The sequence below is a fragment of the Variovorax sp. UC122_21 genome (assembly GCF_044056785.1).
Lineage (GTDB): Bacteria > Pseudomonadota > Gammaproteobacteria > Burkholderiales > Burkholderiaceae_C > Variovorax.
Window position 1 is genome coordinate 719,713 of sequence record NZ_CP172003.1, and the last position, 55,368, is coordinate 775,080.

53 protein-coding genes and 5 pseudogenes (2 of these 58 cut by a window edge) are annotated in these 55,368 nt (G+C 69.0%); 17 read left to right on the forward strand and 41 right to left on the reverse strand.

The window, feature by feature from the left end; genetic code table 11:
* The 3 genes in view from ACHMXE_RS03710 to ACHMXE_RS03720 are tightly spaced (at most 11 nt apart) and all read right to left on the reverse strand, a layout consistent with a single transcriptional unit that may run on beyond the window.
* Positions 1–54: the start of an ABC transporter permease gene (locus tag ACHMXE_RS03710; RefSeq protein ID WP_395346905.1), read on the reverse strand. Its footprint begins 459 nt before the window's first position; 54 of the gene's 513 nt are visible here — the first part of the coding sequence; its start codon is at positions 52–54; its stop codon lies beyond the left edge, outside the window.
* Positions 51–962: an ABC transporter permease gene (locus tag ACHMXE_RS03715; RefSeq protein WP_395346906.1), complete on the reverse strand. Its 912-nt coding sequence runs from the start codon at positions 960–962 to the stop codon at positions 51–53. The genes ACHMXE_RS03710 and ACHMXE_RS03715 overlap by 4 nt, the downstream gene beginning before the upstream one ends.
* 11 nt (positions 963–973) lie before the next feature.
* Positions 974–2,110: a PotD/PotF family extracellular solute-binding protein gene (locus tag ACHMXE_RS03720; RefSeq protein WP_395346907.1), complete on the reverse strand. Its 1,137-nt coding sequence runs from the start codon at positions 2,108–2,110 to the stop codon at positions 974–976.
* A 246-nt stretch (positions 2,111–2,356) separates the two neighbouring features.
* Here ACHMXE_RS03720 and ACHMXE_RS03725 point away from each other — a divergent pair, with 246 nt between their 5' ends.
* A complete protein-coding gene (locus ACHMXE_RS03725; RefSeq protein ID WP_395346908.1) occupies positions 2,357–2,983 on the forward strand; it encodes a flavin reductase family protein in 627 nt (208 codons plus the stop codon).
* Positions 2,984–3,044: 61 nt separating this feature from the next.
* Positions 3,045–4,187, forward strand: coding sequence for an ABC transporter substrate-binding protein (locus tag ACHMXE_RS03730; protein WP_395346909.1), 1,143 nt, complete (start codon positions 3,045–3,047; stop codon positions 4,185–4,187).
* Between the two features lie 9 nt (positions 4,188–4,196).
* Here ACHMXE_RS03730 and ACHMXE_RS03735 read toward each other — a convergent pair whose 3' ends face one another.
* From ACHMXE_RS03735 to ACHMXE_RS03755, 5 genes are all read right to left on the reverse strand, one after another.
* A complete protein-coding gene (locus tag ACHMXE_RS03735) occupies positions 4,197–4,604 on the reverse strand; it encodes a VOC family protein (RefSeq protein WP_057589938.1) in 408 nt (135 codons plus the stop codon).
* Complete coding sequence (locus ACHMXE_RS03740; protein WP_395346910.1) at positions 4,601–5,101, reverse strand: helix-turn-helix transcriptional regulator; 501 nt, start codon at positions 5,099–5,101, stop codon at positions 4,601–4,603. Before ACHMXE_RS03740 ends, ACHMXE_RS03735 begins: the two co-directional genes overlap by 4 nt.
* A gap of 91 nt (positions 5,102–5,192) precedes the next feature.
* Complete coding sequence (locus tag ACHMXE_RS03745; protein ID WP_395346911.1) at positions 5,193–5,870, reverse strand: L,D-transpeptidase; 678 nt, start codon at positions 5,868–5,870, stop codon at positions 5,193–5,195.
* A gap of 13 nt (positions 5,871–5,883) precedes the next feature.
* Positions 5,884–6,177, reverse strand: coding sequence for a proteophosphoglycan ppg4 (locus ACHMXE_RS03750; RefSeq protein ID WP_203206693.1), 294 nt, complete (start codon positions 6,175–6,177; stop codon positions 5,884–5,886).
* Positions 6,178–6,385: 208 nt separating this feature from the next.
* On the reverse strand, positions 6,386–7,831 hold the full coding sequence (locus ACHMXE_RS03755) for an aldehyde dehydrogenase family protein (protein WP_057589943.1): 1,446 nt from the start codon (positions 7,829–7,831) through the stop codon (positions 6,386–6,388).
* A gap of 376 nt (positions 7,832–8,207) precedes the next feature.
* Here ACHMXE_RS03755 and ACHMXE_RS03760 point away from each other — a divergent pair.
* The 3 genes and pseudogenes from ACHMXE_RS03760 to ACHMXE_RS03770 form a co-directional block, all read left to right on the forward strand.
* Positions 8,208–9,698, forward strand: a pseudogene (locus ACHMXE_RS03760) (PQQ-dependent dehydrogenase, methanol/ethanol family); the annotation flags it as partial.
* 598 nt (positions 9,699–10,296) lie between these two features.
* Positions 10,297–11,109, forward strand: a complete 813-nt coding sequence (locus ACHMXE_RS03765; RefSeq protein WP_395347421.1) for a sigma factor-like helix-turn-helix DNA-binding protein — start codon at positions 10,297–10,299, stop codon at positions 11,107–11,109.
* 580 nt (positions 11,110–11,689) lie between these two features.
* A complete protein-coding gene (locus ACHMXE_RS03770; protein WP_395346913.1) occupies positions 11,690–12,646 on the forward strand; it encodes an EcsC family protein in 957 nt (318 codons plus the stop codon).
* A 196-nt stretch (positions 12,647–12,842) separates the two neighbouring features.
* Here ACHMXE_RS03770 and ACHMXE_RS03775 read toward each other — a convergent pair whose 3' ends face one another.
* The 17 genes and pseudogenes from ACHMXE_RS03775 to ACHMXE_RS03855 form a co-directional block, all read right to left on the reverse strand.
* Complete coding sequence (locus ACHMXE_RS03775; protein WP_395346914.1) at positions 12,843–13,298, reverse strand: DUF5990 family protein; 456 nt, start codon at positions 13,296–13,298, stop codon at positions 12,843–12,845.
* Positions 13,299–13,322: 24 nt separating this feature from the next.
* Positions 13,323–15,632, reverse strand: coding sequence for an indolepyruvate ferredoxin oxidoreductase family protein (locus ACHMXE_RS03780; protein ID WP_395346916.1), 2,310 nt, complete (start codon positions 15,630–15,632; stop codon positions 13,323–13,325).
* Entirely contained in the window at positions 15,629–16,753 is a 1,125-nt protein-coding gene (locus tag ACHMXE_RS03785) for a hypothetical protein (protein ID WP_395346918.1), read from the reverse strand. Before ACHMXE_RS03785 ends, ACHMXE_RS03780 begins: the two co-directional genes overlap by 4 nt.
* A 92-nt stretch (positions 16,754–16,845) precedes the next feature.
* A pseudogene (locus ACHMXE_RS03790) lies at positions 16,846–18,577 on the reverse strand (IlvD/Edd family dehydratase).
* A gap of 21 nt (positions 18,578–18,598) precedes the next feature.
* Positions 18,599–19,930 carry an MFS transporter gene (locus ACHMXE_RS03795; protein WP_395346919.1) on the reverse strand — a complete coding sequence of 444 codons (1,332 nt, stop codon included), beginning with the start codon at positions 19,928–19,930 and terminating at the stop codon, positions 18,599–18,601.
* 11 nt (positions 19,931–19,941) lie between these two features.
* A complete protein-coding gene (locus tag ACHMXE_RS03800; protein ID WP_395346921.1) occupies positions 19,942–21,111 on the reverse strand; it encodes an acyl-CoA dehydrogenase family protein in 1,170 nt (389 codons plus the stop codon).
* A gap of 83 nt (positions 21,112–21,194) precedes the next feature.
* The gene (locus tag ACHMXE_RS03805) at positions 21,195–22,013 is read right to left on the reverse strand and encodes a helix-turn-helix transcriptional regulator (protein ID WP_395346922.1); all 819 of its coding nucleotides are present in this window, start codon (positions 22,011–22,013) and stop codon (positions 21,195–21,197) included.
* A 31-nt stretch (positions 22,014–22,044) separates the two neighbouring features.
* Positions 22,045–23,547 (reverse strand): CocE/NonD family hydrolase, encoded by a 1,503-nt coding sequence (locus ACHMXE_RS03810; RefSeq protein ID WP_395347423.1) that lies wholly within the window; start codon positions 23,545–23,547, stop codon positions 22,045–22,047.
* A complete protein-coding gene (locus tag ACHMXE_RS03815) occupies positions 23,544–23,834 on the reverse strand; it encodes a hypothetical protein (RefSeq protein ID WP_395347471.1) in 291 nt (96 codons plus the stop codon). The genes ACHMXE_RS03810 and ACHMXE_RS03815 overlap by 4 nt, the downstream gene beginning before the upstream one ends.
* A 21-nt stretch (positions 23,835–23,855) precedes the next feature.
* Positions 23,856–24,017: a hypothetical protein gene (locus ACHMXE_RS03820; RefSeq protein WP_395347473.1), complete on the reverse strand. Its 162-nt coding sequence runs from the start codon at positions 24,015–24,017 to the stop codon at positions 23,856–23,858.
* A 109-nt stretch (positions 24,018–24,126) separates the two neighbouring features.
* Positions 24,127–24,819: pseudogene (locus ACHMXE_RS03825) on the reverse strand (Bug family tripartite tricarboxylate transporter substrate binding protein); the annotation flags it as partial.
* Between the two features lie 79 nt (positions 24,820–24,898).
* Positions 24,899–25,216, reverse strand: a complete 318-nt coding sequence (locus tag ACHMXE_RS03830; protein WP_209542024.1) for an NIPSNAP family protein — start codon at positions 25,214–25,216, stop codon at positions 24,899–24,901.
* Positions 25,213–25,542, reverse strand: a complete 330-nt coding sequence (locus ACHMXE_RS03835; protein ID WP_395347425.1) for a fumarylacetoacetate hydrolase family protein — start codon at positions 25,540–25,542, stop codon at positions 25,213–25,215. Before ACHMXE_RS03835 ends, ACHMXE_RS03830 begins: the two co-directional genes overlap by 4 nt.
* Positions 25,543–25,594: 52 nt before the next feature.
* A pseudogene (locus ACHMXE_RS03840) lies at positions 25,595–26,071 on the reverse strand (fumarylacetoacetate hydrolase family protein); the annotation flags it as partial.
* Between the two features lie 35 nt (positions 26,072–26,106).
* On the reverse strand, positions 26,107–26,796 hold the full coding sequence (locus tag ACHMXE_RS03845; RefSeq protein ID WP_395346923.1) for an enolase C-terminal domain-like protein: 690 nt from the start codon (positions 26,794–26,796) through the stop codon (positions 26,107–26,109).
* Entirely contained in the window at positions 26,786–27,286 is a 501-nt protein-coding gene (locus tag ACHMXE_RS03850) for a hypothetical protein (RefSeq protein WP_395346925.1), read from the reverse strand. Before ACHMXE_RS03850 ends, ACHMXE_RS03845 begins: the two co-directional genes overlap by 11 nt.
* 41 nt (positions 27,287–27,327) lie before the next feature.
* Positions 27,328–28,305 carry a Bug family tripartite tricarboxylate transporter substrate binding protein gene (locus ACHMXE_RS03855; protein WP_395346927.1) on the reverse strand — a complete coding sequence of 326 codons (978 nt, stop codon included), beginning with the start codon at positions 28,303–28,305 and terminating at the stop codon, positions 27,328–27,330.
* Positions 28,306–28,457: 152 nt separating this feature from the next.
* On the opposite strand from ACHMXE_RS03855, the gene ACHMXE_RS03860 reads away from it, so the two are divergent.
* Positions 28,458–29,369 (forward strand): LysR family transcriptional regulator, encoded by a 912-nt coding sequence (locus ACHMXE_RS03860; RefSeq protein ID WP_395346928.1) that lies wholly within the window; start codon positions 28,458–28,460, stop codon positions 29,367–29,369.
* 9 nt (positions 29,370–29,378) lie between these two features.
* Here the strand turns inward: ACHMXE_RS03860 and ACHMXE_RS03865 are convergent, their stop codons facing one another.
* The gene (locus tag ACHMXE_RS03865) at positions 29,379–30,257 is read right to left on the reverse strand and encodes an aldo/keto reductase family oxidoreductase (protein WP_395346929.1); all 879 of its coding nucleotides are present in this window, start codon (positions 30,255–30,257) and stop codon (positions 29,379–29,381) included.
* Between the two features lie 108 nt (positions 30,258–30,365).
* Between ACHMXE_RS03865 and ACHMXE_RS03870 the strand changes: the two genes are divergently transcribed.
* Complete coding sequence (locus ACHMXE_RS03870; RefSeq protein WP_395346930.1) at positions 30,366–31,268, forward strand: LysR family transcriptional regulator; 903 nt, start codon at positions 30,366–30,368, stop codon at positions 31,266–31,268.
* A gap of 15 nt (positions 31,269–31,283) precedes the next feature.
* On the opposite strand, the gene ACHMXE_RS03875 is transcribed toward ACHMXE_RS03870, so the two are convergent.
* Positions 31,284–31,766, reverse strand: a complete 483-nt coding sequence (locus ACHMXE_RS03875) for an Lrp/AsnC family transcriptional regulator (RefSeq protein ID WP_209542030.1) — start codon at positions 31,764–31,766, stop codon at positions 31,284–31,286.
* 246 nt (positions 31,767–32,012) lie between these two features.
* On the opposite strand from ACHMXE_RS03875, the gene ACHMXE_RS03880 reads away from it, so the two are divergent.
* Complete coding sequence (locus tag ACHMXE_RS03880; RefSeq protein ID WP_395346931.1) at positions 32,013–33,398, forward strand: tryptophanase; 1,386 nt, start codon at positions 32,013–32,015, stop codon at positions 33,396–33,398.
* Positions 33,399–33,410: 12 nt separating this feature from the next.
* Here the strand turns inward: ACHMXE_RS03880 and map are convergent, their stop codons facing one another.
* Together map and ACHMXE_RS03890 are read right to left on the reverse strand one after the other, a co-directional pair.
* Positions 33,411–34,205 (reverse strand): type I methionyl aminopeptidase, encoded by a 795-nt coding sequence (map, locus tag ACHMXE_RS03885; RefSeq protein ID WP_395346932.1) that lies wholly within the window; start codon positions 34,203–34,205, stop codon positions 33,411–33,413.
* Positions 34,202–34,480: a ParD-like family protein gene (locus ACHMXE_RS03890; protein ID WP_395346933.1), complete on the reverse strand. Its 279-nt coding sequence runs from the start codon at positions 34,478–34,480 to the stop codon at positions 34,202–34,204. Before ACHMXE_RS03890 ends, map begins: the two co-directional genes overlap by 4 nt.
* A 38-nt stretch (positions 34,481–34,518) precedes the next feature.
* Between ACHMXE_RS03890 and ACHMXE_RS03895 the strand changes: the two genes are divergently transcribed.
* Complete coding sequence (locus ACHMXE_RS03895) at positions 34,519–35,595, forward strand: alpha/beta hydrolase (protein WP_395347427.1); 1,077 nt, start codon at positions 34,519–34,521, stop codon at positions 35,593–35,595.
* Positions 35,596–35,613: 18 nt separating this feature from the next.
* Here the strand turns inward: ACHMXE_RS03895 and ACHMXE_RS03900 are convergent, their stop codons facing one another.
* Together ACHMXE_RS03900 and ACHMXE_RS03905 are read right to left on the reverse strand one after the other, a co-directional pair.
* A complete protein-coding gene (locus ACHMXE_RS03900) occupies positions 35,614–37,080 on the reverse strand; it encodes an NAD-dependent succinate-semialdehyde dehydrogenase (protein WP_395346934.1) in 1,467 nt (488 codons plus the stop codon).
* A complete protein-coding gene (locus ACHMXE_RS03905; protein ID WP_395346935.1) occupies positions 37,077–38,345 on the reverse strand; it encodes a 4-aminobutyrate--2-oxoglutarate transaminase in 1,269 nt (422 codons plus the stop codon). The genes ACHMXE_RS03900 and ACHMXE_RS03905 overlap by 4 nt, the downstream gene beginning before the upstream one ends.
* Positions 38,346–38,461: 116 nt before the next feature.
* On the opposite strand from ACHMXE_RS03905, the gene ACHMXE_RS03910 reads away from it, so the two are divergent.
* From ACHMXE_RS03910 to ACHMXE_RS03925, 4 genes are all read left to right on the forward strand, one after another.
* Positions 38,462–39,937 (forward strand): PLP-dependent aminotransferase family protein, encoded by a 1,476-nt coding sequence (locus ACHMXE_RS03910; RefSeq protein ID WP_395346937.1) that lies wholly within the window; start codon positions 38,462–38,464, stop codon positions 39,935–39,937.
* Between the two features lie 113 nt (positions 39,938–40,050).
* Positions 40,051–40,809: an extensin family protein gene (locus ACHMXE_RS03915; protein ID WP_395346938.1), complete on the forward strand. Its 759-nt coding sequence runs from the start codon at positions 40,051–40,053 to the stop codon at positions 40,807–40,809.
* A gap of 22 nt (positions 40,810–40,831) precedes the next feature.
* Positions 40,832–41,959, forward strand: coding sequence for a hypothetical protein (locus tag ACHMXE_RS03920; RefSeq protein WP_395346940.1), 1,128 nt, complete (start codon positions 40,832–40,834; stop codon positions 41,957–41,959).
* Positions 41,956–42,465, forward strand: coding sequence for an endonuclease V (locus tag ACHMXE_RS03925; protein ID WP_395346941.1), 510 nt, complete (start codon positions 41,956–41,958; stop codon positions 42,463–42,465). Before ACHMXE_RS03920 ends, ACHMXE_RS03925 begins: the two co-directional genes overlap by 4 nt.
* A gap of 17 nt (positions 42,466–42,482) precedes the next feature.
* On the opposite strand, the gene ACHMXE_RS03930 is transcribed toward ACHMXE_RS03925, so the two are convergent.
* Positions 42,483–43,115, reverse strand: a complete 633-nt coding sequence (locus ACHMXE_RS03930; protein WP_395346942.1) for an ankyrin repeat domain-containing protein — start codon at positions 43,113–43,115, stop codon at positions 42,483–42,485.
* Between the two features lie 134 nt (positions 43,116–43,249).
* Here ACHMXE_RS03930 and ACHMXE_RS03935 point away from each other — a divergent pair, with 134 nt between their 5' ends.
* Positions 43,250–44,908 (forward strand): AAA family ATPase, encoded by a 1,659-nt coding sequence (locus ACHMXE_RS03935; protein WP_395346943.1) that lies wholly within the window; start codon positions 43,250–43,252, stop codon positions 44,906–44,908.
* On the forward strand, positions 44,905–45,621 hold the full coding sequence (locus ACHMXE_RS03940; RefSeq protein ID WP_395346944.1) for an alpha/beta hydrolase: 717 nt from the start codon (positions 44,905–44,907) through the stop codon (positions 45,619–45,621). Before ACHMXE_RS03935 ends, ACHMXE_RS03940 begins: the two co-directional genes overlap by 4 nt.
* Before the next feature lie 27 nt (positions 45,622–45,648).
* On the opposite strand, the gene ACHMXE_RS03945 is transcribed toward ACHMXE_RS03940, so the two are convergent.
* Complete coding sequence (locus ACHMXE_RS03945) at positions 45,649–45,963, reverse strand: type II toxin-antitoxin system RelE/ParE family toxin (protein WP_395347428.1); 315 nt, start codon at positions 45,961–45,963, stop codon at positions 45,649–45,651.
* Entirely contained in the window at positions 45,942–46,226 is a 285-nt protein-coding gene (locus ACHMXE_RS03950; RefSeq protein WP_218159399.1) for a ribbon-helix-helix protein, CopG family, read from the reverse strand. The genes ACHMXE_RS03945 and ACHMXE_RS03950 overlap by 22 nt, the downstream gene beginning before the upstream one ends.
* A 110-nt stretch (positions 46,227–46,336) precedes the next feature.
* Between ACHMXE_RS03950 and ACHMXE_RS03955 the strand changes: the two genes are divergently transcribed.
* On the forward strand, positions 46,337–46,570 hold the full coding sequence (locus ACHMXE_RS03955) for a hypothetical protein (protein ID WP_209542051.1): 234 nt from the start codon (positions 46,337–46,339) through the stop codon (positions 46,568–46,570).
* 8 nt (positions 46,571–46,578) lie between these two features.
* Here the strand turns inward: ACHMXE_RS03955 and ACHMXE_RS03960 are convergent, their stop codons facing one another.
* The 5 genes from ACHMXE_RS03960 to ACHMXE_RS03980 are packed head-to-tail and all read right to left on the reverse strand — an operon-like array spanning position 46,579 to position 52,465.
* Positions 46,579–47,451 carry a phosphonopyruvate hydrolase gene (locus tag ACHMXE_RS03960; protein WP_395346945.1) on the reverse strand — a complete coding sequence of 291 codons (873 nt, stop codon included), beginning with the start codon at positions 47,449–47,451 and terminating at the stop codon, positions 46,579–46,581.
* A 45-nt stretch (positions 47,452–47,496) separates the two neighbouring features.
* Positions 47,497–48,738: a pyridoxal phosphate-dependent aminotransferase gene (locus ACHMXE_RS03965; protein WP_395346946.1), complete on the reverse strand. Its 1,242-nt coding sequence runs from the start codon at positions 48,736–48,738 to the stop codon at positions 47,497–47,499.
* Positions 48,735–50,390, reverse strand: a complete 1,656-nt coding sequence (locus tag ACHMXE_RS03970; RefSeq protein ID WP_395346947.1) for an ABC transporter permease — start codon at positions 50,388–50,390, stop codon at positions 48,735–48,737. The genes ACHMXE_RS03965 and ACHMXE_RS03970 overlap by 4 nt, the downstream gene beginning before the upstream one ends.
* Positions 50,390–51,454, reverse strand: a complete 1,065-nt coding sequence (locus tag ACHMXE_RS03975; protein WP_395346948.1) for an ABC transporter ATP-binding protein — start codon at positions 51,452–51,454, stop codon at positions 50,390–50,392. The genes ACHMXE_RS03970 and ACHMXE_RS03975 overlap by 1 nt, the downstream gene beginning before the upstream one ends.
* Positions 51,455–51,484: 30 nt before the next feature.
* Entirely contained in the window at positions 51,485–52,465 is a 981-nt protein-coding gene (locus tag ACHMXE_RS03980; RefSeq protein WP_395346949.1) for an ABC transporter substrate-binding protein, read from the reverse strand.
* A gap of 107 nt (positions 52,466–52,572) precedes the next feature.
* Here ACHMXE_RS03980 and ACHMXE_RS03985 point away from each other — a divergent pair, with 107 nt between their 5' ends.
* On the forward strand, positions 52,573–53,466 hold the full coding sequence (locus tag ACHMXE_RS03985; RefSeq protein ID WP_203206660.1) for a LysR family transcriptional regulator: 894 nt from the start codon (positions 52,573–52,575) through the stop codon (positions 53,464–53,466).
* Between the two features lie 13 nt (positions 53,467–53,479).
* Here the strand turns inward: ACHMXE_RS03985 and ACHMXE_RS03990 are convergent, their stop codons facing one another.
* Together ACHMXE_RS03990 and ACHMXE_RS03995 are read right to left on the reverse strand one after the other, a co-directional pair.
* A complete protein-coding gene (locus tag ACHMXE_RS03990) occupies positions 53,480–54,559 on the reverse strand; it encodes an RNA methyltransferase (RefSeq protein ID WP_395347430.1) in 1,080 nt (359 codons plus the stop codon).
* Between the two features lie 78 nt (positions 54,560–54,637).
* Positions 54,638–55,368, reverse strand: a pseudogene (locus tag ACHMXE_RS03995) (excinuclease ABC subunit A); its annotated part runs 1,800 nt beyond the window's last position; the annotation flags it as partial.

Below are 55,368 nucleotides of genomic sequence, written 5' to 3' on the forward strand. Positions count from 1 at the left end.
GTACTGCGCGGCGCGCGAGATCTTCCTGGCGCGCGCGTGGTCGATGCCGCTCATGCCGCACTCCTCGCGCCCAGGCGCCGGGCCAGCCCTAGCACGAGGCCGAGCAGCGCCAGCATGCAGACGCCGATCACCGAGGCCCGCGGCCATTGCGAACCCGACTTGACGGTGTCGACGATCAGGATCGACAGGGTCGGTGGATTGCTGCCCGTCATGAACACCGGGCTCACGTAGTCGCCGAAAGCCAGCAGGAAGGTGGTCGAGCCCGCGAGCACCAGCGCCGGGCGGATGGCCGGCAGCAGCACGTGGCCCACCACCCGCAGCCGCCTGCAGCCGAGGTTCTCGGCCGCCTCGACCAGCGACGAATCCACGCCGCCGAGCGCAAACACCAGGATCAGCACCGCGACCGGCAGGCTCAGCGTCAGCAGGCCGATCTGCAGCGACAGCGCGCCACCCAGCAAGGGCAGCGCGGGCACGCCGAACGCGCCCAGCAGCGTGTTCGCGAGCCCCTCGGGGCTCAGCACGATCTGCCATGCATAGATGCGCAGGATGTAGCTCGAGAACACCGGCACCAGCAGCGCCGCGATCGCGGCATCGCGCCAGCGCGCGGGCAGCCGGAACGCGATCGTGTAGGCAGCCGGGAATGCGATCGCCAGCACGAGCACCGTGGCCGTGGCCGAGACCACGAGACTGTGCAGCGCGGCCTGGTGGAAGCTCGACGCGCCGAGGATGCGCGTCCAGTTGTCGAGCGACAGCGACGGCTGCAGCTTGAAGGAGCGCACCTGCCAGAAGGTGACGACCACGAGGAACAGCAGCGGCGCCGCGAAGAAGACGAGCTGCCACAGCAGCACGGGCAGGCCGAGCAGCGCCGGCACCGTCCTGGGCGAGGGACCGCGGCGCGCGCTCCCGCGGCCACTGGCGGGCACGGAAGCGATCGCCATCGATGGCGTGGAGGAGGCGTTCATGGTGCGCGCGCTCAGAGGCTCTTGAACTGGCTCCACGCGTCGTTCCAGTCCTCGATCGACTGCTTCGAGGGCAGCTGGCGGAACTGGATCTTCTTGGCCTTGTACTCGTCCATCACGTTCGGCCCCTTGAGCGTCATGCGCAGGATCTCGGCCTCCTTCGGCTTGGTCTCGTTGAGCAGCTTCCAGCCGGCCATCGAGGGAATGCTCTTCTTGTTGTCGGCCTTGGTGGCCATGCGCACCTGGCCTTCGGGCGAGGTCGTGTACTGGATGAACTTGCGCGCGAGGTCGCGCTTGGGCGTGCCCTTGACGATCGACAGCGACTCGGTCCACTGCAGCCCGCCCTCCTCCGGAATGATGGTGTCGACCGGCACGCCGTTCTGGCGCAGCCCGAGCGTGATCCATTCGCCGATGCCGGGCACGAGCTGGGCGCGGCCGTTGGTCATCGACGAGAAGATGTCGGCGATGGTGTAGAAGCCCGAGGCCTGCGGCTTGAGGCTGAAGAGCTTCTTCTTCACGGCCTCGAAGCGTGCCTTGTCGATGTCGAAGGGCGGGCGGTTGCCGTTGGCCAGGCTGATCGAGCCCATCGACGGCAGGTACCAGTCGAACAGACCGACCTTGCCCTTGGCCTTCTCGCTCCACAGCGCCGCGTAAGAGGCCACCTCCTTGGGCGTGAAGGCCTTGGTGTTGTACGACAGGCCCAGGTAGCCGAAGTCCGTCATGACGCCGTAGAGCTTGCCGTCGAACCAGTGCAGCGGGAACTTCTGGAACTCGGGCCAATAGTCCTTGAGCGGATAGTCGGCGGGGTCGAGCGCCTCGATGAAGTCGGCCTCGTGCAGCAGGTGCATGTACTCGGCGTCCGCGAGCACGACATCGAAGCTGCCGGGCGGCGACTGGTTGATGACGGCCATCATCTGGTCGCCGCCCACGTATTCCTTGATGCGCACCTTCACGCCGTGGGCCTTCTCGAAGGCCTCGATCAGGTAGGGATCGGCATTGCCGGGCCAGGACAGATAGTTCAGCACCTGGGGCGACGCCGCCTCGGCCGGGGTCCAGGCCGCGCCGGCGGCCGCGGCACCGGCGGCGAGGCCGGCTTGCAGGAAGGTGCGACGGCTGAGATCGCGCGAGGGCGGAAGCGGGGCTGCGGACATGACGACTCCTTCAGAAAGGGTGGAACATAGATTGCATACGATCCTTTCCGCATGCATCCTTCGTGCCAACAGCCATCGATCCCAAAAATTCTCGAATCCTCCAATGAAACCGCCCGTTTCACCCTGTTTGAGCCACACTCCATGCCGCACAACAATGAGGCCTCGAGAACCATATATCGCACCATTCGCATGCAAACCTTTTAAACAAAGTGCATGCAATCTTTTAAATCATTGATGCTTTCAACCATGGACATCGACTTCCAGACCCTCGACCCCTACGCCCGCTACAAGCTGATGGCGAGCCTCATCGTGCCGCGGCCGATCGCGCTGATCACCACGCTCGAGCCCGAGGGCACGGTCAATGCCGCGCCCTTCAGCATGTTCAACATGGTGGGCGAAGATCCGCCTCTGGTCTTCGTGAGCATCAACCGCCTGCACGACGGGCGCATCAAGGACACGGCCGCCAACATCCTGCGCACCGGCGAATTCGTCGTGCACCTGACCGACGAGGCGATGGCCGAGCAGATGCATGCCTGTGGCGATTCGCTGCCGCGCGGAACCAGCGAGCTCGCGCATGCCGGATTGCATGCAGTCCCGTCGAACAGCGTCGCGCCGCCGCGCATCGCCGAAGCGCCCGTGGCCTTCGAATGCGTGCTGCACGAGACGATGGAAACCGAGAGCCGCTACGTGTTCTTCGGCCGCGTGAAGTGGCTCGCGGTGCGCGACGGGCTCGTGGACGCGCAGCGCTGGCGCGTCCAGTTGCAGGACTACCGGCCCGTGGGGCGTTTCGGCGCGAGCTTCTACGTGGGCACGCAACAGCGCTTCGCGCTCGGCGCCGCGGCCTCGGCGGGCAACGGCATCGACCAGCTCTAGCCGCGGCCACTGCTCGCTGGCGGCGCAAACCCATGTCATAAATCCTCCCTAGCATGGCCGCATGAGCCTGCATCGCCCCAGCCGCCGCCAAGTCCTTCGTGGTGCGACGGCCATGGCCTTCGCGTCGTCCTTCGGCGCCAGCTTCGCCCAGGGTTCCCGCGCCGCCGAACAGCCGCCGGTACGGGTCACGCAGCTCATGGACGTGTCGCCGAGCCAGCAGGCGCTGTCGCGCGACTACGCGACTGGCTTTCGGCTCGCGTTCGCGGAGCTCAAGGCCACGACGGGGCTCAACGTGCAGCTCAAGGCCGTGGAGGTCGGCGACTCGGACGCCGACGCGCAGGCTGCGCTCAAGGCCATCGGCGAGGACAGCGCGCAGGTGGCGCTGGTGGGCACCGTGGGAGAGCGGCTCGCGCTCGCGAGCCTCGTCCATGCGGAAAGCAGCCGCCTCGAGATCGCGCACGTCGCGCCCTGGCTCGCCGATTCGCGCTTCGATGCGAACCCCCATCTGTTCGCCCTGTTCTCATCGCGCGAGGACCAGATCCGGCACGTGCTCAAGAACCTCGCGACCATGGGCGTGGCCAGGATCGGCATCGTGTACCCGACCGCCGCTCACGCCACGGCGCTGCAGCCGGGCATGGCGCAGATCGCGGAACGCCTCAAGCTCGAGGCGCAGGTGCTGACGGCGCCCAAGGGCCGCGACCTCGAATCCTTCGGCGGCCAGCTCCCCGCCAGCACGCCCTACTTCCTGCTGTTCACGGGCGATGCCATCGAGCTGGCCTTGTTCACGCGCGGACTCGCCAAACGGGGCGTGCAGCGCACGGTGGTGTGCTTGTCCGACGTCGACACCAACACCTTCCTGCAACTGAGCCCCGGCAAGGGCGTGCCGATCATCTTCACGCGCGTGGTGCCCGATCCGCGCACCAGCAAGGTGGCGATCGTGCGCAGCTACCGCAACGCGTTGCAGCGCTACTTCGACGAGGAGCCCTCGCCGACCAGCTTCGCGGGCTACCTCGGCGGCCGCTATGCGGGCGCCGTCATCGCCGGCGCGGGCAACGAGCCGGGACGCGCGAAGCTGCTGGCCCAGTTCAAGCGCCGCGCCGCGGTGGACCTCGACGGCTGGCGCTTCGACTACGCGGGCGGTTCGCGCGCCAGCAGCCAGGTCAGCCAGGTCTTGCTGAACAGCAGCGGCAACTTCGTCGGCTGACGGTGGCGCCTACCCGGCGCGCTGGATCATCTTCCACCCGTTGCCCGACGGGTCCCGGAAGCCGGCATCCACGGTGCCGTAGCGCTCCACCGGCTCCTGCGTGAACTCCACGCCCTGGGCGCGCAGCCGTTCGTAGCTCGCGCGGCAGTCGTCGACGCTCAGCACCAGCGGCGGCATCGCGCCCTTGGCCACGATCGCCTGCAGCGCCTGGGCCGTGGCCGCGTCGTGCACCGGCGGCCCGGGCTTGAACAGGCCGAGCTGGAACGCCGGCTGCTCGGGATGCTGCACGGTCAACCAGCGGTAGTCGCCGTTGCCGACATCGGTGTGGACGCGAAAGCCGAGCTTGCCCGCGTAGAAGGCGAGTGCCTCCTCCTGATCGCGCACATACAGACCGACCGTTTCAATACCTTGGCTCATGGAATCTCCTGTGGTTCGGCCTCGTTTGTACCGGCGACGGCCTGGCGGCGCTTCTCCGAAACTGCCGTTTCGAGATGGGGCCGCTGCGAGGCGCTGACGATGCAGGCGGGCACGGGCCCGAAGGCACGCGCCTCGCCCTTGCCGCGCGTGCGCAGCTCGCCCGGGCTGCCGCCCGTGATGTCGCGGAAGGTGCGCCCGAAAGTGCCGAGGCTGGACCAGCCGGTGGCGAAGGCGATGTCGGTGATGGAGAGCTCGGTCTCGCGCAGCAGCGCGCTCGCGCGTTCGATGCGGCGCGTGAGCAGGTAGCGGTGTGGTGGCGTGCCGAAGGCCTGCTTGAACGAGCGCGCGAAGTGGGCCTCGGAAACGCCACTGACCTGCGCCAGCCGCTCGACCGGCCATTCCTCGTGCGAGGCGGCGTCCATGCGATCCTTGGCGCGCAGCAGGCGGCGCAGCAGCGCGGGGTCCTGAAGGGGCTGTGCGGCATCCGCACTTGCCATGGGTGTGTCTCCTACGATGAACATGCCGCCATGCGTCGGCATGCGGCATTGTGTCGCAGGAGCGTGCGAAGGCTGTTCTGCTCGGCGATGCCTACAGCGCCGGCCGCACGGGCGACGGCGCTCGCGCATCCTTCGCCGGATTCAGGAAGTCGAAATGCGCGGCCACCGGCGAAGACTCGGGCACCACGTAGACCACGCCGCGCCGCTGCCCCAGTGCGGGCTTCACATAGGCGTCGTAGAAGGCCGCGGGCACGTTGATGCAGCCGTAGGAGATGCGGTTGTCGGCGATGGTGGGCGACGCGAGCCGCTCGAGCCGGCGGTCGGCCTTGTTGGTGGTGCGCACGCGGTGCATGGAGATCGCGGCGTCGTAGTCGACCCAGACGATGTCCTCGCCGCCCGTGTTGCGCCCGGGCTCCGAAGCGAAGCGCCCGGCCGGCGTGGTGCGTTCGTGCGGGCGGATCTTGGCCATGGGGCGTTCGCCGATGCCCGGCACCGAATCGTCGCCGCGCGCCAAGCCCAGCAGCACTGGCGACGCGCCGAGCAGCGTGCCCTTCGCGTCGAAGACGAAGACGCTCGCGGCCTTCTTGTCGACCACCGCGAAGGCGCCGCCCGCGTTGTCGCGCGCCGCGACCGCGGCCTGGGCAATGCGCTGGGCATCGGCCGTCAGCGGGGCCGCGGGCATCCTGGGCGGGGCCGCAAGCGCGGCCGCGCTCGCGAGCAGCAGCGCTGCTGCTGCTGCCCGCGAGTACGAAATGCCTGTCTTAATCACTGAAGCCGCGGCCTCAGTTGCGGTCGGCGCGTGCCGGACGCATCGGCTCGGCGGCAGCCATGTTCGTATTGCTCGAACCCTGGTTCATGCTGCCCGAGCCTTGCGACATGGTGGCGCCACCCGAGGTGCCGGCCGTGTTGTTCTGCGGCGTGGTGCCGGTGGTGCCCATCGGGCCGCCCGCGGGGTTCTGCTGGCCGGCCGCGGTGGCGGGGTTCGGCGGTGCGGTGGTGGGCGGGTTGCCCTGCGCGAAGGCGGCGCCGGCGGCGGTGAGTGCGAGGGCTGCGATCAGGTGGGATGTGCGATTCATGGAAATGCTCCTTGGGAAATCCGGCAAGGCCGGTTGATTGAGATCCGCCGGACCGGATGCCCGACGTGAATCAACTTAGGCCCCACGAAAAATCGCCAGGTCAGTTCGCAGCGCGGTGTCCTGTAGGAGCACGACACCCGCAAACGGCACGGGCCGGGCGTGCGCGACGCCCGGCCCGTGCCGGCCCATGCCGATTCCGTGGCGTTGGCTACTGCGGCTTCTTCTTCAGGCTGATCACCTGCGGCTGCGTGACCGCCTTGAGCCCGTCGATGCCGAACTCCAGGCCCCAGCCCGAACCCTTGACGCCGCCGAAGGGCACCATCGGGTGGATCGCGCCGTGCTGGTTGATCCACACGGTGCCGGCCTCGATGCGCGACGCGACCGCGCGCGCCTGCTCGATGTCGGTGCCCCAGACCGAGGCGCCCAGGCCCACGTCGACGCGGTTGGCCTGCGCGATCGCGTCGTCGATGTCGCGGTAGCGGATCACCGGCAGCACCGGGCCGAACTGCTCCTCGTCGACCAGGCTCGCGCCGTCCGCGATGTCGGTGACCAGCGTGAGCGGATAGAAGTTGCCGGCGCCCGCGCGCGGCTCGCCGCCGCAGACGATGGTCGCGCCGCCGGCACGCGCCTCGTCGACCAGCCGGCGCACCTTGTCGAACTGCATGCGGTTCTGGATCGGGCCCATCGCGATGCCGGGCTGCGCGCCGTCGCCCATCGGCATCGCCTCGGCGATCGCCTTGAGCTCGGCCACCACCGCGTCGTGCAGCGCATCGGGAACGTACAGGCGCTTGGCGCAGGCGCAGGTCTGGCCCATGTTGAGGAAGGCGCCCCAGAACAGGTCCATGGCGATGGCCTTGGGGTCAGCGTCGGGCAGCACGATGGCGGCGTCGTTGCCGCCGAGCTCGATCGTGGTGGGCGTGAGGTTGCGCGCCGCGGCGGCCGCGATCTTCGCGCCGGTGGCGCTCGAGCCGGTGAACATGATCTTGTCGACGTCGGGGTTCTCGACCAGCCAGCCGCCGACCTCGCCGGTGCCGCTCACGGTATTGAGCACACCGGGCGGCAGCACCTCGGCGATCAGCCGCACCATCTCGAGCGTGCCGATGCTGGTGTATTCCGAGGGCTTGATGACCACCGTGTTGCCCGCGCGCAGCGAGGGCACGATCTGCCAGATGGCGATCAGCAGCGGCCAGTTCCACGGCGCGATCGCCGCGATCACGCCGAAGGGCTTGCGGTGCATCTCGTCGCGGCGCGTGGCGTCCTCGAACACCACGTCCACCGGCATCTCGAGGCTGGCCGGCACCTGCGTCCAGGCCTCGCAGCCGAACAGCTCGAAGCGCGCGCCCGGCACCTCGGTCGGGCCGACGCCGCCGAGCGGCTTGCCCTGCTCGCGCGTGACCCAGCCGGCGAGGTACTCGGCATTGCCGTGCAGCACCTCGGCCACCTTCATCAGCAGCGCGCGGCGCTCGGCGTCGGGGCGCGCGGCCCAGGCCGGCTGCGCCTTGCGCGCCGCGCGCACGGCCTGCTCGACCTGCTCGGCCGTGGAATGCGGCACCAGGCCGATGGCTTCGCCGGTGGCGGGGTTCTTCGATTCGAAGCTGCGCTCCGACGTGACCGGACGGTTGTCGACGGTGTTGGGGTAGGTTTGAAGGCTCATGGGGCGCAGTCTGCGAGCCCGCCGCCTTCATGGCATCGCGAACAATCGCGACGGGGTATTCCCGGGGCCGTCCCCAGGGCCCGCCGCGCCGCACCCTGCGGCAAACCCTATCGCGAAAGCTCGCGATAGCCAGGCGCGCGGGCGCTTTCCAGAATCCCGGGGGGCCGCTGCCCTCGCCGGCCCCGGCCCCCTCACAACAACCGACAAGAAACCAGGAGTCACGATGCCGCACCGCCTTCCGCCCGCTCTCACCGGCCTTCGCCCGCCTGCGCGCCTCGCGCTGCTGCTGGCCGGCTGCGCCCTCGCCGGCGCCGCCGTGGCCCAGGCCGTGGACGGCGCGCGCATCGCGGCGGCAGATCGCGAGCCGGGCAACTGGATGAGCCACGGCCGCACCTACGACGAGCAGCGCTTCAGCCCGCTCGCGAAGATCAACGACCGCAACGTCGGCAAGCTCGGCATGGCCTGGACCTACAAGCTCGACGTCGACCGCGGCGTGGAGGCCACGCCGATCGTGGTCGACGGCGTGATGTACACCACCGGCGCCGAGAGCATCGTCTACGCGCTCGACGCGCGCACCGGCAAGCTGCTGTGGCGCCACGACCCGAAGGTCAATGCCGAGTCGCTGAGCCAGGGCTGCTGCGACGTGGTGAACCGCGGCGTGGCCGTATGGAAGGGCCGGGTCTACGTCGGCGCCTTCGACGGCCGGCTGATCTCGCTCGACGCGCGCACCGGCGAGCAGGTCTGGTCGGTCGACACCGTGCTCGACAAGACCAAGAGCTACACCATCACCGGCGCGCCACGCATCGTGAAGGGCAAGGTGCTGATCGGCAACGGCGGCGCCGAGTTCGGCGTGCGCGGCTACGTCACCGCCTACGACGCCGAGACCGGCCAGCAGGCCTGGCGCTTCTTCACCGTGCCCGGCGACCCGGCCCAGCCGCCCGAGAACAAGGCCATGGCCATGGCGATGAAGACCTGGTCGGGCAACGGCTGGGTCAAGTGGGGCGGCGGCGGCACGGCCTGGGACTCGATGGCCTACGACCCCGAGCTCAACCTGCTGTACATCGGCACCGGCAACGGGTCGCCCTGGAACTACCAGTTCCGCAGCGAGGGCAAGGGCGACAACCTGTTCCTGTCGTCGATCGTCGCGCTCGACCCCGACACCGGCGACTACGTCTGGCACTACCAGACCACGCCGGCCGATCGCTGGGACTACACCGCCACCCAGCACATCGTGCTGGCCGACCTGCGCATCGACGGCAAGCTGCGCAAGGTGCTGATGCAGGCGCCGAAGAACGGCTTCTTCTACGTGCTCGACCGCACCGACGGCAAGCTGATCTCGGCCAAGAACTACGTGCCGGTCAACTGGGCCTCGCACATCGACCTGAAGACCGGCCGGCCGGTGGAGACCGGCGCGGGCAACTACGGGCCCGGCGAGCAGAAGAAGCTGGTGATCCCGGCCTTCCTCGGCGGCCACAACTGGCACCCGATGTCCTTCAACCCGAAGACCGGCCTCGTCTACCTTCCCGCGCAGGAGACCATGGCCGAGCTCGAGGCGCAGAAGGAACCGCTGTTCCTGCCGACCAAGTCGGTGGTCAACCTCGGCCTGGAGGTGCCCGAACTGCCCGAGGACCCCAAGATCGAGGCCCAGATCCGCGGTGCCTGGAAGGGCCGCCTGCTGGCCTGGGACCCGGTGCGCCAGAAGGCCGCGTGGTCGCACGACTACGCCAGCGCCTGGAACGGCGGCACCCTGAGCACCGCGGGCAACCTCGTGTTCCAGGGCACGGCCGACGGCCGCGCCGTGGCCTACGCCGCCGACACCGGCAAGCAGCTCTGGCAGAGCCCGGTCAACAGCGGCGCCATGGCCGGCCCGATCAGCTACGAGGTCGACGGCGAGCAGTACGTGAGCTTCATGGTCGGCTGGGGCGGCGCCTTCCCGCACATCACGGGCCCCATTTCGCTGAGCGCCCGTGTGCGACCCGAGGCGCGCGTCGTGACCTTCAAACTCGGCGCCAGCCAGAAGCTGCCGCCCGCCAGGTTGGCGCCCGCCCTGCCGCGCGCCGCCGACGTGCCACCGCTGACCGCCTCGGCCGAGCAGATCAAGCAGGCGCGCCTCATGTTCAACGGCCTGTGCGGCTCCTGCCACGGCCTCAATGCCGTCAGCGGCGGCGTCGTGCCCGACCTGCGCTACATGAAGCCCGAGCAGCACGAGCTGTTCGCGGCCACCGTGAGCGCGCGCGCGCATCAACCGCGGCATGCCGGGCTTCGCGGGCGTGCTCAAGCCCGAGGACATGCAGCTGCTGCACCAGTACGTCATCAAGCGCACCCACGACCTCAGCGCGGAGATCGCGGCCGCCCGGCCGGCCGCCAAATAGGCAAACCCCATGCCGACGCCCTGCCCGGACTGGCTATCATCCGGCCGACCTGGATGTGCAGTCGGAGATGGGCGCATGAACGACGAAGAGCTGATGGCCGCGCAACGCCAGTTGCGCCGAAGCCTGCTGGATGGCCATGGCGCCCTGCGCTGGCGGCCCGCGCGCGACCTGGCCGCGCACCTGCTGCTGCATCTCGACGAACCCGACGACTGCTGGCGCTTCGCCGCCGGCTGGCTGCGCGAGGCCTTCGACGCCGACCGCGTCGACTGCGGCTTCGGCCGCCCCGACGAAGCCTGCTACCGCCCCCAGGCCGAAGCCCTGCGCCGCGACCGCGACGTGCCCTCGGTCATCGGTCTCGCCATCGACGCCGCCGACTGCGGCGTGCAGACCGTCTGGCACGCGCACGGCGTGGTGGTGCTGCGCGACGTCGAGCAGGAGGGCCGACTCGGCCACGGCACGCGCGCCGAGCTGTTGCGCATGGGCACGCGCGTGAAGATGGCCGCGCCGATCATGGACCGCACGCGCCCGCTGGGGCTGATGTGCGTCGACTGGATGGATGCGTGCGAACCGGCGCGCGACGAGCGCTGGGCACGCTTCGAGGAGATCGCGGCGGTGGTGCTGGGGCCGGTGATGAGCGCGGCGCAGCGCATGGCCAGCGGTACGCAGCGGGATGGGGGTCGGCCGGTGCATGGCGGCGATGCGATCGATCTGCTCGAGAGCCTGACGCCGGCTGAGCGCACGGTGGCTCGGCTGGCGGTCGATGGGTTGAGCTACAAGGAGATTGCGCGAAGGCTCAATCGGTCGTTCTCTACCGTGGATCATCAGTTGCGCAGTGCGCGGAGCAAGCTGGGGGTGAGTTCCACGGCGCGGTTGGTGAATTTGATGTCGGGGACGCGGGCGCATTGAGTGAGTTCGAGCCAAGGTAGCTGTCACTGCCAGCCGATATCGGGCTTCCTGACCTGTAGATCGAATCTCCTGCAGGCGACAGTTCCTTTGACAACGACGATGCGCAAGACTGGCCGATCGAATGCTCGAGATCGGGGGGCACACGCCATATCCGCCGCGATCGATGCAGCATTGCGTCCTGGTTACTCTGTAGATTGCCAACCAGAAAAGGCAATGTCACTGGGCGTGCAACTAAAAGCTGTGATCTGCCTTGAGGCAGAAGCCGGCCAGCACCGCGGGTCAGTTCACCCGTCAGCGCTCAGCACATGACCATCAACACCAAGCTCAAAATGGCGGAGCTTCCTATGAATCAGGACCCCTCATGTTGCGCTGTGCCAGGGTCATTGCACCAGACAGGACACGATGGAGCATGACAGAATGCGGCCAATATCGGACATCAACTCAAACCTGACAGTGGTGCTAATTCAGGTTGCCGGGCTTCGTGGCTGCGCTATCTGTGCAGAGATATCGCAACCCTACGTCGACAGTTGACTAAAAGAATTTTTCTGACGTAGTCGATGTTCTCGGTGTGCAATTTATCGTGCAGAATGTGCGCGATCCAGAAAATCAACCAACATCGGGAGATAAGTTCTTGTTGTCAGAATACGAAAAGCGCGCACTCACACAGATTCACGCATGGAAGAATCCGCAGCAAACGTGGTTTGACACTGCGATGGTGTATGTAAACAAGCCTCTTGCACTTGCAGGCCAAGCCGTGGATAAAATTCCGGGCTTCACAGACACCTGCTCCAAGGCTGCGAATGGCGTTGTTGGCTTGGTCAATGATGCATCTCAGTGGTCCGTCAGACCGGGCGCGATCCTCAAAGACCTATCTGACGTATCCAAGACAGAAATAACACAGATAGAACAGATTCCTTCGCTTGATCTTCAGACAATTGACAAGACGATCGGCTGGTTGGATACGAAGTATGAAGGTATCGCTTTGGTTGAAGGAGCCGCTGCCGGAGGAGTTTCCACAATCAACCCGCTGGTGGCACTGGCAGCAATCCCTGCCGACCTTGTGGCCCTTCTGGGAATGAATCTTCGCGCGATCGGAGAGTACGGGACCTATTGCGGCTTTGACATGTCCTCCCAAGAAGAGCGCCTTTTCTCATTGAATATTCTGGCGCTCGCTTCCAGCACTACTGATGGCGGCAAACAGGCTGCGCTGTCGCATCTTGTGAAGATCGCACAAGATGTAGCAAAGAGGAAGACATGGGACCAATTGGAAAAAAGCGTTTTTGTTCAAGCCGTGGCCTCCATAGCAAAAGCCCTTGGCATTAACCTCACAAAGGCAAAGCTGGCGAACGTGATCCCCATTGCTGGTGCAGCCATCAGTGGCGGATTTAATGCCTACTACACCGACAAAGTTTGCAAAGCAGCGTTCTACCTTTATCGGGAGCGATTCTTGGCGATGAAACACGGTGCGGAAGCGATCGAGATCACTGTCGAGCCAGCCAGGAGCGATGTCTGGAGCTCAGACGAAAGTGATAGCTAACAGTTCATTGGCCCGACGCCGCTTCGTGGCTCGACCTGATTCTGGTGTCTGGCGCGCGCATCTGAAGTTCGGAGATCTCTTGCGTTAGGCGTGAATCCTCGGCCGCGGCCGAGGCCTTGCCTCGGCATTTCAAATGACCTGCCGCTCGGATCGCCTCATGTGACTGCTGGCAGACGCCCGAAGCCCACTCACCGACTCAATCCGACCGCGTCACCACTTGCCAAGAAATCTGCGGAGCCCGAACACTCGCACACACCGGCCCCCCATCCTTCATCGTTCCTTCGATGCGCGCCTCGATCGCGGCATTCGGGTTGCCCACTGCGCGTTCCACCAGCGCGATCGGAATATCGGCCAGTTTGATCTTCGCCCTTCGTTCCCACGGCGTGCCCATCTGGCCTGCGTAGAAACCGGAGTTCACGTACACGAATCGATCCGCGGGCGTACCTTGCGCGAAAGGGCCCCGGAAGTTCGGAGACCCATCGGCAAGCGAAGGGCCAAGTGACAAGGTGACGGCGAACGACACCGCGTCCGCCGTCGTGAGGAATGGCTTCACCAGCTCATCGCGGCCGCGCTGCACGGCGAAGTCGACGCCTGGCGGCGGCGACAGCACGGTGAGGATGAGTTGAAGGTTTGCTGAATGGTCGGCCTGCATGGGCTGCAGTTTAGAGCCCGGTCGTCATGCGGCACGCGCCAGTGGCTCGCGTGCCAGCTCGAGTTCCCGCAACAGCGCTTGCCGCACCACGGCCGCCTTTCCGGCCTGCGCCTCCCGCACATGACCGTACCCCCGAATGCTCTGGGGCAGCGAAGCCAACTTCGTCACGATGGGCAGGGTTTCGGCACGCAAGTCGGACAGGGCCGCACGCATGTCGTCCTCGTACTGCGCCAGCAGCTGACGGTCCAGCGTGCGCTCCGCCGCGTTGCGGAACGGATCGAGCCAGGTCCCCCTCAGGCCGCGCAGCCGCGCCATGCACTTCATCGCCAGAAGCACCCATGGGCCGACTTCGCCCTTCACGGGCTTGCCGCTGTGAGGATCCTTGCGTGCGAACGGCCAGACTCCGAGGTGAAAGCGCAGCCGGATCGGGCCCTCGAATTCCTGGGCCAGCGCCGATTGGAAGTCGGGGTGCGTGAACAGGCGGGCAACCTCCCACTCGTCTTTCGTCGCCAGCAGCCGGTGGTGGTTGTGCGCCACGGCCCTGGCCAGGACGTCGCCCGCGTTGAGGCCGGCTTCCAGCTGACGCGTCTTTTCCACCAGCTCCTTGTAGCGCTGCACATGCAATTCGCCGCTGTGCGCACGCAGGTGCTCGATGCGGTGCGCGACGGTCTGGTCGAGTCCCCGGGTCTGCCGCGGCATGAAGGTGATGACCTGCGTCGGTTGCTCGGCCTTCAGGTGGCGCTCGACCGCCGGCTGGTCATGGGCAACGCGCCGCCCCCAGAGGAAGGCCTCCTTGTTCATGGCCACGGCCACGCCGTTGAGCTCGATGGCCCGCTCGATCGCGGCCCGCCCCAAGGGAATGAAACCACGTTGCCAGGCCAGGCCCAGCATGAACATGTTGATGCCGATCGGATCGCCGACCAGCGCGGTGGCCATGCGTTCGCCATCGATCAGCACGAGATCGGCCGTGCCCGCCGCGGCCTCGATGCGCTCGATCAGCATCTTCGGATCGAGCTGCCAGTCGGGATTGCGCGCGAAGTCGCTGGTCGGCACGAGGCCGGTGCTCACCACCGCACGCCCGCGACCGGCGGGCAGCCGCGTCAGCGATTCGTCCGAGGCCGCGACGACGAGGTCGCAACCGATCAAGGCATCGGCCTCGCCCTCGGCAATGCGCGTGGCATGCAGCATCCCGGGGTCGGGCGCGAACCGCACGTGCGAGGTCACGGCGCCGTACTTCTGCGAGAACCCGGTGACATCGAGGTTGGAGCTGTAGCGGCCCTCCAGATGGGCGGCCACGGCCAGGGTCTGGCCGATGGTCACCACGCCCGTGCCGCCGATGCCGGAGATCAACACGCTGCAGGCGCGTTGCAGCGGCGCGATGTCGGGCTCGGGCAGCGCCTGCGTGTAAGGGCGCGGCGATGCCGCCTGGGCCTCGACGCGCGCCGCTGCACGGCGCGGCTTTCCGCCCTCGACGCTGACGAAGCTGGGGCAGAAGCCCTCCACGCACGAATAGTCCTTGTTGCAGCTTCCCTGGTTGATGCGGCGCTTGCGGCCGAGCTCGGTCTCGAGCGGCTCGATCGACATGCAGTTCGAAGCCACGCCGCAATCGCCGCAGCCCTCGCACACGGCCGGGTTGATGAACAGTCGCCGATCGGGATCGGGCAGCTTGCCGCGCTTGCGCAGCCGGCGCCTTTCCGCCGCGCACGCCTGGTCGTACAGGATCACCGAGACACCGGGGTATTCGCGGAACTCGCGCTGCACGGCGTCGAGGGCGGTGCGGTCGTGCACGGCCACGCCCTCGGGCAACTTCACCGCGGCATAGCGCCGCGGCTCGTCCGTGACGACCGCCATCTTGAGGATGCCCTCCGCCGCGAAGCCCGCGAGAATCTGCGGCGGGCTGAGGTTGCCCTCGACCGCCTGCCCTCCGGTCATGGACACGAAGCCGTTGTACAGGACCTTGTAGGTGATCGGCACCTGCGCCGCGACGGCCTGCCGAATCGCCAGGTAGCCCGAGTGCGCCAGCGTGCCGTCGCCGATGTTGGCGAACACATGGCGCTCGGCGGTGAACGGTTGCTGGCCGAGCCACATGACGCCTTCGGCACCCATGTGCGACCAGGTGGTGGTCTGCTGCGGGTTCACCAGCAGCGCCATGCTGTGGCAGCCGATGCCGGCGAGCGCGCGGCTGCCTTCGGGCACCTTGGTCGAACGGTTGTGCGGGCAGCCCGAGCAGAAGCCGGGCACGCGGTTGGGCCCCGGCGCTTTCGCGGGTGCGCTCGCGCACTGCGCGGGCACGGGCACCTCACGGCCCAGCACGCGCGCCAGCACTTCCGTCACCCGTATCGGCGAAATCTCGCTGGCATTCGGAAAGGCGACGTCGGCGGGACCCGATTCGAAGAGCCGCCTTCGAACAGCTTGCCCACCAGGCGCGGCGCATTCGCACTGCCGTAAAGAATGGTGCGCACCTGGTCTTCGAGGATAGGTCGCTTCTCTTCGACCACGACGATGGTGTGCAACCCTTGCGCGAACTCGCGCACGATCTCGGGATCCAGCGGCCAGACCAGTCCGATCTTCAGCAGCTTCAAGTCGGCGAACCCGCCCACGGTTGCTTCACTCTCGCGCCCCAGCGCCTGCAGCACGTCCTGCCAGGCCTTGCCCGCCGCGATGACGCCGACACCCGCTCCGGCAGGGTCCGCGACGATGCGGTTGAGCCGGTTCGCCCGGGCATAGGCGAGCACCGCGCCATGCTTGTGGTTGTAGAGCCGGTCCTCCTGCGGAAGCGGCATGTCGAAGCCGCGGATGTTGTAGCCCGCGCCGAACGGGTCCACCGGCCGGCTCGGTGCCTCGGGCACGGTGATGAGGGGAGCATCCGTCCCCACGTAGACCGAGCCCCCGCCCTCGACGACATCGGTCACGACCTTCATGCCCACCCAGCAGCCCGAGAAGCGGCTCATGGCGATGCCGTGCAGGCCGTAGTCCAGCAGCTCCTGCGTGTTGGAGGGATAGAGCACCGGCATGCCGACCGCCATGAGGATCGGATCGGAGAAGTTGGCGACCGAGGAGCTCTTCGCGCCGTGGTCATCGCCCGCCAGGCACAGCACGCCGCCCTTGGGCGAGGTGCCGGCCTGGTTGGCGTGCCGAAGCACGTCGCCCGAACGGTCCACGCCCGGGCCCTTGCCGTACCAGATGCCGAACACGCCATCCACGCGCGCGCCCGGAAAAGTCCCCACGTACTGCGAGCCCCAGATGGCGGTGGCGGCCAGGTCCTCGTTGAGTCCCGAACGGAACACCACGTTGGCGGCCTTCAGTTGCTTCTCGGCGGCCCACAGCTCCATGTCGTAACGCCCCAACGGCGAACCGCGATAGCCCGAGATGTAGCCGCCCGTGTTCCATCCGGCCGCCGCATCGCGCGCGCGCTGCTGCAGCGGCAGGCGCACCAGCGCCTGGATGCCGGTCATGTAGACCCAGCCGTCATCGACGCCATAGCGGTCTTCGAGCGCCGCGACGTCACGTACCAATGCAATGTTCAAGATCCGTCTCCTGTAGGGTTTCAGTGCTGGGCGGCCGGCACGTCGCTGCCGCTGCGGCCCACCAGGAATTGCAGGTCGCAGCCGTCATGGGCCTGGTTGACGGTGTCGACGTACAGCCTGACGTAGCCGCGCGTAGCCACGGCGGCAGGCGGCTTCCACGCGGCCAGCCGCTGCTGCAACTCCTGCTCGGACACGAGCAGCTCGAGCCGCCGGGCCTCGACGTCGAGCTCGATCAGGTCGCCGTCGCGCACCACGGCAAGGGCGCCGCCCACGGCCGCCTCGGGCGACACGTGCAGCACCACGGCCCCGAACGAGGTACCGCTCATGCGGGCGTCCGAGATGCGGACCATGTCCGTCACGCCCTGCTTCAGCAGCTTGGCGGGAATGGGCAGCATCCCCAGCTCCGGCATGCCCGGAAAGCCCTTGGGACCGCAGTTCCGCAGGACCATGACCGAGTCCGCATCGATGTCGAGATCGGGATCGTCGACACGCCGGCCGAGGTCGTCCTGATTCTCGAACACCACGGCGCGCCCCCTGTGCTTGAGCAGGCGCGGCTCGGCGGCCGAGGGCTTGATGACGGCGCCGTTCGGGCACAGGTTGCCGCGCAGGATGGCCACGCCCGAGGTCGCCATGAAGGGCTTCGCCACGCTGTGGATCACGTCCGGGTTCCAGCAGACGGCGCCGGCGTTGTTCTCGGCCAGCGTCCTGCCGGTGACGGTCGAGCGCATCGCCATGCAACAGGCCCGACTCGCACATGTCGCGCAGGATCACGGGCAGCCCGCCGGCTTCATGGAAGTCCTGCATCAGGTAGCGGCCCGAGGGCTGGAGGTTGAGCAGCGTGGGCACGTCGCGTCCGACCCGGTGCCAGTCCTCGATGTCGAGCGGGACCTCCATGCGTCGCGCCACCGCAGTGAGGTGGATGACCGCGTTGGTCGATCCGCCGATGGCCGCGTTGACCGCGATGGCGTTCTCGAAGGCCTGGCGGGTCAGCACCTTGTCGAGCCGGAGGTCCTCGCGCACCATGTCGACGATGCGGCGGCCCGCCATGCGCGCGAGCACGCGGCGCCTGGCATCCACGGCGGGAATCGATGCGTTGTCGGGCAGCCCCACGCCGAGCGCCTCGACCATCGAAGCCATCGTCGATGCCGTTCCCATCACGTTGCACACGCCCACCGATCGGGTGAGGCAGCTCTCGGCCTCCTCGAAGTCCTCGTTGACGGCACGGCCGGCGCGCAGGTCCGCCGCCAGGTTCCACGCATCCTTGACGCCGAAGGACTTGCCGCGAAAGCTGCCGTTGAGCATGGGCCCGCCGGACACGCCGATGGTCGGCAGGTTGACGCTGGCGGCGCCCATCAGCAGCGCGGGCGTCGTCTTGTCGCAACCCATCAGCAGCACCACGCCGTCGAGCGGGTTGGCGCGTAGCGTCTCTTCCACGTCCATGCTGCACAGGTTGCGCAGCAGCATGGCCGTGGGCCGGGTCAGCATCTCGCCGGGCGAGATGACCGGAAACTCCATCGGCACACCGCCCGCTTCGAGGATGCCTTCGCGCACATGCTGCGCCAGCTCGCGGAAGTGCGAATTGCATGGCGTGAGATCGGACCAGGTGTTGCAGATGCCGATCACGGGCCGCCCGTCGAAGTGATCCATCGGCACGCCGCGGCTGCGAACCCAGCTCCGGTTCGCGAAGTTCCTCGCGCCCCGGCCTTCGAACCAGGCTTGCGACCGCAGCCTGCGCCTTTCTTCATCGGACATACGCTTGTTCTCCTATCGCTATCACAAGGAGTGGTCAGATCGCATCCGCCGCTCCAGCACGGCCAGCACCGGTGCCAGCAGCACCACGATCAGCAACGGTGCCGCGGCGGCGCACATGGCGACCTTCACGCCCATCTGTTGCGCCAGCAGCGCCGCCGCGATCAGCGGTGCGGCACTGCTGCCGAAGCGCGAGACCGCCCCCTTCCAGCCGACCGCGGCGCTGCGCAGCGTGGCCGGATAGACGATGGGCGTGATGATGTTGAGCGACTGGTAGGTGCCGACGACGAAGAAGCCGGCGCTGACGATCACGACCACGAAGCCCGCGCTACCGAACGGAAACAGGCCGAGCCCGGCCAGCGACAGCGCGCCCAGCAGCGCATACGCGGCCGTCACGGGATAGCGCCCGAAGCGGTCGATCACGAAGCCCGTGGACAGGCCTGCGACGATGGACGCCAGCCCGGCCATCGACGCGTAGACCGCGAAGCTGGCGACCGGCACGCGCCCGAATTCATGGAAGAAGACCGCGCCGATGCCGAACAGGTTCACGGCGATCTGGCCGCAGATGCAGGAGAACCAGAGCGCCGCGGTGAAGAGTGCGCGGCGGTCGCCGAAGATTTCGATGATCGAGATGCGCGCGCCGGTTCGCCGTGCCGGCCCGCGAAGCCTGGTGCCGGCATCCACCAGGATGCCCAGCTTGCGCAGCGCCTTGAGAATGTCGCTCGGTGGCGCGCCGGTGCGCGCCAGATGCAGCGGCGACTCCGGCATCCACAGCACGATCGGCAGGATCATCAGCAGCGGCGCCAACGCGCCGATCAGGTACATGCCCTGCCAGCCGATGCGGTCGAGCGCGAGGGCCACGAGCCCGCTGGCGCCAACGGCGCCGATGGCCACGCCGGCATAGACGATGCCCACCATGGTCGAGCGGCGCTTGACGGACGAGATGTCGGCCACCAGGCTGGCGGCCGCGGGCAGCAGGCCACCGCCCAGCATGCCGGCGATGAAGCGGGTCGCGCCGAAGCCGAAGACCGAGGTGGCGAACACGCTCTGCAGCGTGGCGACCGAGAACAGTGCCAGCAGCGCTATCAGCATGCGCTTGCGGCCGAAGTGATCGGCCAGCGGCGACAGCAGCAGGCCACCGATCGCCTGTCCCATGGGCTGAAGCGCGAAGGCGCCGGTCAGGCTCGCGGTCGGCACGCCAAGCGCCGATGCGATCGCGGGGAGCATCTGGCCGGTCACCGCCAGGTCGTAGCCATCGATCAGCAGCACGAGGAACAGCGTGGCCACGGTGAGAACGTGGCCGCGCCGCACGGGCGATGCGTCCAGCAGGCCGCCGAGGTCGGTCTTGTCATTCATGGCGCGGCGCTTCAGATGCCCAGCTGCCGGGCCGCCAGGTCCTTGAGGATTTCCTCGGAGCCGCCGCCGATCATCATCACCTTGGCTTCGCGATAGATGCGCTCGGAGCGGGTGCCACGCATGTAGCCCATGCCGCCGAGGATCTGCACCGCCTGGTCGGCGCAGAACTGCATGGCCTGCGTGGAGAGGATCTTCGCCATGCAGGTCCGCGCCACGAGCTGCTCGGGATCGCCATGCCGGTGCTCGAGCCGCCACGCCAGCTCGTAGACCAGCGCGCGGGCGGCGTCGATCTTCAGCGCCATGTCCACCAGCTTGTGGCGAATGACCTGCCGCTGCGACAGCGGCTGTCCGAAGGTCACCCGGTCGCGCGCCCAGGCCAGGGCCTCGTCGAGACAGGCCTGCGCGAAGGCGCAGGCGGCGGCCGACATCGACAGCCGCTCGCTGTTGAAGTTGGTCATGAAGACCTTGAAGCCCTGGTGCTCGATGCCCAGCAGATTGCCGACCGGCACGCGCACGTCGTCGAAATGCAGATGCGCGGTGTCGGAGCACCACCAGCCCATCTTCTTGAGCGGCGTGCGGGTGAGCCCGGGCGAATCCGCATCCACCAGCAGGGCCGACACGCCCGCTGCGCCCTTCGAGCCCGCATCGGTGCGCACGGCCACGGTGATGAAATCGGCGCGCATGCCGGAGGTGATGAAGGTCTTCTCGCCGTTCAGCACATAGTGGTCGCCGTCTCGCCGCGCGGCGCATTTGAGCGATGCGACGTCGGACCCACCGCCGGGCTCGGTGACCGCCAGCGCGGCGATCTTGTCGCCGGCGAGCACGGGCGGCACGACGCGCCGCTTGAGCGCTTCGCTGCCATGCGCGGCCACGGGTGGCAGGCCGATGGTGTGCGACAGCAGCGAGGCCTGCACGCCACCGCAACCCGCACGCGCCACCTCCTCGATCGCGACGAGGTAGTGGAAGATGTCGGCCGCCGTGCCACCGAGCGCTTCGTCGTAGCCGATGCCGAGGGCACCCAATGCACCGAACTTGCGATAGAGATCGCGAGGAAAGGTCTCGGCCTCGTCCCAGTCGTTCGCGAAAGGGACGATCTCGCGGTCGACGAATTCGCGCAGCGTCGATCGGAAGACTTCATGCTCGGCGCTGAAGTAGTGAGGGAGTGGACGTGTTTCGATCATCGTGCCCCCATCTTCTTGCGGTGCGAGATGGCCGTCTTGCGCGCAGCGGCTGGCGTGTTCGATGTCGGGTCGAAGGCCGATGGCTAGAGCGCCTGCGCGATGATGCGCAGCTTGCGCGAGCCCGCGATGATGTCCCGGGGCTTGAGCCCGTAGACCTGGCGGATCGAGTGGCTGAAATGCGTCGAATCGGGATAGCCGATGTCGAGCGCGACGTCGACCAGGCTGGCGTCCGTGTGCACATGGTGCAGCAGGCTGCGGGCACGCTTCCAGGCACGCACGTTGCGAAACGGAATGCCCACCTCTTCCTTGAACAGATGGCGGAAGCGCGAGATCGACAGGTTCACGCGCGAAGCGCATTCGTCGGAGGCGACGGCACCCGTCGGATCGGCCTTGATGCGCTCCAGCACGCTCGCGATGCGCTGGTCGAGCGCGCGCACGGGCAACGCGGCGCCGAAAAAGCTCCGGTCGAAATCGCACGGGCGCAGGTCGAGCGCGCCGCCTTGCGAAGCAAGCCGGCGATGGACCTCGCGCACATGCACCGCGAAGTCGGGTGCATGCACCGCGCCGCACAGGCGCAGCAGCGGCGGCAGCGCGCTCGCGTCGACCGTCTCGGGCTCGATCAGCACGATGAGCACGTTGCGGCCCTCGCAGGCGATCTCGTAGGGAACGTAGGGCTGCACGATCGCGACCTCGGTCGCTTGCCATTCGCTCCCCTCGAGCCGCACGCGCAGTCGGCCATCGATCGCGACGTACGCGACGAGGGCCCCTTGCGTGTGCAGGCTTCGGGCGCCGAGAAGGCCGGCATAGAAGAGGCGGTCCTTCGTGATCCACATGACGCGGTCGGCGCTGGTGCAGCGCCGTGGAACGAAGGCGTGGTCGCCCGTGTCGATGGAATCGCTCATCCCATGCCCCCGCTGCTGCGATCCAGCTGGCTCAAGCACCCTTGGCGGGAATGATGGGCAGCAGGATGAAGGGCTCGTTGCCTTCGCCGAAGTGGAGCGTGTTCTCGCCGCCGAAGACCTCGGGCGGCCGGTCCTGCGGGTTCGCGTGGCGGAACGGGCCGACGCCCGTCATCGGATAGGGCTGGTCCGAGAAGCCGGCATCGCCGAGTCCGTGGTCGTAGTCGCAGCCCCGGATGTTGAGGGCCAGCGTGTAGCCGGGCGGAATCACGATGGAGGTTGGCAGGATCTCGATGTCGAGCACGACCGGCTCGCCCGGCACGAGCGGCTGCAGCTCGTCGTGCGTGTGGTACGGGCGGTAGGGCAGCGACTTCGCCGTGTCGAGCTTGCGGTGCGAGGCGCGCAGCCATCCGAGTGCGATCGGCACGCGCGGATCGTTGGAGCCGACGAACAACACCTCCTTGCCGTCCGGCGCGAACAGACGCAGCGCCAGGAAGAGATCGGCATCCGCCGTCCTGGAAGACACCACGAGCCGCGCCGCGATCGGGCCGGTGATCTCGATCTCTTCCCTGGCCGGCGGGAGCTTGAACATAAGCCCTTCGCTCATCGCCTGGTAGGCGATGCTGGCGCCGGCGGCCGGCGTGGAGCCCAGGGTGCGGCTGGCGGGCTCGAGGTAGTACTTCGTCCACTGCGTGCGGGCCAGCGGCCATTCCTGCTCGTCGCGGATCGTGAAGTGCTCGCCCGGACGGCGGATCTGCAGCTGCACCGGCGGCTGGCGGTCCCAGCCCGTGTCCTTGCCTTGCAGGAAGTGGCCGAGAAAGCGCTTCTGCAATTCAACGCCCTCGGCTCGGTAGAAGGGACTGAAGTGGCTGTTGCCGTGCACCTCCAGCCATTTCTGGCTCGAGCCCGCGTCCAGATAGCCCTCGAAATTGCCGCGCGGATGCACGCCCATGCCGCCCCAGTTCGCGGCCGACAGCAGGGGCACCTGGATGCGGCTCACGTCGGGCTTGCGCGACGAATAGAACGCGTCGTCGAGCGGGCGGTTCAACGACTCGTTGGACATCTTCGGCGCACGGTTGGCCGCCAGTTCCTCGTCCGACAGCGTTTGCGGGCCGCAGACCAGTTCGCCGTTGTTCGGATTGCGCGCGCCGCGCTCGCCGTAGCCGTGCTGTATGCGCAGCACCTGGCGCTCATACCAGCCTTCGCCGAACTGCGAGTAGATGCCGCCATGCCGGGCCGCATCGCGATAGCGGTCGACGAAGCCTTCCCATACGCAGATGGCGGCGAGGTGCGGAGGCCGCAGCGCGGCCACGTACCACTGGTTGCTCGCGTAGTAGGAGATGCCGTTCATCCCGATCTTGCCGTTGCTCCACGGCTGCGTCGCCGCCCATTCGATGCATTCGTAGATGTCTTTCGTCTCCTGCTCCGAGGTCGGGTCGAGCACGCCCGGCGAGCGGCCCGCGCCGCGGCTGTCGACGCGGATGCAGACGAAGCCGTCAGGCACCCACTTCTCGGGATCGATGACTTCCCAGTTCATGTACTTGTTCGACGAGCCTTCGGCGATGTCGGGAAGTCGCGCACCATGCGGTCGTACGCGCTCTTGTAGCCCACCTGCATGGGCACGCCCTTGCCATAGGCGCCGTAGGAGAGCAGCGCCGCATGGCGGCCGGGTTCCGGCGGGAGGAAGACGTCGGCGCGCAGCACGACGCCGTCGCTCATCGGAATCGGCACGTCCCAGAGGATGCGCATGCCGTCGGCATGGACGGCCTCGGGCATGTCGTTGGAGAGCGCACCGTCGGCGCGGTTCGGGTTCGTTTGGTTCATGGTGATCTTTCCTTCTGAAACTCAACTGATCTGGATGCCCAGCGGCGGCAGGATCCTGGCGAAGCGGTCGATCTCCGAATCGACATAGGCCTTGAAATCGCGCGGCGCCAAGGCCTCGAGCACGCCGCCGCCGTCCTGGATGTACTGCCGGTACTTGGGGTCCTGGCCGAGCTTCGCGAACATGGCGTGGAGCGAATTGGCCGCGGCTTCGCTCATGTTCTTCGGCCCCCCAGATGCCCGACCAGGCAGGGATGTCGGGCACGTCCAGCCCGAGCTCGGCGAAGGTCGGCGCGTCGGGAACGATCGGCGAGCGCACGTTGCCCGACAGGCCGAGCGCGCGCATCTGTTTGCCCTGGATCCAGCCCTGCGCGGAGACCGGCGCGAGGAAGGTGCAATCGACGACGCCCGACACCAGGTCGTTGCTCGGCGCACCCTTGTACGGGACATGGACCAGGTCCACCCCGGCGTTCCTGCAGAACAGCGAAGCCATGATGTGGGTGGGATTGCCCAGGCCCGAGTTCGCGATCGTGAGCTTGCCCGGCGAAGCCTTCGCGGCATCGATGAACTGCTGCAGGGTCTTGAAGCGCGAGTTCGCTCCGACCAGCAAGGCCCATCCGTAGTAGGTGGCCAGCCGCGTGATGGGCGTGAAGTCGGACTTCGAGTCGAAGGGCAGGCTCTTGTAGAGCACCGCGTTGGTCGTGTGGCCCGCGGAGTTCAGCAGCACCGTGTTGCCGTCCGGCTTCGATCGCGACACGTCCAGCGATCCGATCACCGCGCCCGCGCCGGGCTTGTTGTCGATGATGACGTTGCGGCCGCTCGTGGTCTCGAGGGTGTGTGCCAGCAGCCGTCCGGTGACATCCATGCCCGATCCCGCGGGAAAGGGCACGACGATCCTCAGGACGTCCGACTTGGCCGGCTGGGCCATCGCCGGCAATGCGCTGCCGAGTACCGCGCTGATGAGGGTCCTGCGATTGATGTTGCTCATTGCCTTGTCTCCGTATCTGTTTTTCGAGGTGCCGCTTCGTGCATCGGCGCCAAGTGCGCCGGGTGCGCCATGTGCGCCGCTAGCGGGGCGAGAACGACGTCGGCTTGAGGATCTGCGACTCCTGCTGCCGCAAGGCGCCCAGCTCCTTCGAGCGGGCCCTGTATTCCTGCCAGGCCGGATCGGCCTCCATGGCCGAGCGCCGTTGCTCGCGGTCGGCCAGGCTGTCGAATCGCCACAGATGCACGATCTGGTTCAGCGGGCCGATCTCGCTGACGTAGAAGCCGACGAGGCCTCCCAGGTACTTGTTCTGCAGCGGCAGCGCCATGCTCTCGTAGAGCTTCAAGAAGTCGGCGGCGCGCCCGGGTTCGGCGGTGTAGGTCCTGAGTTCGAAGATCATGGCTGTGCCTCGTTCTCCACGGGGTTCGACAGGACCCCGATGCCTTCGATCTCGATCTCGATGGTGTCGCCGGCCTTCATCCATACGGGCGGCTTGCGCGCATAGCCGACGCCCGCGGGCGTGCCCATCACGATCACGTCGCCCGGCTCGAGCGTGAGCGCCTCGGTGAGCAGGCACAGCGTTTCGGCCACGGGGAACAGCATCTGTGCGGTATTGCTGCTCTGCATGACCGTGCCGTTTAGGCGCGACTCGATCTTCAGCCCCGCGGCACCGGGCGGCAGCTCGGACGCGGGCACCAGCCAGGGCCCCAGGGCGCCGGTGGGCATCGAAGTTCTTGCCGATGGTCCACTGCGCCGTCCTGCGCTGGTAGTCGCGGAGCGTGGCATCGTTGAAGCAGGCGTAGCCGGCCACGGCCTCGAGCGCATCGGCCTCGCTCAGGTGACGCGAGGTCCTGCCGATCACCACGGCCAGCTCGGCCTCGAAGTCGAGCTGGCTCGAAACGCGCGGCCGTTGGATCGCCGCGCCGTGCGCCACGAGCGAGGACGCGCCGCGCAAAAAGAAGCTGGGGTAGTCGGGCCGCTGGTTGCCGCCCTCGGCCGCGTGGTCCGCGTAGTTGAGCCCCAGGCAGATGATCTTGCCGGGCCGTGGCACCACGGGAAGCAGCCTCGCGGCATCGAACGGGATGCGGGCCGCGGCGGGCGCGGCGGCGGCCTCCTTCGCGGCGGCGGCGAAGCCGGCCGCGCCGCGGGTGCAAAGGGCCACCATGTCACCGGGCAGGGTGACGATGGCGCCATCGACGACCGCGCCCAGGCGGGGCGTCGGGTCGGAGTCGGTATGGAAGGTGACGAAGTTCATGGGCTTGCGAGAGCTTGCGAGAGAAAGGAGATCGATCAGGAGGTTTTCAGCCCGGCGCCGACCGAGCTCATCAGCGCGTGCAGCGCGCCGTGGCCCTCGAAGCCGATGCCAGGCCGCTGCGGCGGATGCACGAAGCCGTCCTCGACCCGCGTGTCGTCGGCAAAGCCGCCGAAGGAACCGAACACGCCGGGATAGGCCTCGCAACCGCCGAGGCCCAGGCCGGCCACAAGCGCCAGCGACATCTGGTTGCCGCCGTGCGGGAAATGGCTGCCGGCCCCCCAGCCCTGCGCCTCGAGCGCCAGCGCCATGCTGGCGAAGGCATGCAGGCCGTAGGACTGCGGCGGGTCGACCTGGATCAGGTCCTTCTCGCTGCGCCAGCCACCGAGGCGCACGAGGTTGGTCACCTCCTGGTTGCCATAGAGGTTCTCGCCGACCGCGAGCGGTGGCGCGTACACCGAGGCCAGTTCGGCCATCAGCGCATAGTCGTTGGGATCGCAGGGCTCCTCGAACCAGCGCAGGTCGTACGGCGCCAATGCCTTCGCATAGACGAGCGCCTCGTCGCGCTGGAACTTGCAGTTGGCATCGACCGCCAGATGGCTGCTGTCGGGAAGCACGCTCAGCGCGCAATCGATACGGCGCAGGTCTTCGTCGAGCGATGCACCGCCCACCTTGATCTTCACGTGGGTGTAGCCGGCGGCCTGGTGGCCGCGGATCTCATCGGCCACGTCCTGCGGCACGCCACCCCGGCCGATACCAGCCTCCGCCCACGTACACGGACACCTTGCGCTGCATGGTCCCGCCGCGATAGCGCCGCGCCAGCACTTCCGCGGTCGGCAGGCCCTGTGCCTTGCCGATGGCATCCCACAAAGCGGTCTCGATGGTCCCGATGGCGATCGAGCGTTCGGCATGGCCTCCCGGCTTCTCGCCGACGAGCATCGCCGTCACGGCCCTGGCCGGATCGAGCACGCCATCGCCGTCGAGCAGCGACTCGGGCCGGGCCCGCAGCAGCCGGGGGAAGAAGCGCTCGCGCATCGGCTGCCCGCAGGCGTAGCGGCCGGTGGAGTTGAACGCGTACCCCGTGACCGGCGCCCTGCCGCTGCCCGGGTCCAGCCGTACCGCGACGATCGAGGTCGTCATCTCCGCGAAGGAGAACACGGCGTTGCGCATGGTGCTCTGCACCGGAAAGGCCGCTTCCTGGAGGTCAATGATCCGCATGATGCTTTCTTGTGTGTCCTGAACTTCTTGGGTGGGCGGTCTCAGCGCGAGGGCTCGATGCCGGCCGCGCGGATGAACTGGCCGTAGCGCACCAGCTCCTCGTCGATGTGCTTGCGAAAGGCTTCCGGCTTCGCCGGTGCCGCGGGAAGAAAGCCCATGGCCAGCAGCCGCTCGCGCGCCTCGGGCTGGCGCAGCACCTCGCCGACATCGGCGTTGATCTTCTGCACGATGGCCGCGGGCGTGGCGGCCGGCGCCACGAAGCCCAGCCATGCGCCATAGCGAAAGCCCGGGAAGCCGGACTCGGCCATGGTCGGCACCTTGGGCAGCACGGCCAGCCTTTCCGAGGTGCCGACGGCCAGCGGCACGAGCCGGCCCGACTGCAGGAACGGCAGCACGGCGGAGACGCCGGCGAACATCACCTGCACCTGGTCGCCCACGACCGCCGTGGCGGCTTCCGCCGCGCCCTTGTAGGGCACGTGCAGCATCCGGATGCCCGCGCCGCGCATCAGGATCTCCATCGGAAGATGCTGGGCGCTGGCGACGCCGCTGGAGCTGAAGTTGATCTCACCGGGCCGGGCCTTCGCGGCATCCACCAGCTCCTTGACCGAATGCACCTTCAGGCTGGGCGACGCGACCAGCACGAAGGGGGTTTCGCCGATCAGCGCGATCGGCGCGAAATCCTTGAGGGGGTCGTAGGGCAGCTTGGCGTAAAGCGCCGGATTGGCCGCCAGCGTGGTGTCGTTGGGCACCAGCAGCGTGTAGCCGTCGGCCGGTGCGCGGGCGACCTGCTGCGCACCGATGATGCTGTTGGCGCCGACCTGGTTGTCGACCACGGTGCCCTGGCCCCAGCGCTGCGCGAGCTTGCCCGCCATGAAGCGCGAGGCCATGTCCGCGCCCGCGCCCGCCGCGAACGGCACGACGATGCGCACGGGCTTCTCGGGATAGTCGGCGTGGGCCGGGGCGCCCAGCGCCAGCGCGGACAGCGCCATGGCTGCGCAACGCAACGCGGTCTTGATCATCCTTGTCTCCATCTTTCTTGTCTGGCCGGCGTGCCCTGCGATCGCGCCCCGTCCGGCATGCGCAATTCTGGAGGGGTTGATACCAACGCAAAAGAAGAGATTTCAGCTGCCATCCATCTAAAATTTAGCTGGAACAGCTCTGGAGACGAACCATGGATCTGCGGCAGGTGCGCTACTTCCTGACGGTGGCGGAGAAGGGAAGCATCAGTGCCGCCGCCGCGGTGCTGCACGTGGCGCAGTCCGCGATCAGCCGGCAGATGCGCCTGCTCGAGGAAGACCTGGGCGGCCCCCTCTTCCACCGGAGCATCGCGGGGGTGCAACTGACCGACAGCGGCCTCATGTTCCTGGAGCGCGCGCGCTTCATCCTGCGCGAGGTGGAAAGCACGACCCTGGACGTCTCCAACTTCAACCGCGGCATGCGCGGCTTTCATCGCGACGTGCGCGGCACGGTGCGGATGTCGTCGGCGCCCACGGTCGGGCAGGCGATCCACGGCCGCCTCGCGCTGGACTTCCGCCAGCGCTTTCCGCAGGTCAGGCTGGAGCTGACGGAAAGCCCGACTGACGACGCGCTGCACCGGCTGACCGCCGGCACCATCGAGCTCGCCATCGTGTCGAATCCCGGCAATCAGGAGCACATCCATTTCACGCCGCTCGCGCGGCAGGAAATCGCGGTGTTCTGTCTTCCGGGTTCGAAGCTGGCCGCGCGCCCGAGCGTGCATGCGCGCGAACTGCGCAAGCTGCCGATCATCATCTCCCTCGGCCTGCGGCACAGCCTGGAGACGGAGCATGGGGTGATGCAGCCGGTCATCCAGATCGACGGCAACGAAGGGGCCGCGCAACTCACGCGGGCCGACCTCGGCTTTGCCGTGCTGCCCAAATCGGTGGTGCGAACCTCCAGCATCTGGCAAGGCCTCGTGGCCGTGCCGGTGCGCGGCTTCTCGGTGGCCCGCATGCTCGCGGTGGCCAAGGGGCGGCCCGTCAGCTTGGCCGCGAAGGTCTTTCGCAGCGCCGTCGAGGAGCAGATGGCGCTGTGCGTCGGCGAAGGGCTCTTCCTGCCGCCCTGAAGCCGTGCTTCAGTGAGCCGACCCGACGCCGATCGTGTCCAGCCGCGCCACCGCCTCGGCCGGCAACTTCAGCCCAGCCGCCGCCAGGTTCTCCCGCAGATGCCCCAGCGACGAAGTCCCCGGAATCAGCAGCAGGTTCGGCGAGCGCTGCAGCAGCCAGGCCAGCGCCACCTGCATCGGCGTCGCGCCGAGTTCGCTTGCCACCTCCGACAGCACCCCCGACTGCAGCGGCGTGAAGCCTCCGAGCGGGAAGAAGGGCACGTAGGCGATGCCCTCGCGCGCCAGCTTCTCGACCAGCGCGTCGTCGCCGCGGTTCGCGAGGTTGTACATGTTCTGCACCCCGACGATCGGCACGATGCGCTGGCCGTCGTCGACCTGCTTCGCGGTCACGTTGCTCAGGCCGATGTGGCGGATCAGGCCCTGCTGGCGCAGCTCGGCGAGCGCGGTCAGCGGCGCCTCGAGCGAGCCTTCGGCCGGGCCGTGCACGCCCAGCATGCTGCGCATGTTGACGACATCGAGCACGTCGAGGCCGAGGTTGCGCAGGTTGTCGTGCACCGCCTGGCGCAGCTCGGCCGGCGAGGCCGCGAGGTTCCACGAGGCGTCGGCCCCGCGCGTGGCGCCCACCTTGGTGACGATGGTCAGGCCGTCGCGGTATGGGTGCAGCGCCTCGCGGATGATCTGGTTGGTGACGTGCGGGCCGTAGAAATCGCTGGTGTCGATGTGGTCCACGCCGGCCTCGATCGCGGCGCGCAGCACCGCGACGGCGGCGGCACGGTCCTTCGGCGGGCCGTACACGCCGGGGCCGGCGAGTTGCATGGCGCCGTAGCCGAGGCGCTTCACCTCGCGGTCGCCGAGGCGGAAGGTGGAGATGGTGTCGAGCGGGTTCATGAGCTTTCCTTTCAGGTTGAGGCTGAATGTAGGCACCGCGGCGGCGTACGATAAGCCGGCTCAATGCGCACGGGTCGTGCGGAAAAACGAACAATCGAAAGACAGGCGATGACGGAACAGCTCGGCGATCTGGCGGTCTTCGTGGCGGTGGCGCGCGCGGGCGGCTTTCGCGAGGCGGCGCGGCTGCAGAGCGTGAGCGCCTCCAGCCTCAGCGCGGCGGTGCGTCGGCTCGAAACGCGGCTGGGCGTGCGCCTCCTGCATCGCAGCACCCGCAGCGTGGTGCCCACCGAGGCCGGCGCGCGGCTGCTCGACCGGCTCGGGCCGGCGCTCGGCGAGGTCGAGGCCGCGCTCGACGTGGTCAACGGCTTTCGCGACAAACCCGCGGGCACCTTGCGGCTCAACGTGCCGGCGAGCGCGTCGCGGCTGGTGCTGCCGGCGATCGTGCCGCCCTTTCTCGCGGCCTATCCCGAGATCCTGCTCGAGGTGGTGGTCGAGGAGAGCTTCGTCGACGTGCTGGCCGCGGGCTGCGATGCGGGCATCCGCTACGAGGAACGGCTCGAGCAGGACGTGATCGCGATCCCGATCGGCCCGCGCCGCCAGCGCATGGCGACCGCGGCCTCGCCGGCCTACCTCGCGGCGCACGGCCGCCCCGTGCATCCGCGCGACCTGCTGCAGCACGCCTGCCTGCGCGGGCGCTTCGCGAGCGGTGCGATGGCGGGCTGGGAATTCGAGCGCGAGAGCGAGGTGGTGACGGTGGACGTCGATGGGCCGCTGATCGTGCGCCTGGGCGGCGGCGTCGAGCTCGCGATCGAAACGGCGGTGGCAGGCATCGGCGTGATCCATCTGTTCGAGGAATGGCTGCAGCCGCAACTGGCGAGCGGCGCGCTGGTGCCGGTGCTCGAGGACTGGTGGCAGCCCTTCACCGGGCCTTTTCTCTACTACCAGGGGCGCGAGCGGCTGCCGGCGCCGCTGCGCGCCTTCGTGGATTTCGTGCAGGCGCGGCGCGGCTGAAGACGCACTTCAACTTCAGCGACCGGCCTGCGACAGCGGCAGCGCCGCGCCGGCCTTGAGTTCTTCCAGGCACACGCTCGAACGCACCATGCTCACGCCGGGCAGCGCCGAGAGCTTCTCGGTCAGGAAGGTGCTGAGCGCCTCGAGGTCGCTCGCGATCACCTTGAGCACGTAGTCGACGTCGCCCGTCACCGAGTGGCATTCGAGCACGTCGGGCAGTTGCGTCACGGCCTGGCGGAAGCGCTTGAAATCGCGCACGTGGCCGCGCTCCATCGCGATCTGGACGAAGGCCATCACGCGCAGGCCCACGGCCGCGGGCCGCAGCCGCGCCTCGTAGCGCGCGATCACGCCCTCTTCCTCGAGCCTGTGATGCCGGCGGCTGCATTGCGCGGGCGAGAGCCCGACCGCGGCCGCGAGCTCGAGGTTGGAGATGCGGCCATGGCCCTGCAGCACCTCGAGCATGCGGGTGTCCATCGAGTCCAGCGGTACGGGTTGCAAGATGTTCTCCTGTTCTTTGGAAATGATGAAAGGACTTCTCTTCTTCGAGGGGCCATCCCTAGGCGCGATGAAAACCCATTGCGGGAGGCGAGCGAAAGAATCGTTGCGAGCTCGACCAGGGGCTACAGCAGGCGAGACATCTTCTCTCGATAGGCGCTGAATGCGCAACTGCATTGCATCGCCATTCGCGAACGCCCCGGGTCGGCCATCCGATCCATCCGCACCGAGCTTCGACCAGGAGAACCCATGAAGCGCATCCCCGAACCGTTCCGCATCAAGACCATCGAGCGCATCGCGATGACCACGCGCGCGCACCGCGAACAGGCCCTGCTCGAAGCGGGGCTCAACCCCTTCCTGCTGCGCAGCGACGACGTCTTCATCGACCTGCTGACCGACAGCGGCAGCGGCGCGATGAGCGACCGCCAGTGGGCCGCGATGATGGCGGCCGACGAGGCCTATGCCGGCAGCCGCAGCTACTACCGGCTAGCCGACACCATCGAGAAGGTCTTCGGCCATCGCCACACGGTGCCCGCGCACCAGGGCCGCGGGGCGGAGCAGCTGCTCTACCCCGAGCTCGTGAAGCGCCGCGGCGCGAAGCAGCCGGTGTTCCTGTCGAACTTCCACTTCGACACCACCAAGCTCCACATCGAGCTGGCCGGTGCGCGCGCGCTCAACGCATTGACGAAGGAGGCACTGGACACCGCCACCTACCACGACTGGAAAGGCAACTTCGACCTCGACGAGCTCGCGCGGCTGATCGAGACGCACGGCGCGGCCAATGTGGTGGCGCTGGTGGCCACCGTGACCTGCAACACCAGCGGCGGCCAGCCGGTCGCGCTGGCCAACCTGCGCGCGGCCTCGCAACTCGCGCGCGAAGCAGGTATTCCGGTGGTGATCGACGCCACGCGCTTCGCGGAGAACGCCTGGTTCATCCGCGAACGCGAGGCGGGGCAGGCGCAGCGCGACGTGCCCGGCATCGTTCGCGACATGATGGCCTGCGCCGACATCGCGGTGATGTCGTCGAAGAAGGACGGGCTGGTCAACATCGGCGGCTTCTGCAGCTTCCGCGACGACGAGGACCTGTTTCGCGCCGTGCAGGAACGCTGCGTGGTCAGCGAGGGCTTCATCACCTACGGCGGCCTCGCGGGCCGCGACATGGAGGCGCTCGCGGTCGGCCTCGAGGAGGCGATGGATGCCGACTACCTGCGCTACCGCGTCGGCCAGGTCGCCTACCTCGGCGAGCGGCTGCGCGCGCAGGGCATTCCGATCCAGTATCCGACCGGTGGGCATGCCGTGTTCGTCGACGCGGCCGCGCTGCTGCCGCATCTGCCGGCCGACAGCTTTCCGGCCCATGCGCTCGCCTGCGAGCTGTACCTGGAGGCAGGCGTGCGCGCGGTGGAGATCGGCTCGCTGCTGCTCGGGCGCGATCCAGCCACCGGGTTGCAGGAGAAGGCGCCGCTCGAATCGATGCGGCTCACGATCCCGCGGCGCGTCTACACCAACGACCACATGGACTACGTGGCCGACGCGCTGGCCGAGGTGGCGCGACGCGCCGCGCGCATCCGCGGCATGGTCTTCACCTACGAGCCGGCGCTGCTGCGCAACTTCACGGCGCGTTTTCGCTGGGCCTGAGCCGAACCGCGCTCAACCGATGGGGGGATAGTTGCCTGTTCCCTCGGGCCATGGCGTGAGGACCTCGAAGCCCTCTTCGGTCACCGCGACCATGTGCTCCCACTGCGCCGACAGCGAATGGTCGCGCGTGACCACGGTCCAGCCGTCGGGCAGCTCGCGCGTCTCGCGGCGACCCGCGTTGATCATCGGCTCGATGGTGAAGACCATGCCCGGAGCGAGCCGCAGGCCCTCGCCGGGCCGGCCGTAGTGCAGCACCTGCGGATCGTCGTGGTAGATCTGCCCGATGCCGTGGCCGCAGTACTCGCGCACCACGCTGAAACGCTCGCGGTGCGCCACGCTCTGGATCGCATGGCCCACGTCGCCCAGCGTCGCGCCCGGGCGCACGGCCAGGATGCCGGCGCGCATGGCCTCGTAGGTGGTCTCGACCAGCCGGCGCGCGAGCGGGCTCGGCTCGTCGACGAAGTACATGCGACTGCAGTCGCCGAACCAGCCGTCCTTGATCACGGCCACGTCGATGTTGACGATGTCGCCCTTCTTCAGCGTCTTCTGCGCCGAGGGAATGCCGTGGCAGACCACGTGGTTGACGGAGGTGCACACCGTCTTCGGGAAGCCCTTGTAGCCCACGTTGGCCGGGATCGCGCGCTGCACGTTGACGATGTGGTCGTGGCAGAGGCGGTCGAGCTCATCGGTGGTGACGCCGGGCTTCACGTAGGCCCCGATCATCTGCAGCACCTCGGCCGCCAGGTGCCCGGCCTTGCGCGACAGCGCGATCTGCTCGGGCGTCTTCAGGGGCACGGCCATGTTCATTGCACGACCTTCGCCGCCCGCCCCGTCGCGCGGCCCGATGGCCGCGGCGCATGCGGCTCGCTCGGCGCGCAGGCCATCGCGAGGTCGAGCCCGCCGGCCATCTCGGCGCGCACCAGCAGCTGGCACAGCTCGCGGTGATCGAGGTCGGGGTGCAGCTCGGCCAGCATGCCGATGCGCATCCAGTGCTCGGCCTGCGCGTTGATGGAGCGGCTCAGCGCGGTGCCCGCGACGCGCAGGTTCTCGTGCATGAGGTCGGAGATCTTGACGATGCCCATGGTGTTTGGTCTATATGAAACGTATACGAATCATATAGATTTTTTGGTGGGCCCGCCTCGCGAGGCCGGTCCCGCCCCTCAGGGCGCAGGCACAGGGCGAGGGCGACCGCGAGACCAGCGACAGCGCGCGGCTCGACGCGCCCGTCAAGCAGGTCGGCGACCAGCGCATCGCGGTGAAGACCGCCGAGGGAGCCGGTGCGATTCCCGTCTACGCGGACCGCAGCGTCGATGCGCCCGCGCCCGAGGTGCGGCGCGTGCTGGTGATCGTGCACGGCATCCTGCGCAACGCCGACGTCTATTTCTCCACCGGGCAGAAGATCGTGCAGAACGCGGGCGAGGCCGCCGCGGGCACGATGGTGGTGGCGCCGCAGTTCCTCACGCAGACCGACGTGCGGGCCTTCCACCTGCAGGGCGACATGCTCGGCTGGAGCAAGCACGGCTGGGCGCGCGGCGATGCGGCGCTCGGGCCGGCGCCGGTCAGCGCCTTCTCGGCGCTCGACGCGGTGCTCGCGCACTTCGCGAACCGCGAACGCTATCCGGCGCTGCGGGAAGTGCTCCTGATCGGCCACTCGGGCGGTGGGCGCATCCTCAACCGCTACGTCGCCACCAGCGACGGCGAGGCGGTGCTGCGCCGCGCCGGCATCGGCATCCGCTACGTGATGGCCAATCCCGGCAGCTATCTCTACTTCGACCGCGACCGGCCGGCCCCCGCCGGCGGACTGCGGCCGGCCGACCTGCAGGCCTGCCCGGCCGCCAACGAATGGCAGTACGGCCTCGACAAGGCACCGCCCTACGTGGCGCGGCAGGACGCGGCCTCGCTCGAAGGCCGCTATGCATCGCGCGGCGTGGTCTACCTGCTCGGCGGCGCCGACACCGATCCGTACCTGCACTTCTTCGACCGCTCATGCGGCGCGATGGCCCAGGGCCCGAACCGGCTGGCGCGCGGCCATGCCTACTTCGACTACCTCAAGGGCCGCCACGCCGCGAACTTCAACCAGCGCATCGTGGAGGTGCCGGGCGTCGGGCACGACAACCTCGGCATGTTCAACTCCGCCTGCGGCGTGGCGGTGCTGTTCGAACGCGAGCTGCCCGAGCGCTGCCCGCTGTTCAGATAGGCCGCCGCGCCGCCATGCTCAGTCCTGCAGGCAGAGGTACTTGAGCTCGAGGTAGTCCTCGATCCCGTGCCGCGAGCCCTCGCGGCCCAGGCCCGACTGCTTCACGCCGCCGAACGGAGCGACCTCGTTCGAGATCAGGCCGGTGTTGATGCCGACCATGCCGGTCTCAAGCTGTTCGCCCACGCGCCAGAGGCGGCGGCGGTCCTCGGTGAACAGGTAGGCGGCGAGGCCAAACTCCGAATCGTTGGCCATCGCGACGACCTCCTCCTCGGTCTCGAAGCGGAACAGCGGCGCCAGCGGCCCGAAGGTCTCCTCGCGCGCCACGCGCATGGCCTGCGTCACGCCGGTCAGCACGGTGGGCTCGAAGAAGCTGCCGCCCAGCGCATGCGGCTTGCCGCCGGTGCGCAGTTCGGCGCCCTGCGTGAGCGCGTCGTCGATGTGCTGGCGCACCTTGGCGACCGCGCGGCCATCGATCAGCGGGCCTTGCGTGATGCCGGCCTCGAGGCCGTTGCCCACGCGCATCGCCTCGACCGCGGCCACCAACCGCGCGGCCACGGCGTCGTAGATGCCGGCCTGCACGTAGATGCGGTTGGCGCAGACGCAGGTCTGGCCCGCGTTGCGGAACTTGGAGGCCACGATGCCCTCGATCGCGCGGTCGAGGTCGGCGTCGTCGAACACGATCAGCGGCGCATTGCCGCCGAGCTCGAGCGAGAGCTTCTTGATGGTCGGCGCGCACTGCTGCGCGAGCACGCGGCCCACGCCGGTCGAGCCGGTGAAGCTGAGCTTGCGCACGGTCGGGATCTCGCACAGCGCGGCGCCGATCTCGGGCGCGTTGCCGGCCACGATCTGCAGCACGCCGGGCGGCAGTCCGGCCTCGAGCCCCAGCACGCCGAGCGCGAAGGCGCTCAGCGGCGTGAGTTCGGCCGGCTTGACGACGATAGTGCAGCCCGCGGCCAGCGCGGGGCCGACCTTGCGCGTGATCATCGCGGCCGGGAAGTTCCACGGCGTGATCGCGGCGCACACGCCGATCGGCTGCTTGAGCACCACGATGCGCTGGCCCGCGCGCTGCGGCTGCAGCACCTCGCCGTCCACGCGCTTGGCCTCCTCGGCGAACCATTCGATGAACGAGGCCGCATAGGCGATCTCGCCGCGCGCCTCGGCCAGCGGCTTGCCCTGCTCGAGCGTCATCAGCCGGCCCAGGTCGTCCTGGTGCGCGAGCATCAGCTCGGCCCAGCGGCGCAGCACGCGCGCACGATCGGGCGCGGTGCGCGCGCGCCAGGCGGGCAGCGCGGCGGCGGCGCCGGCGATGGCACGCTCGGTCTCGGCGCGGCCCATCAGCGGCACGTCGGCCAGGTGCCGGCCGGTGGCGGGGTCGTTGACGGCGAAGGTGGCGCCGTCGTCGGCCGCGACCCACTGGCCATCGATCAGGCCGGCGCCGCGCAGCAGGTCGGGGCGCTGCAGGCCCAGGGTGGATGCGGTGTTCATGCCGAGAACGCCTCCTCGACGATGGCCAGCGCGCGTTCGAACTGCGCGTCGGGAATGGTCAGCGGGTAGAGGAAGCGGATCACGTTGCCGTACATGCCGCAGCTCAGCAGCACCAGGCCCTGCGCCAGCGCCTTGGCCTGCACGCGTGCCACGGCCTCGGCGTCCGGCGCGCCCGTGGCCGCATCGCGCAGCTCGACCGCGACCATCGAGCCCTGCGCGCGCACTTCGGCCAGCGCGGGGTTCGATTCCTTGATCTTCAGCAACCGGCCGACCAGGCGCTCGCCCAGCGCGGTGGCGCGTTCGCAAAGCTTCTCGTCGGCGATCACGTCGAGCACCGCGTGCGCCGAGGCCACCGCCAGCGGATTGCCCGCGTAGGTGCCGCCGAGGCCGCCGGGCGCCGGCGCATCCATGATGGCGGCGCGGCCGGCCACGGCAGACAGCGGCATGCCGCCCGCGAGGCTCTTGGCCATGGTGATCAGGTCGGGCTCGACGCCGTGGTGCTGCATCGAGAACAGCCGGCCGGTGCGCGCGAAGCCGGTCTGCACCTCGTCGGCGATCAGCACGATGCCGTGCGCGTCGCAGAGGCGGCGCAGGCCCTGCAGCAGAGCGGTGGGCGCGACGTTGAAGCCGCCCTCGCCCTGCACCGGCTCGATCACGATCGCGGCCACGCGCTTCGGGTCGATGTCGGCCTTGAACAGCTTCTCGATCGCGGCCAGCGAGTCGTCGGCGCTCACGCCCTGCAGCGCGCCCGGGAACGGCACGTGGAACACGTCGGCCGGGAACGGGCCGAAGCCGGTCTTGTAGGGCGCGACCTTGCCGGTCATGGCCAGCGCCATCAGCGTGCGGCCATGGAAGCCGCCGCCGAAGGCGATCACGCCGGCGCGGCCGGTGTGGGCGCGCGCGATCTTCACCGCGTTCTCCAGCGCCTCGGCGCCGGTGGTGAAGAAGGCCGTCTTCACCGGCCCGGAGATCGGCACCAGCGCATTGAGGCGCTCGGCCAGCGTCACCACGCTCTCGTAGGGAACGATCTGGTAGGCCGTGTGCGTGAAGCGCCCGAGCTGCTCCTGGATCGCGGCCACCAGGCGCGGATGGCGGTGGCCGGTGTTGAGCACCGCGATGCCGGCGGCGAAGTCGATGTATTCGCGGCCTTCGATGTCCCACAGCGTCGCGTTCTCGGCGCGCTGGGCATAGAAGCCGCACATCACGCCCACGCCGCGCGGCGTGGCCGCGAGGCGGCGGGTCTGGAGTTCGGAGTTGGTGGTCATGGCTGGAAGCGGCCGAGAAAGGCTGGAGGTCGATCGGAAGTTCTGATTGAATGCGCAATTGGCTCCATCAAAAAGATCCACTTCCTGCAATCAGGATGGAGCCAATCCAAAAAGCCATGAAATCCATCTGCGCCGACCTGGTGCTGCAGCGCATCGCTCCCGCCGCCGGCGCCGCGCTCAACCGCCAGCTCTACGACTGCCTGCGCGGCGCCATCCTCGACGGCAGCCTGCCGCCCTCGAGCGCGCTGCCGGCCTCGCGCGACCTGGCGCGCGAGACCGGCATGTCGCGCAACACCGTGCTGCATGCCTACGAGCAGCTGCGCGCCGAGGGCTACGTGCATTCGCGCGTGGGCAGCGGCACCTTCGTGGCCGAGACCACGCCCGAGAGCCAGCTGGCCACCGGCCGCGGCGCCGCCGCCGCGCCGGCCCGCGCCGCGCCGGTGCGGCTGGCCCGGCGCGCCCAGGCACTGGTCGACGATGCCTCGGCCGCGGCGCGCCAGTGGGGCGCCTTCATGCCCGGCGTGCCCGACGTGACCCAGTTCCCGCACCGCGCCTTCGGCCGCATCGTCGCGCGCCTGTGGCGCGATCCGGCGCCCGAGCTGCTGACCTATTCGCATGGCGGCGGCCACCCGGCGCTGCGCGAAGCCGTGGCCGAGCACCTGCGCGTGGCCCGCGCGGTGCGCTGCGACGCCGACCAGGTGCTGATCACCGAGGGCGTGCACCAGGCCATCGACCTGTCGCTGCGCATGCTGGCCGACCCGAGCGACACCGTGTGGGTCGAGGAGCCCGGCTACTGGGGCTTCCACAAGCTGCTGCAGATGGGTGCCTTGCGCGTGCGGCCGCTGCGCGTGGAGGCCGAGGGCGACGGCCCCGGGGCCGGCTGGCCGCGCGGCGGCAGCGCGCCGCGGCTGATCTTCGTCACGCCCTCGCACCAGTACCCGCTGGGCTCGGTGATGAGCCTGGCGCGGCGGCGCGAGTTGCTCGACTTCGCGCGCCAGTCGGGCAGCTGGATCGTGGAGGACGACTACGACAGCGAGTTCCGCTTCGCAGGCCGGCCCATTCCCTCGATGCAGGGGCTCGAGGACGACAGCCCGGTGATCTACATCGGCACCTTCAGCAAGACGCTGTTCCCGGGCCTGCGCGTGGGCTACATGGTGCTGCCGCGCGCGCTGGCCGCGCATTTCCGCACCGCCCATGCCGACCTCTACCGCGAGGGCCACGCCATCACGCAGGTGGCGCTGGCCGAACTCATCGGCCAGGGCCACTACGCCGCCCATATCCGCCGCATGCGCGTGCTCTATGCGCGCCGGCGCGCGCTGCTGGCCGGCTTGATCGCCGAGCACCTGGGCCCCGACCATCTGCATCCGCAGGCCAGCAATGCCGGGCTGCACCTGGTGCTGCGGCTGCCCGAGGACCGCGACGACGTGGCGATCATGGAAGCGGCGCAGGCGCGCGGCGTGCTCTCGCGGCCGCTGTCGCGCTACTACCGGCGCGGCGACGGGCGGCGCGGGCTGCTGCTGGGCTATGCCTGCGTGGAGGAGGCGAACATCGAGCCGGCGTTCCGCGTGCTGCTCGATTGCATCCGGCCTTGAGCGGCGCCGGGCCGGTTCGCATCGGCCTACACGCGCTGGCCGATCATCCCGACAGCGCCGCGCGCGCGGTCGGGTCCCAATGAGGCTTTCGCCATTCACCGCCATCGTTCCCCGTGCCCCTGCCGCCCGCGCAAGACCGACCCGCCCGACCCGCCAGCCTCGGACGCCGACTGGCCCTAGCGCTGGTCGTCGCCTTCGCCGCCGGCGTGGTGGCCGTCTTCACGGGTGCCATCGAGGTGCCCGAGCGCCACGATCCCTGGGCACCGCTCGACGTGACGGCAGCGCCCAACTGGCTCACTTCGTACAAGCTGGCCCGCGCGCGTGGCGACCCGGTGCGCTGCCAGGCCGCGCTCGCCGACACCGGCATGCAGTACGAGCGCGTGCCCGACCGCGTCACCGGCCCGGGCTGCGGCTTCGAGAACGCGGTGCGCCTGCGCTCGGCCGGCGTGCGGCTGGGCAGCGCGCCCACGCTGAGCTGCCCGATGGCGCTGTCCTTCTTCATGTGGGAGCACCATGCGCTGCAGCCCGCGGCCCTGCGGCACTTCGGCCAGCCGGTCGCCGCGATCGACCACCTCGGCAGCTATGCCTGCCGCAACGTGAACCGCGGTGAAGGCGCGATGCCCGGCGCGCCGCGCAGCCGGCATGCCACGGCCGATGCCTTCGACGTGGCCGGCTTCGTGCTCGCGGACGGGCGCCGCATCAACGTGCGCAAGGACTGGCGCATCGACGCCACGAACCCTTCGGCCGCGCTGCTGAACGATGCCCACCTGGGTGCCTGCCGGTTCTTTCGCGGCGTGCTCGGGCCCGAGTACAACGCGGCGCACCGCGATCACTTCCATCTGGAGACGGGCGGGTTTCCGATGTGCCGCTGAGCCCGTCTGCTAGAAAGCCACCATGAGCGCTTCCCTCGCTGCCTCTCTCGTCGATCTCGTGCTGGGCCTGGAACTCGGCGCGCGCGGCGATGCCGATCCGAATCGCTTCACGCTCGAGGGCGTGCGCTGGACCGCGGGGCAGGACGGCACGCGCGAACTGCGGATCGCGCGGCTCGAAGCGACGGCCCTGCGGCTCGCCACGGGCTCGCTGGTGCTGGAGATCGAGCGCATCGCCGTGCACGAGCTGGTCGCGCGCTTGCATGCCGAGAACGGGTCGCTGCGCGTCGGCGCCATCGAGGCCCGCGACGCGGAATTCGCCGGCCTGAAGTTGCACGGCCCGCTGGTGCTGCCACGGCCATTCCGCCAACTGTGGGAAGCCACCCATCCCGCCGACGGCACGACGCTGCCGCCGCCGGCCGATGCCTGGCAGCTCGGCCCGCTCGGCGAGATCGACGGCACCCTGCGCGGCCGCATCACCGACGCGCACCTGCTGTTCGATGCCGACGTGACCGTGCCGATCCGCCATGGGCTGGTCGACTTCAACGACGCCACCGTCGAGCACGTGGGGCCCGACTCGCGCATGGGCGTGAGCCCGCTCGGCTTCTACGTCGACGCGCCGAACGGCCGCAGCTACCTCTACCAGTTCGCCTCGGCGCCGCTCGCGGGCGTGGAGTTCGAGCGCCGCAAGAGCCTGATCGGGCCATGGATCTCCGAGCGCGGCAAGCTCCGGCTGCGGCCCTTCGCCGAATCGATGCTGCGCCAGGGCCTGGGCACGCAGGCCCAGGGGCTGACGGCGCAGGCGCGCACGCTGCTCGGGCGCACGGCCTTGTCGGGCGAACTGCGGCTCGGAGACGGACTGCTCGCACTGCCGGGCCTGCGCGTGTCGATGGACGGGCACGAGCAGGGCCTCAACACCATCGTGCTGCGCTCGGAATCGGTGGGCCGCGGCCTGGGCGCGGAGGTCGCGGCACTATCCGCTCGTGACATCACGGCGAGCTGGGGCGGCGCGCAACTCGCCGGCGAGGCCGTGACGGCGAAGCTCGGCGTGCAGATCGTCGTCGAGGGCGACACCCTGCGCTTCGTGCTCGCGGTCGCGAACGGCCGCATCACGTCACCCCGCATCGGCTTCGCGGCCGGCAAGCCCGCGTGATCCTCGCCGTCGATGTCGCCTACGCCGAGTCGGGCGGCGCGATGGCCGCCGGGCTGCTGCTCGCGGACTGGCGCGACACCGCGCCCGTGCGCGAGATCCTGGTGCCGGTGCCGCGGGTCGAGGACTATGTGCCCGGCGCGTTCTACCGCCGCGAGCTGCCCCGCATCGAGGCCGTGCTCGCGCAGGTCGCCGAACCGCTCGCCTGCATCGTCATCGACGGCTACGTGACGCTGGGCACGCCGCCGCGCGACGGCCTCGGCGCGGTGCTCTGGGACAAGCTCGGCCGCACGACCCCGGTGATCGGCGTCGCGAAGACGAGGTTCGCGGGGGCGCCGCCCGAGACCGAACTGCTGCGCGGCGAGAGCGCGCGTCCGCTCTTCGTGACGGCCGCGGGCATGCCGCTCGAGCAGGCCAGGGCGCACATCCGCGCGATGGCCGGTGCCTACCGGCTGCCCGAGATGCTCAGGCGGGTCGACGGGCTGTCGCGCCAGCGCGCGCAGGTCTAGCCGACGCTTGCGTGGATCTATGCGGGACGCGATCGCTTCGACTGCTCGAGCCGCGCGATGAGCTCCTTCGGCAGACGCCGCGCCCGTGCGATGTCGACCGCATCGCGCCCCTGCGCGTCGGCCACGGACGCATCGGCACCGGCCGCGATCAACAGCGCCAGCGTCTCGAGCCGCTGCAGCCGGGCTGCATAGAAGAGCGGCGTTTCGCCGTGCGCGCGCAGGTTCAGCTCGGGGTTGTTCGCGAGCAGCACGCGGCATATCGCCGCGTCGTCGCACCACACCGCGGCCCACAGCGACCCGCTGGTGTTCGCGCCGCGCTTGACAAGGAACTTCACCAGCGGCAGGTTCTCGCCGCGCGCCACCGCATACCAGATCGGCGTGGCGCGGAAGTCGCCCTCGTCCTCGTCCATGGGCACCTCGGCCTCGAGATCGGCACCCGCATCGAGCAGCGCGGTCACGGTCTCGATCCCATGGGGTTCCGCGAGCTGCGCGCCCGCGGCCTTCACCGTGCAGGCCAGATGGATCGCCGCGCGGCCGCGCGGATCGGTGGCACCAATCAGCGCCGGCGCCTGGGCCAGCTGGGCCTGGACCGAGGCCGCGTCCCAGGCCTTCGCGGCGGCGAACAGCGAGGTCTTCGAGGGCGGGGGCATGGGCGCTTTCCTTCCTTGTCTGCGTCGGGCCATGGCTGCGCGATGGCCGCCGCCATCTTCCCACGGGCTTGACCCAGGTCAATCGCCGGGCGCCCGCACCGCTCTAGCATGGACAGGCGACACGAGGAGACGCCTTGGAACTCGAGATACCGGAGATGCTGGCCGCCGTTCTGCGCAGCCAGGTCGGCGCGCAGTCGCCGCTGGGCCTCCAGCTGGGCGGCCAGGGGGCCTGCAGCGGCATACGCGTCGTGTCGAGCCGCCACTTCGACGGCCGCTCGCTCAACCTGCTCTACCAGCTGAGCCTCGGCAAGGGCGCGCGCGACCTGGTGTTCCAGCTGCTCGCGCTCGACAACCTCAACGGCGAATCGCAGCTGCAGCCGATCGCGAACCTCGAGGCGATGGTGCCGGCGCTGACCGAATGGCTGGCGCGCGACGCCATCGACGGCTGGCTCTACCAGCGCGGCAAGGACGGCGTGCTGCTGCCCTGGCTGGTCCACACGGTGCGGCTGGTGAAGCCCACCGAGGGCAATGCCTACGTGCTCGTGGGCCTGCTCGCCAACACCTTGCAGGCCGCCGGCCGCGAGCCGCCCTCCGAGCCCCGGCTGCGCTTCGCGGGCATGACCTGGGGCCTGAGCTTCTACGAGGAGCAGTTGCCGCAGCGCACGCTGGCCGACCTGTTCGCCGACCACGGCTTTCACAAGGAGTGCGCGGAGTTCAAGCGCGAATACGAGATGCAGCTCGAGCGCTTCGTCAAGCTGCAGCCGCGGCACGGCGCGCAGTTCACCGTCGGCGGCAGCGTGTGGACCGCGGGCGAGGGCCCGCGCGCGGCGCTCGAGTGCCACCGGCTGCCCGAGGGCGCCGCCGTGCGCTGCGTGAACGACGAGGAGCTGCTGCGCCGCCGCTTCGACCTGGCGGCCGATCCGCATCACTGGCGCGAGAGCGGCATCGCCCAGGGCTTCGACCGCATTCCCCAGCACTGCTACCTGCACCTGTTCCACCTCGACTGGCACCGCAACATCTGGGTCCATGCCCAGCATGTGCAGGACTACCAGTACCAACCGAGCCTGCGCGAGCGGCTGGTGCTGCCGCAGGCGCACCGCGACCTGATCGACATCCTCACGGCCGACCGCAACTTCCTGGTGGAGGACGTGGTGCCCGGCAAGTCGGGCGGCACCACCATCCTGTGCAAGGGCGCGCCCGGCCTGGGAAAGACATTGACCGCCGAGGTCTACGCGGAAGTGGTCGGCAAGCCGCTGTACCGCGTGCATTCGGGCCAGCTCGGCGTGACGGCGAGCTCGGTCGAGGCCAGCCTCACGCGCATCCTGCAGCGCGCCGCGCGCTGGGGCTGCGTGCTGCTGCTCGACGAGGCCGACGTCTACATCCGGCGCCGCGACAACGACCTGCAGCACAACGCCATCGTGGCCGAGTTCCTGCGCACGCTCGAATACTTCAGCGGCCTCTTGTTCATGACCACCAACCGCGTCGGCGACATCGACGAGGCCATCCTCTCGCGCTGCATCGCGGTGATCGACTACCAGCCGCCCGGGCCCGAGGATGCGCGGCGCCTGTGGGCCACGCTGTCGGCCCAGCTCGGCGTGGATCTGCCCGCCGCGGTGATCGACCGGCTGGTGGTCGACTACGCGGGCGCCAGCGGCCGCGACATCAAGGAGTTGCTCAAGCTCACGAGCAAGTACTGCCGGCGCAAGGAACTGCCGCTGTCGACGCAGTCCTTCGCGCAGTGCGCGGTGTTCCGCGGTATCGCGCCCGCCGCATCGCCCGGAGGCCACGCATGATCGACCCCACCCTGTTCGGCGGCGCGCTCACGGGCCGCATGGCCTTCCGGCCCGGCGCCGCGCCGCTGTACGAACCGTTGCCGCCCGGGCGCCACGACCTGGGTTTCGACGAAGGCCGCGACGCGGTGCTGGTCGTGCCCGAGGGCCTGCCCACGGATGCGCCGCTGCCCCTGCTCGTGATGTTCCATGGCGCGGGCGGCGAGGCCAACCGCGTGCTGCCGCACTTCGTCGCCCATGCGCGCTCGCGCGGCTTCCTGCTGCTGGCGCCGCAGTCGATGTACGCCACCTGGGACATCGTGGTCGGCGGCCATGGCCCCGACCTCGAGCGGCTCGACAGCGCGCTGGCCACGGTGTCGCGGCATTTCCGGCTCGACCCTGCGCGGCTCGCGCTCGCGGGTTTCTCCGACGGCGGCAGCTACGCGCTGTCGCTGGGCCTCACCAACGGCGACGTGGCGAGCCACGTCATCGGACTGTCGGCCGGCTTCATGAACAGCTTCGCGCAGGCCGGCACGCCGCGCTTCTTTCTCGCGCACGGCCGCTCGGACAGCCAGCTGCCGATCGAGACCAGCGCCCATCCGCACGCCCGGCGGCTGCTCGAGAGCGGGCACGACCTCACGCTGCAGCCCTTCGATGGGGACCATGTGATCGTGCCGTGGGTGGTGGGGCGGGCGGTGGCGTTCTTCCTGGGGGATGAGGCGGCGAGGGCGGCCTGAGCTCAGGTGCCTGGCAGCGCTCCGCGGTCAGACATCGAATCCGCCCTGATCGACGATCGCGCCCAGATCACGCGCACCGTGCACGACGCGAACGATCGTCACCGTGGCATCGTCGGGACGGTAGTAGATCGCGTAGGCGCCATGAAAGACGACGCGCAGCTCAGGCGCGAGTTGTCGACGCTCGGGATGCGCCATCGGAAACGCCAGCAGCCCCTGGCAGGTGGAATGCAACTTCTCGAGGAACCGGGTGGCAACGGCCTCCGAGGCGCCCTCGGCGATGAAAGACCAGATTTCCGCCAGGTCCTGCTCGGCACTCGCAGTCAGCTGGAGCGTGCGGCCAATAGCTGTCTCCCGCGTTCGATGATGCGATCGGCATCGAAGTCCTTGACGCGGCCCGCGGCCACATCCGCCAGGCCTCGATCGATATCCGCCTTGAGGACGGACAACTCGGCGAGCATCAGCTGGCGCCGAGTCTTCCATTCGCGCAGGGCTTCACGCACCACTTCGCTGGTCGAGGCGTACTCGCCCTCGTCCACCGCCTGCTTGATGGTCGCAGCCATCTCTACAGGCATGGTCACGGTCAATCGTTCCAGGGTGCTGGGCAAGGGTCACACTCCTTCAAGTCTGCGTGGATCATACTTTGTCATACTCTTTCGAGCACGTCCAACACAGAAGACCCCCGATGGCGACTACCCGTCCGAGGTCCGGAATCGTCATGCAGGGCCGAGAGTCCGCGCGGCTCGCGCTCGCGGGTTTCTCCAACGGCGACGTGGCGAGCCACCTGATCGGCCTGTCGGCCGGCTTCATGAACAGCTTCGCGCAGGCCGGCACGCCGCGCTTCTTTCTCGCGCACGGCCGCTCGGACAGCCAGCTGCCGATCGAGACCAGCGCCCATCCGCACGCCCGGCGGCTGCTCGAGAGCGGGGACGACGCGGCGAAGCCGGCCTGAGCGCGCGGCTACTTCAGATAGCGAGCCTCGACGGCGCGCATGCGTTCGTCGCCTTGCAGTTCGATGATCTCCTTGACGGACGGAAGCGCCGCATCCACGTCGCGGATACCGCCGTCTCTGCGGATCCGGGCGAACACCTCGCGCACGGCGCCGACGGCCGCGCGGATGGCGTGGTTGCCGTAGATGACGACGCCGACCTTCGAGAGCGCGGCGATGTCGGCCTCGGTCAGTTGCGGATAGGCGGTGGGCACCAGCACCAGCGGCACCTTGCCGGGCCAGGACTTGACGAAGGCCAGGATCTCGTCGGGCGTCTTCTGCCTGGAATGGATCAGTATCGCGTCGGCGCCGGCCTCCTGGTAGGCCTGGCCGCGCCGCACGGCTTCCTGCTGGCCCAGGCCTGCGATCAGCGCTTCCACGCGCGCGATCACCACGAAGTCCCTGTCGGCGCGAGCAGCGGTCGCCGCCGCGATCTTGCCCTGGAACTCCTCGATGCGGACCAGCTCCTGCCGGCCATCGGTCCTCAGGCTGGTGTCCTTGGGAAAGGTCTTGTCCTCCATCACGATGGCCGACGCGCCCGCCGCTTCGTACTGCGGCACGACGTAGTGGACGTTCACCGCGTTGCCGAAGCCGGTGTCGATGTCGGCGATCAAGGGAATGGACACGGTGGAGGCGATGGCCCGCATCATCTCCAGGTGCGTGGACATCGACAGGATGTTGGCGTCGGGCACGGCATAGCTGGCCGACAGCTCGAAGCCGCTGCCCCAGATGCCGCCGAAACCGGCCTGTTCGGCCAGCTTCGCCACCAGGGGATTGTGGGCGGCCATGGCGGTGAACAGCCGGCCGCTGTCGAGGGCTGCGCGCAGCGCCTGGTTCTTGGTCATTGGAAATTCTCCGGAGTGGGTGAACGAAGTGATGTGGAGCGCCGCTCAGCCGAGTCGCCCGCAGGCCGCGGCGATCCGCGCCATGGCCGCGTCGAGCTCCGCGTCCGAGGCCGCATAGGAGACGCGGAAATGGCCCGGCAGCTCGAACGCGGAGCCGGGAACGATCGCCACCCCCGCCTCGCGCAGCAGGTACAGCGCGAGGTCGGCATCCGTCGCGATCAGGTGGCCCGCGGGATCGCGCCGCCCCAGCAGTCCCTGGCAGCTCGGGAAGGCGTAGAAGGCGCCGGGCGGCAGGTCGCAGGCGATGCCTTCGATGCGGTTGAGCTGGCCGACCACGCTGTCGCGGCGCCGCCGGAAGGCCTCGACGAACTGGGGAAGAAAATCCATCGGGCCGTCGAGCGCGGCGACGGCGGCGGCCTGGCTGATCGAACTGGTGTGCGAGGTGGACTGCGACTGGACCAGGTTCATCGCTTTGATCAGTTCGAGCGGCCCGGCGCCGAAGCCCACGCGCCAGCCGGTCATGGCGTAGGCCTTGGACACGCCGTTGATGGTCAGCGTGCGCGACGCGAGCGCGGGCATCACGGCGGCCGGCGTGGCGAAGGCGTCGGTCTGGTAGCGGATCTTCTCGTAGATGTCGTCCGCCATCACCCAGACCCGCGGATGGCGCAGCAGCACCGCGCCGAGCGCGGCCAGTTCGTCGTGCGAATAGACCGCGCCGCTGGGATTCGACGGCGAGTTGAGCATCAGCCACTTGGTGCGCGGCGTGATGGCGTCCTCCAGCTGCCGCGGCGTGAGCTTGAAGCCGCTCGCGGCGCCGCAGCGGACGATCACGGGCGTGCCGCCCGCCAGCAGCACCATCTCGGGGTAGGACACCCAGGCCGGCGTCGGCACCACCACCTCGTCGCCCGGATCGATGGTGGCCTGCAGCGCGTTGTAGAGGATCTGCTTGGCACCGCAGCCGACCTGGATCTGCTCGGGGTCGAAGCGCAGTCCGTGGTCGCGCTCGAACTTGCGCACCACCGCCTCGCGCAGCGCGAAGGTTCCGGCCACGTCGGTATAGCGCGACTCGCCGCGGTCGATGGCCTGCTTGCCGGCCTCGCGCACATGGTCGGGCGTCGGGAAATCGGGCTCACCCTGGCTCAGCGCGATGACGTTGCGGCCCTCGCGCTTGAGCTGGTTGGCCAGCCGCGTCATCTCCTTCGTGGCCGAGGGCTTGGCACCGAGCACGCGCCCGGCCAGGAATGGGTGGAGATCGTGCGAAGGTGCTGTTGTTGTGGTTGTCGTCATTCGATGGTTCCTACTCTCAGCTTGAAGATCCAGCGCGCCAGCGCCAGGGGGATGAAGATGGTCAGCAGCAGCACCAGGCTGTAGGCACAGGCCAGTGCCAGCCGCCCGCTGTCGATCTGCTGGAAGATCTCGATCGGCATGGTGTTCATGCCGCCGAAGTACAGGACGACCGTGGCCGACAGCTCCGACAGGGTCGTGACCCACATCAGCACGGCGGCGGCGACGACCGACGGGCCGATCACCGGAAGCACCACGCGCACGAAGCTTCGCAGCGGGCTCACGCCCAGGCTCATGGAGGCCTCCTCGATCGAATCGCGCAGGTTGTGCAGCGGGCCGGCGGCGGCGCGCACGCTGGTGGGCATGCGCCGGAGGAAGTAGGCCAGTGCCATCACCACCCAGCTGCCCGTGAGCACCAGCCAGCCGCTGTTGAACGCGTTGATGAGCGCGATGCCCAGCACGGTGCCCGCGATGGTCAGCGGCAGCATCACCAGCACGTCGAGCACATGGGTGAGCCACGAGCGCCGCTTGACGATCAGGTAGGCCGACACGACCGAGAAAACGACGCCCGCCACGGTGGCGATCGAGGCCAGGAACAGCGAGTTGTACAAGGGCTCGGGCGCGCGGAACAGCGCATGCTGCAGATGGGCCAGCGTGAAGCTGCCGTAGCGCAGCACCGGCCCCACGGACGGCGTGAACGCGGTGACGACCACCACCACGGCCGGCAGCAGCGACAGCAGCACCACGCCGAGCACGGCACCGCTGGCCAGCACCGCGCGCCAGCCGTGGATCGCCAGCACCGCCGGGCTGCGGCCCGCTTCCATCTGGAACTGACGCTTCTCGATCACCAGTTTCTGGACCAGCAGCAGGCCCGCGCCCAGCAGCACCAGCAGCGATGCCATCGTGGTCTGCATCTGCGGGTTGCCGCCCATCTCGCTGACGAACTCGTTGTAGGCCTTCACCGCCAGCACCGGCGTGCGCGCGCCCAGGATGGCCGGCACGCCGAAGCTGCCGATCACGTGGGTGAACACGATGAGCGCGCCGGCGAACAGCGAGGGCAGCAGCAGCGGCAGGGTCACGCCACCGAGCACGCGGCCGATCGGCCGGCCCAGGCTCAGCGCGGCCTCCTCCAGGTTGCGGTCCATCGACTTCAGGCCGACCAGGACGGCGACGAAGGCGTACACGTAGTTGTTGAGGGTCATCACGTAGACCATGCCCCACCACGAATAGAGCGACGGCAACTCGATGCCCCAGGGTGCCAGCGCCATGTTGACGAGGCCCTGCTTGCCCAGGATCAGCACCCAGGCCGCGGCCACGACGACGTCGGGGACCACCAGCGTCACCAGCGGCAACGCGGTGACGATGCCGGCCAGCGGAAACCTGCAGCGCGCGACGACCACGGCCAGGCCGCCGCCCACGAGCATCGAGGTGATCGTGACCGCCAGCCCGAGGATCAGCGTGTTGAAGAAGACCTCGCGGTACGAGGCCTCGGCGAAGAAGCGCAGGTAGCCGCCGAAGCTCGGCTGTCCGTCGGGGCCCACGAAGGACTTGCCGATCATCCCCGCCAACGGCAGGACCAGGAACACGCCCAGCACGCCGATGGCGCACAGCGCCAGCACCAGCCAGGCGGGATCGCGTCGCAGCGCGCGGGACATCATGCGGCCTGCACGATGTGCGCGTCGACGGGCAGTGCCAGCACGACGGCGTCGTCGCGCGAGCGGCTCTGGTCCTGCTGGCGCGTGCGCACCTCGACCCGGAGCACGCCGGCGCTGGTGCGCACCCGGTAGCCCGTGAGGCCGCCGCGGAATTCGACATGCTCGATCACGCCGCGCAGATGGCCGTCGGCCGTCGCATCGGCGTCGGCGAAGACCAGCTCCTCGCTGCGCACCGCCAGCACCGCGCCGGGGCGCAACGGCACCGCGCTGTCGGTCAGGATGACGCCGGCCGGCGTGCCCAGGCGGCGCAGCCCGTTGGCGGCCGCGGGCAGTTCCTCGTCGATGGCGATGAGGTTGGCTCCCCCGACGAAGTCGGCGGCGAAGGCGGTGCCGGGCCGGGCGTAGATCTCGCGCGGCGGGCCGATCTGGACGATGCGCCCGCGGTCCATCACGGCGATCAGGTCGGACAGCGCCAGCGCTTCTTCCTGGTCGTGCGTGACGAACACGGTCGTGATGCCCGCCTCGGTCTGCAGCTCGCGCACCAGGCTGCGCAGCTCGACGCGCAGCTTGACGTCCAGCGCCGACAGCGGTTCGTCCAGCAGCAGCAGCCGGGGCTCGATCACCAGCGCGCGCGCCATCGCGACGCGCTGCCGCTGGCCGCCGGACAGGGCCGCGGGCGAGCGGTCGGCCAGCGCCTTCAGGCCCACGCGGTCGAGCATGGCCAGCGCGCGTTGCTCCGCGGCGGCGCGGTCGACGCCGCGCGCGGCGAGTCCGTAGACGACGTTGGCGAGGACCGAGCGGTCGGGAAACAGCGCGTAGTCCTGGAACACCATGCCGACCCCGCGGCGATGCACCGGCACGTGGGTCACGTCCTCATCGCCGAACCGGATGCGCCCGGCGTCCGGCCGCACGAACCCGCCCAGCATGCGCAACAGCGTGGTCTTGCCGCAGCCCGAAGGCCCCAGCAGCGTGAAGAACGACCCGCTCGGGATGGCGAGATCGAGCCCGTCGAACAGGGCCTGGCCGCCATAGCTCTGGGCGATGGCTTCGAATGAGACTTGCATCGGTGGCTTTCCGTCGGCCTGCGGTGCCGGTCAGCGCGCGTTGACGCTCTGGCGCCACTGCGCGATGAATGCCGCGCGCTCCGTGCCCATCCGGGCATCGTCGAGCGCCACGACCTTGATGCTCGACAGCGCGGGCAATTCCGCCAGCCTGCTCACGTCGATGTCGGTGCGCAGCGGACGGCGGTAGGCGCTCTTGAAGACTTCGGTCTGCGTCTTGCCGGCGGCGAGGAATTCGTAGAGCCGGCGGGCCTCCTGCGGATGCTTCGCGCCCTTGATCAGGGCCATGCCTTCGGGCGAGAGGAAGGTGCCCTCGGCCGGATAGACCAGCTTGATCTCCTTGAGTCCGCCGGCCACGTACTCGTAGGCGGCGTACTCCATCGTCACCGCCACCGCGAACTCGCCCTTGGCCACGCCTTCGTAGGCGGCGGAGGTGGTGCCGACGATCACGGCGTTGCGCGCGACCTTGGCGAGAACCTCGTTGCCCAGCAGCTGCTGCAAGCCGTACAGCGCGACGAACGAGGCGCTGCTGCGCTCCGGATCGGGAATGACGATCCTGCCCTTCCACTTCGGGTCGGCCAGGTCGGCCCACCCCCGCGGCGGCTGACCGCCCGGCGTCTGGCGCAGGTTCGCCATCAGCACGGTCACGTGGACGTTGGTGCCCAGCCAGAGGCCGTTCGGTCCGCGATAGGCCGGCGGTATCGCCGCGGCCTGCGCGGACTCGTGGGGCTGGAACTGGTCGCGGAATTCGCCGATGGTCGACAGGCCGCCCGACCAGAAGATGTCGCCCAGCGGGTTGGCGGCCTCGGCCTTGATGCGCTGCATCAGCGCCCCGGTGCCGGCGCGCACCACGGACACCTTGATGTCGGGGTTCTGCTTGGTGAACTGGTCGACGACCTGGTTCACCGTCTCCACGTTGTTGGAGGAATACAGCACGACCTCGCCCGCGCAGGCCTGCGCCAGCCGTCCTGCGAAAATGAGGAAAAGACATAGTTTTGGCAGCAAGCGAAGCATGTGATTCCGTCCTTTCGAGGCACTGTTGGTGACAGAATGAATGCTATCGACCGCCAAATTTCGATCAACCGAGGTTCTGTGACAGTATTCCCCGTCGTGGTTTCACAATGAGTTTTGATCATGAAAGAGCGGCCGAAGTACCGCTGACACCGCTGCGCGCCTTCGTGGCGGTCGGCCGGCATGGCAACTTCACGCGGGCCGGCGCGGCATTGGGCGTCACCCAGGGCGCGGTGAGCCGCCACATCGCCTCGCTCGAAGCATTCGCGGGCGGACGGCTGTTCCACCGCCGGGGCTCGACCGTCGAATTCACGCCCAGCGGCCTGCAGCTCTTCGAGGCGGTCAAGGACGCCATGTCGACCATCGAGATGACCATGCAGCTGCTGGCGCAACGTGGCCGCAAGCACGACCGGCTGAAGGTGCGCACCTCGATGCCGAGCTTCGCGATGACGGTGGTGGTGCCCGCGCTCGGCGCCTACACGGCGCAGCACGGCGTGCAGATCGACCTGATCACCTCGCTGGCCCCGCCCGAGCCGTCCGACGACTTCGACGTGCTCATCACCCGCGACCTGAGCGTGCCGGGAACGGAGAGCTGGGAGCTGATGCGCGAGGAACTCGTCTGCGTCGCCTCGCCCTCCCTGCTGGAGAAGCACCGCGCGCGATCGAAGAGCGGTTGGCCCCTGGTGGCGGCGCGCTCACGGCCCGACGTCATCGCGACCTGGGCCATCGCCGCGGGCATCGCGACCGAGAGCCTCTATGTGGTCGCCACCTACGACCATCTCTTCCTGGCCATCACCGCGGCCATCGGCGGCACGGGCTTCCTGGTGGTGCCGAAGCTGCTGGTGCTGGATCCGCTGCGCGACGGCACGCTGGTGCTGGCCGACGGCCAGAGCATCGGCTCCGGTGCGAGCTACCTGGCCTACGTCAGCACGCACAGCGCGCATGCCCAGAGCGCGGGCGACTTCTGCCGCTGGCTCAAGGGCATGCTTCGCGAGCGCATGTGAACGCCGACCGCGCCTAGTCTTCCGGGCGACCCGAAGGCCGGCGCACGATGGACGCCGCATCCACGGTCACGGGCCGGGCGTGCCCCGCCACGCCGGCGCCCGTCGCCCGCGCCCGCAACTGCCCACACCCCCCATCCACATCCTGCCCCGCCGAATTCCGCAGCTTGGTCAGGATGCCGCGCTCGTGCAGGGTGCGCGCGATCTGCTGGCAGCGCGCCCAGGCCGGACGCTGGAAGTTCACGCCGTCGACCGCGTTGAACGGGATCATGTTGAGCACGCCGTACTTGCCCGACAGCAGCCGCACCAGCCCTTCGATCTCTTCCTCGCTGTCGTTGATGCCTTCGAGCAGCGTCCACTGATACTGGATCGGATAGCCGGTGGTGCGCGCATAGCGCTCGCCGGCCGCGACCAGTTCCTCGGGCGTGAGCCGCGGCGCGCGCGGCAGCAGCTTGCGGCGCAGTTCGTCGCGCGTGGTGTGCAGCGACAGCGCGAGCGCGGGCCGCACGCGTTCCTGCAGCAGCCGCTCGAACACGCGCGGATCGCCGACGGTGGAGAACACCAGGTTCTTGTGGCCGATGTTGCCGACCGTGCCGAGCAGCTCGATCGCCTCCATCACGTTGTCGAGGTTGTGGGCCGGCTCGCCCATGCCCATGAACACCACCTTGCGCACCGGCCGGCGCAGGCGCGCGAGCGCCACCTGGGCAATGATCTCGGCGCTGCCGACCTGGCGCAGCAGCCCCTCGCGCCCGGTCATGCAGAACTGGCAGCCGACCGCGCAGCCCACCTGCGAGGACACGCACAGCCCGTCGCGCGGCAGCAGCACGCTCTCGACGGTCTGGCCGTCGGCAAGCGCCACCAGCAACCGCTCCGAACCGTCGGCGCCCGGATGCACCGCATGCACGCGCGCCAGGCCCGCGAGCTCGGCCTCGATGGCCGGCAGCTCGGCCATCAATCCGGCCGGGAAGAAGCTGTGCGGCAACCGGCGGCCGCTGTCGCGCGGCAGCGCATGGGACCACAGCCGCAGCACGCGCTGCTCATGGCTGGGGCCCGCGCCTGCTTCGCGCAGTCGGCGTCGGATGTCGTGGATTCGCATGGGGGCTGGAACGGAAAGGCGGGCTCGCGCCGTGGCGCGGATCGGGGGCCCAGATTGTGCACCCGGGCCGCGCCCGGCTGAGCCCCACTGCCGCGCGAGGTACCTCGCCGTGGGCGTGCCGGCCTTCGCGACCTCGCGCGGCGTGCCCGCCGCCACCACGCGCCCGCCCTCGCCGCCCGCGCCCGGGCCCATGTCGATGACCCAGTCGCAGCGCGCCACCACGCGCATCTCGTGCTCGACCAGCACCACCGTGTTGCCCGCGTCGACGAGCTCGTCGAGCTGCGCCATCAGCCGGTCCACGTCCGACGGATGCAGCCCGGTGGTCGGCTCGTCGAGCACATAGAGCGCGTCGCCGCGCTGCGCGCGCTGCAGCTCAGTCGCCAGCTTGATGCGCTGGGCCTCGCCGCCCGACAGCTCGGTGGCCGGCTGCCCCAGGCGCAGGTAGCCCAGGCCGATCGCCGCGAGCAGGCGCAGCGGCCGCTCGATGGGTGCGTCGTCCTTGAAGAAGGCATGCGCCTCGTCCACCGTCATCGCGAGCACGTCGGCGATGCTCTTGCCGCGCAGCCGCACCTTCAGCGTCGCCGCGTCGAAGCGCGAGCCGCCGCATGTCGGGCACGGCGCGTAGACGCTGGGCATGAACAGCAGCTCGACGCTGACGAAGCCCTCGCCCTCGCAGGTCGGGCAGCGGCCCTTGGCGACGTTGAACGAGAACTGGCCGGCATCGAAGCGGCGCGCCTTCGCGGCGCGGGTCTGCGCGAACAGCTTGCGCACGTGGTCGAACAGCCCGGTGTAGGTCGCGAGGTTCGAAC

Coding starts and splice junctions, on each gene's coding strand:
- ACHMXE_RS03815 (WP_395347471.1), bottom strand. CDS start 23,834: ATGAACCAAACGAACCCGAACCGCGCCGACGGTGCGCTCTCCAACGAC.
- ACHMXE_RS03870 (WP_395346930.1), top strand. CDS start 30,366: ATGACGGAACAGCTCGGCGATCTGGCGGTCTTCGTGGCGGTGGCGCGC.
- ACHMXE_RS03970 (WP_395346947.1), bottom strand. CDS start 50,390: ATGTCCCGCGCGCTGCGACGCGATCCCGCCTGGCTGGTGCTGGCGCTG.
- ACHMXE_RS03740 (WP_395346910.1), bottom strand. CDS start 5,101: ATGGCAAGTGCGGATGCCGCACAGCCCCTTCAGGACCCCGCGCTGCTG.
- ACHMXE_RS03890 (WP_395346933.1), bottom strand. CDS start 34,480: ATGGGCATCGTCAAGATCTCCGACCTCATGCACGAGAACCTGCGCGTC.
- ACHMXE_RS03900 (WP_395346934.1), bottom strand. CDS start 37,080: ATGAACACCGCATCCACCCTGGGCCTGCAGCGCCCCGACCTGCTGCGC.
- ACHMXE_RS03765 (WP_395347421.1), top strand. CDS start 10,297: ATGGCCGCGCAACGCCAGTTGCGCCGAAGCCTGCTGGATGGCCATGGC.
- ACHMXE_RS03880 (WP_395346931.1), top strand. CDS start 32,013: ATGAAGCGCATCCCCGAACCGTTCCGCATCAAGACCATCGAGCGCATC.
- ACHMXE_RS03750 (WP_203206693.1), bottom strand. CDS start 6,177: ATGAATCGCACATCCCACCTGATCGCAGCCCTCGCACTCACCGCCGCC.
- ACHMXE_RS03755 (WP_057589943.1), bottom strand. CDS start 7,831: ATGAGCCTTCAAACCTACCCCAACACCGTCGACAACCGTCCGGTCACG.
- ACHMXE_RS03980 (WP_395346949.1), bottom strand. CDS start 52,465: ATGCTTCGCTTGCTGCCAAAACTATGTCTTTTCCTCATTTTCGCAGGA.
- map (WP_395346932.1), bottom strand. CDS start 34,205: ATGAACATGGCCGTGCCCCTGAAGACGCCCGAGCAGATCGCGCTGTCG.
- ACHMXE_RS03860 (WP_395346928.1), top strand. CDS start 28,458: ATGGATCTGCGGCAGGTGCGCTACTTCCTGACGGTGGCGGAGAAGGGA.
- ACHMXE_RS03960 (WP_395346945.1), bottom strand. CDS start 47,451: ATGACCAAGAACCAGGCGCTGCGCGCAGCCCTCGACAGCGGCCGGCTG.
- ACHMXE_RS03865 (WP_395346929.1), bottom strand. CDS start 30,257: ATGAACCCGCTCGACACCATCTCCACCTTCCGCCTCGGCGACCGCGAG.
- ACHMXE_RS03800 (WP_395346921.1), bottom strand. CDS start 21,111: ATGATCGAAACACGTCCACTCCCTCACTACTTCAGCGCCGAGCATGAA.
- ACHMXE_RS03715 (WP_395346906.1), bottom strand. CDS start 962: ATGAACGCCTCCTCCACGCCATCGATGGCGATCGCTTCCGTGCCCGCC.
- ACHMXE_RS03835 (WP_395347425.1), bottom strand. CDS start 25,542: ATGCCCACCGGCGCCCTGGGGCCCTGGCTGGTGCCCGCGTCCGAGCTG.
- ACHMXE_RS03850 (WP_395346925.1), bottom strand. CDS start 27,286: ATGCGGATCATTGACCTCCAGGAAGCGGCCTTTCCGGTGCAGAGCACC.
- ACHMXE_RS03785 (WP_395346918.1), bottom strand. CDS start 16,753: ATGACCGGCATCCAGGCGCTGGTGCGCCTGCCGCTGCAGCAGCGCGCG.
- ACHMXE_RS03855 (WP_395346927.1), bottom strand. CDS start 28,305: ATGATCAAGACCGCGTTGCGTTGCGCAGCCATGGCGCTGTCCGCGCTG.
- ACHMXE_RS03805 (WP_395346922.1), bottom strand. CDS start 22,013: ATGAGCGATTCCATCGACACGGGCGACCACGCCTTCGTTCCACGGCGC.
- ACHMXE_RS03975 (WP_395346948.1), bottom strand. CDS start 51,454: ATGCAAGTCTCATTCGAAGCCATCGCCCAGAGCTATGGCGGCCAGGCC.
- ACHMXE_RS03910 (WP_395346937.1), top strand. CDS start 38,462: ATGAAATCCATCTGCGCCGACCTGGTGCTGCAGCGCATCGCTCCCGCC.
- ACHMXE_RS03735 (WP_057589938.1), bottom strand. CDS start 4,604: ATGAGCCAAGGTATTGAAACGGTCGGTCTGTATGTGCGCGATCAGGAG.
- ACHMXE_RS03810 (WP_395347423.1), bottom strand. CDS start 23,547: ATGAACTGGGAAGTCATCGATCCCGAGAAGTGGGTGCCTGACGGCTTC.
- ACHMXE_RS03795 (WP_395346919.1), bottom strand. CDS start 19,930: ATGAATGACAAGACCGACCTCGGCGGCCTGCTGGACGCATCGCCCGTG.
- ACHMXE_RS03905 (WP_395346935.1), bottom strand. CDS start 38,345: ATGACCACCAACTCCGAACTCCAGACCCGCCGCCTCGCGGCCACGCCG.
- ACHMXE_RS03830 (WP_209542024.1), bottom strand. CDS start 25,216: ATGATCTTCGAACTCAGGACCTACACCGCCGAACCCGGGCGCGCCGCC.
- ACHMXE_RS03990 (WP_395347430.1), bottom strand. CDS start 54,559: ATGCGAATCCACGACATCCGACGCCGACTGCGCGAAGCAGGCGCGGGC.
- ACHMXE_RS03965 (WP_395346946.1), bottom strand. CDS start 48,738: ATGACGACAACCACAACAACAGCACCTTCGCACGATCTCCACCCATTC.
- ACHMXE_RS03725 (WP_395346908.1), top strand. CDS start 2,357: ATGGACATCGACTTCCAGACCCTCGACCCCTACGCCCGCTACAAGCTG.
- ACHMXE_RS03940 (WP_395346944.1), top strand. CDS start 44,905: ATGATCGACCCCACCCTGTTCGGCGGCGCGCTCACGGGCCGCATGGCC.
- ACHMXE_RS03920 (WP_395346940.1), top strand. CDS start 40,832: ATGAGCGCTTCCCTCGCTGCCTCTCTCGTCGATCTCGTGCTGGGCCTG.
- ACHMXE_RS03775 (WP_395346914.1), bottom strand. CDS start 13,298: ATGCAGGCCGACCATTCAGCAAACCTTCAACTCATCCTCACCGTGCTG.
- ACHMXE_RS03720 (WP_395346907.1), bottom strand. CDS start 2,110: ATGTCCGCAGCCCCGCTTCCGCCCTCGCGCGATCTCAGCCGTCGCACC.
- ACHMXE_RS03820 (WP_395347473.1), bottom strand. CDS start 24,017: ATGTTCGCGAAGCTCGGCCAGGACCCCAAGTACCGGCAGTACATCCAG.
- ACHMXE_RS03955 (WP_209542051.1), top strand. CDS start 46,337: ATGCAGGGCCGAGAGTCCGCGCGGCTCGCGCTCGCGGGTTTCTCCAAC.
- ACHMXE_RS03730 (WP_395346909.1), top strand. CDS start 3,045: ATGAGCCTGCATCGCCCCAGCCGCCGCCAAGTCCTTCGTGGTGCGACG.
- ACHMXE_RS03985 (WP_203206660.1), top strand. CDS start 52,573: ATGAGTTTTGATCATGAAAGAGCGGCCGAAGTACCGCTGACACCGCTG.
- ACHMXE_RS03930 (WP_395346942.1), bottom strand. CDS start 43,115: ATGCCCCCGCCCTCGAAGACCTCGCTGTTCGCCGCCGCGAAGGCCTGG.